General features: G+C 36.1%; 62 protein-coding genes and 1 tRNA gene. 44 read left to right on the top strand and 19 right to left on the bottom strand.

The features are described from left to right. The 12 genes from PF327_RS10160 to PF327_RS10215 form a co-directional block, all read left to right on the top strand. Positions 1 to 202, top strand: a 202-nt coding sequence (locus PF327_RS10160; RefSeq protein WP_289402461.1) for a hypothetical protein, incomplete at its 5' end; no start/stop codon positions are given. A 312-nt stretch (positions 203 to 514) separates the two neighbouring features. Continuing rightward, the gene (locus PF327_RS10165; RefSeq protein ID WP_008243172.1) at positions 515 to 733 is read left to right on the top strand and encodes a cold-shock protein; all 219 of its coding nucleotides are present in this window, start codon (positions 515 to 517) and stop codon (positions 731 to 733) included. A 94-nt stretch (positions 734 to 827) separates the two neighbouring features. Then, a complete protein-coding gene (locus PF327_RS10170) occupies positions 828 to 1,037 on the top strand; it encodes a hypothetical protein (RefSeq protein WP_008243178.1) in 210 nt (69 codons plus the stop codon). Positions 1,038 to 1,408: 371 nt separating this feature from the next. Beyond that, positions 1,409 to 1,804, top strand: coding sequence for a hypothetical protein (locus PF327_RS10175; protein ID WP_289402462.1), 396 nt, complete (start codon positions 1,409 to 1,411; stop codon positions 1,802 to 1,804). A 14-nt stretch (positions 1,805 to 1,818) separates the two neighbouring features. Beyond that, positions 1,819 to 2,916, top strand: coding sequence for a tyrosine-type recombinase/integrase (locus PF327_RS10180; protein ID WP_289402463.1), 1,098 nt, complete (start codon positions 1,819 to 1,821; stop codon positions 2,914 to 2,916). Next, positions 2,913 to 3,782 (top strand): hypothetical protein, encoded by an 870-nt coding sequence (locus PF327_RS10185; protein WP_289402464.1) that lies wholly within the window; start codon positions 2,913 to 2,915, stop codon positions 3,780 to 3,782. The genes PF327_RS10180 and PF327_RS10185 overlap by 4 nt, the downstream gene beginning before the upstream one ends. 92 nt (positions 3,783 to 3,874) lie before the next feature. Further along, positions 3,875 to 4,114, top strand: coding sequence for a hypothetical protein (locus tag PF327_RS10190; RefSeq protein ID WP_289402465.1), 240 nt, complete (start codon positions 3,875 to 3,877; stop codon positions 4,112 to 4,114). A 233-nt stretch (positions 4,115 to 4,347) separates the two neighbouring features. Then, positions 4,348 to 5,094 carry a Rha family transcriptional regulator gene (locus PF327_RS10195; RefSeq protein ID WP_289402466.1) on the top strand — a complete coding sequence of 249 codons (747 nt, stop codon included), beginning with the start codon at positions 4,348 to 4,350 and terminating at the stop codon, positions 5,092 to 5,094. A gap of 3 nt (positions 5,095 to 5,097) precedes the next feature. Further along, positions 5,098 to 5,499, top strand: coding sequence for a replication protein (locus tag PF327_RS10200; protein ID WP_289402467.1), 402 nt, complete (start codon positions 5,098 to 5,100; stop codon positions 5,497 to 5,499). 452 nt (positions 5,500 to 5,951) lie between these two features. Beyond that, entirely contained in the window at positions 5,952 to 6,296 is a 345-nt protein-coding gene (locus PF327_RS10205; protein WP_289402468.1) for a nucleotide pyrophosphohydrolase, read from the top strand. Next, entirely contained in the window at positions 6,297 to 7,967 is a 1,671-nt protein-coding gene (locus PF327_RS10210) for a DUF2075 domain-containing protein (protein WP_289402469.1), read from the top strand. Positions 7,968 to 8,090: 123 nt separating this feature from the next. Next, complete coding sequence (locus tag PF327_RS10215; protein WP_289402470.1) at positions 8,091 to 8,939, top strand: LAPAL motif-containing putative phage structural protein; 849 nt, start codon at positions 8,091 to 8,093, stop codon at positions 8,937 to 8,939. A 97-nt stretch (positions 8,940 to 9,036) separates the two neighbouring features. Here the strand turns inward: PF327_RS10215 and PF327_RS10220 are convergent, their stop codons facing one another. Further along, a complete protein-coding gene (locus PF327_RS10220; protein ID WP_289402471.1) occupies positions 9,037 to 9,621 on the bottom strand; it encodes a hypothetical protein in 585 nt (194 codons plus the stop codon). 134 nt (positions 9,622 to 9,755) lie between these two features. Here PF327_RS10220 and PF327_RS10225 point away from each other — a divergent pair, with 134 nt between their 5' ends. The 3 genes from PF327_RS10225 to PF327_RS10235 are packed head-to-tail and all read left to right on the top strand — an operon-like array spanning position 9,756 to position 12,699. Next, positions 9,756 to 10,877 (top strand): HNH endonuclease, encoded by a 1,122-nt coding sequence (locus PF327_RS10225; protein ID WP_289402472.1) that lies wholly within the window; start codon positions 9,756 to 9,758, stop codon positions 10,875 to 10,877. Next, a complete protein-coding gene (locus PF327_RS10230) occupies positions 10,874 to 11,335 on the top strand; it encodes a very short patch repair endonuclease (protein ID WP_289402473.1) in 462 nt (153 codons plus the stop codon). The genes PF327_RS10225 and PF327_RS10230 overlap by 4 nt, the downstream gene beginning before the upstream one ends. Continuing rightward, the gene (locus PF327_RS10235; RefSeq protein ID WP_289402475.1) at positions 11,332 to 12,699 is read left to right on the top strand and encodes a Sau3AI family type II restriction endonuclease; all 1,368 of its coding nucleotides are present in this window, start codon (positions 11,332 to 11,334) and stop codon (positions 12,697 to 12,699) included. The genes PF327_RS10230 and PF327_RS10235 overlap by 4 nt, the downstream gene beginning before the upstream one ends. Positions 12,700 to 12,703: 4 nt before the next feature. Here PF327_RS10235 and PF327_RS10240 read toward each other — a convergent pair whose 3' ends face one another. Further along, on the bottom strand, positions 12,704 to 13,198 hold the full coding sequence (locus PF327_RS10240) for a hypothetical protein (protein ID WP_289402476.1): 495 nt from the start codon (positions 13,196 to 13,198) through the stop codon (positions 12,704 to 12,706). Between the two features lie 149 nt (positions 13,199 to 13,347). Here PF327_RS10240 and PF327_RS10245 point away from each other — a divergent pair, with 149 nt between their 5' ends. Continuing rightward, the gene (locus PF327_RS10245; protein WP_289402478.1) at positions 13,348 to 14,646 is read left to right on the top strand and encodes a DNA cytosine methyltransferase; all 1,299 of its coding nucleotides are present in this window, start codon (positions 13,348 to 13,350) and stop codon (positions 14,644 to 14,646) included. Here PF327_RS10245 and PF327_RS10250 read toward each other — a convergent pair. Both PF327_RS10250 and PF327_RS11480 read right to left on the bottom strand, forming a co-directional pair. Further along, positions 14,638 to 14,943, bottom strand: a complete 306-nt coding sequence (locus tag PF327_RS10250) for a very short patch repair endonuclease (protein WP_289402479.1) — start codon at positions 14,941 to 14,943, stop codon at positions 14,638 to 14,640. The two genes, PF327_RS10245 and PF327_RS10250, sit on opposite strands and share 9 nt — an antisense overlap. Next, complete coding sequence (locus tag PF327_RS11480; RefSeq protein ID WP_353049173.1) at positions 14,897 to 15,079, bottom strand: PDDEXK family nuclease; 183 nt, start codon at positions 15,077 to 15,079, stop codon at positions 14,897 to 14,899. Before PF327_RS11480 ends, PF327_RS10250 begins: the two co-directional genes overlap by 47 nt. Before the next feature lie 407 nt (positions 15,080 to 15,486). Between PF327_RS11480 and PF327_RS10255 the strand changes: the two genes are divergently transcribed. The 5 genes from PF327_RS10255 (at position 15,487) to PF327_RS10275 (ending at position 22,009) form a co-directional block, all read left to right on the top strand. Continuing rightward, positions 15,487 to 16,851: an ATP-binding protein gene (locus PF327_RS10255; RefSeq protein WP_289402480.1), complete on the top strand. Its 1,365-nt coding sequence runs from the start codon at positions 15,487 to 15,489 to the stop codon at positions 16,849 to 16,851. Next, a complete protein-coding gene (locus PF327_RS10260; RefSeq protein ID WP_289402481.1) occupies positions 16,844 to 17,488 on the top strand; it encodes an HNH endonuclease in 645 nt (214 codons plus the stop codon). Before PF327_RS10255 ends, PF327_RS10260 begins: the two co-directional genes overlap by 8 nt. A gap of 99 nt (positions 17,489 to 17,587) precedes the next feature. Further along, on the top strand, positions 17,588 to 19,813 hold the full coding sequence (locus PF327_RS10265) for a retron Eco8 family effector endonuclease (RefSeq protein WP_289402484.1): 2,226 nt from the start codon (positions 17,588 to 17,590) through the stop codon (positions 19,811 to 19,813). Positions 19,814 to 19,963: 150 nt separating this feature from the next. Next, positions 19,964 to 21,061 (top strand): reverse transcriptase family protein, encoded by a 1,098-nt coding sequence (locus PF327_RS10270; protein WP_289402485.1) that lies wholly within the window; start codon positions 19,964 to 19,966, stop codon positions 21,059 to 21,061. Positions 21,062 to 21,358: 297 nt separating this feature from the next. Next, positions 21,359 to 22,009, top strand: a complete 651-nt coding sequence (locus PF327_RS10275; RefSeq protein ID WP_289402486.1) for a hypothetical protein — start codon at positions 21,359 to 21,361, stop codon at positions 22,007 to 22,009. 124 nt (positions 22,010 to 22,133) lie between these two features. On the opposite strand, the gene PF327_RS10280 is transcribed toward PF327_RS10275, so the two are convergent. Further along, positions 22,134 to 22,224: transfer RNA gene (locus PF327_RS10280), tRNA-Ser, on the bottom strand. A 155-nt stretch (positions 22,225 to 22,379) separates the two neighbouring features. Here PF327_RS10280 and PF327_RS10285 point away from each other — a divergent pair. Continuing rightward, positions 22,380 to 22,502, top strand: a complete 123-nt coding sequence (locus PF327_RS10285; protein ID WP_255344707.1) for a hypothetical protein — start codon at positions 22,380 to 22,382, stop codon at positions 22,500 to 22,502. Here PF327_RS10285 and pyrF read toward each other — a convergent pair. After that, entirely contained in the window at positions 22,492 to 23,184 is a 693-nt protein-coding gene (pyrF, locus tag PF327_RS10290; RefSeq protein WP_289402487.1) for an orotidine-5'-phosphate decarboxylase, read from the bottom strand. The genes PF327_RS10285 and pyrF overlap by 11 nt on opposite strands. A gap of 68 nt (positions 23,185 to 23,252) precedes the next feature. Here pyrF and PF327_RS10295 point away from each other — a divergent pair, with 68 nt between their 5' ends. The 5 genes from PF327_RS10295 to PF327_RS10315 all read left to right on the top strand — a co-directional run bounded on the left by PF327_RS10295 (position 23,253) and on the right by PF327_RS10315 (position 27,514). Then, a complete protein-coding gene (locus tag PF327_RS10295) occupies positions 23,253 to 23,774 on the top strand; it encodes a peptidylprolyl isomerase (RefSeq protein WP_289402488.1) in 522 nt (173 codons plus the stop codon). 54 nt (positions 23,775 to 23,828) lie between these two features. Further along, positions 23,829 to 25,727, top strand: coding sequence for an NAD(+) synthase (locus PF327_RS10300; protein WP_289402489.1), 1,899 nt, complete (start codon positions 23,829 to 23,831; stop codon positions 25,725 to 25,727). Continuing rightward, entirely contained in the window at positions 25,724 to 26,383 is a 660-nt protein-coding gene (locus tag PF327_RS10305) for a DUF502 domain-containing protein (RefSeq protein WP_289402491.1), read from the top strand. Before PF327_RS10300 ends, PF327_RS10305 begins: the two co-directional genes overlap by 4 nt. A 165-nt stretch (positions 26,384 to 26,548) precedes the next feature. Beyond that, entirely contained in the window at positions 26,549 to 27,025 is a 477-nt protein-coding gene (locus PF327_RS10310) for a hypothetical protein (protein ID WP_289402492.1), read from the top strand. Between the two features lie 270 nt (positions 27,026 to 27,295). Then, entirely contained in the window at positions 27,296 to 27,514 is a 219-nt protein-coding gene (locus PF327_RS10315; protein WP_008243291.1) for a cold-shock protein, read from the top strand. Positions 27,515 to 27,566: 52 nt separating this feature from the next. On the opposite strand, the gene PF327_RS10320 is transcribed toward PF327_RS10315, so the two are convergent. Then, complete coding sequence (locus tag PF327_RS10320; protein WP_289402494.1) at positions 27,567 to 28,970, bottom strand: DUF4139 domain-containing protein; 1,404 nt, start codon at positions 28,968 to 28,970, stop codon at positions 27,567 to 27,569. A gap of 37 nt (positions 28,971 to 29,007) precedes the next feature. Continuing rightward, a complete protein-coding gene (locus tag PF327_RS10325; protein ID WP_289402495.1) occupies positions 29,008 to 29,373 on the bottom strand; it encodes a c-type cytochrome in 366 nt (121 codons plus the stop codon). A gap of 89 nt (positions 29,374 to 29,462) precedes the next feature. Between PF327_RS10325 and folD the strand changes: the two genes are divergently transcribed. The 7 genes from folD to trpB all read left to right on the top strand — a co-directional run bounded on the left by folD (position 29,463) and on the right by trpB (position 35,893). After that, positions 29,463 to 30,308 (top strand): bifunctional methylenetetrahydrofolate dehydrogenase/methenyltetrahydrofolate cyclohydrolase FolD, encoded by an 846-nt coding sequence (folD, locus tag PF327_RS10330; RefSeq protein WP_289402496.1) that lies wholly within the window; start codon positions 29,463 to 29,465, stop codon positions 30,306 to 30,308. Further along, entirely contained in the window at positions 30,308 to 31,279 is a 972-nt protein-coding gene (lepB, locus tag PF327_RS10335) for a signal peptidase I (RefSeq protein WP_289402498.1), read from the top strand. The genes folD and lepB overlap by 1 nt, the downstream gene beginning before the upstream one ends. Before the next feature lie 11 nt (positions 31,280 to 31,290). After that, positions 31,291 to 31,749, top strand: coding sequence for a ribose 5-phosphate isomerase B (rpiB, locus tag PF327_RS10340; RefSeq protein ID WP_289402500.1), 459 nt, complete (start codon positions 31,291 to 31,293; stop codon positions 31,747 to 31,749). Between the two features lie 386 nt (positions 31,750 to 32,135). Then, positions 32,136 to 32,714 carry a hypothetical protein gene (locus PF327_RS10345; protein WP_289402501.1) on the top strand — a complete coding sequence of 193 codons (579 nt, stop codon included), beginning with the start codon at positions 32,136 to 32,138 and terminating at the stop codon, positions 32,712 to 32,714. 81 nt (positions 32,715 to 32,795) lie between these two features. Further along, a complete protein-coding gene (locus PF327_RS10350) occupies positions 32,796 to 33,338 on the top strand; it encodes an adenine phosphoribosyltransferase (protein WP_289402503.1) in 543 nt (180 codons plus the stop codon). A gap of 120 nt (positions 33,339 to 33,458) precedes the next feature. Then, entirely contained in the window at positions 33,459 to 34,559 is a 1,101-nt protein-coding gene (locus PF327_RS10355; RefSeq protein WP_289402504.1) for a metallophosphoesterase, read from the top strand. An 86-nt stretch (positions 34,560 to 34,645) separates the two neighbouring features. After that, positions 34,646 to 35,893, top strand: a complete 1,248-nt coding sequence (trpB, locus tag PF327_RS10360; RefSeq protein ID WP_289402506.1) for a tryptophan synthase subunit beta — start codon at positions 34,646 to 34,648, stop codon at positions 35,891 to 35,893. A gap of 10 nt (positions 35,894 to 35,903) precedes the next feature. Here the strand turns inward: trpB and PF327_RS10365 are convergent, their stop codons facing one another. Then, positions 35,904 to 36,845 carry a hypothetical protein gene (locus tag PF327_RS10365; RefSeq protein ID WP_289402507.1) on the bottom strand — a complete coding sequence of 314 codons (942 nt, stop codon included), beginning with the start codon at positions 36,843 to 36,845 and terminating at the stop codon, positions 35,904 to 35,906. Positions 36,846 to 36,990: 145 nt separating this feature from the next. On the opposite strand from PF327_RS10365, the gene PF327_RS10370 reads away from it, so the two are divergent. Beyond that, positions 36,991 to 38,454 (top strand): leucyl aminopeptidase, encoded by a 1,464-nt coding sequence (locus PF327_RS10370; protein ID WP_289402508.1) that lies wholly within the window; start codon positions 36,991 to 36,993, stop codon positions 38,452 to 38,454. 36 nt (positions 38,455 to 38,490) lie between these two features. On the opposite strand, the gene PF327_RS10375 is transcribed toward PF327_RS10370, so the two are convergent. Further along, entirely contained in the window at positions 38,491 to 40,119 is a 1,629-nt protein-coding gene (locus PF327_RS10375; protein ID WP_289402509.1) for a cation:proton antiporter, read from the bottom strand. A 196-nt stretch (positions 40,120 to 40,315) separates the two neighbouring features. Between PF327_RS10375 and ychF the strand changes: the two genes are divergently transcribed. The 4 genes from ychF to PF327_RS10395 are packed head-to-tail and all read left to right on the top strand — an operon-like array spanning position 40,316 to position 42,771. After that, positions 40,316 to 41,419 (top strand): redox-regulated ATPase YchF, encoded by a 1,104-nt coding sequence (gene ychF / locus PF327_RS10380; protein ID WP_289402510.1) that lies wholly within the window; start codon positions 40,316 to 40,318, stop codon positions 41,417 to 41,419. A 12-nt stretch (positions 41,420 to 41,431) separates the two neighbouring features. Then, positions 41,432 to 41,893, top strand: coding sequence for a DUF302 domain-containing protein (locus tag PF327_RS10385; protein ID WP_289402511.1), 462 nt, complete (start codon positions 41,432 to 41,434; stop codon positions 41,891 to 41,893). Continuing rightward, positions 41,893 to 42,372 (top strand): YehS family protein, encoded by a 480-nt coding sequence (locus PF327_RS10390; RefSeq protein WP_008243336.1) that lies wholly within the window; start codon positions 41,893 to 41,895, stop codon positions 42,370 to 42,372. Before PF327_RS10385 ends, PF327_RS10390 begins: the two co-directional genes overlap by 1 nt. A gap of 15 nt (positions 42,373 to 42,387) precedes the next feature. Then, positions 42,388 to 42,771 (top strand): hypothetical protein, encoded by a 384-nt coding sequence (locus PF327_RS10395; RefSeq protein ID WP_289402512.1) that lies wholly within the window; start codon positions 42,388 to 42,390, stop codon positions 42,769 to 42,771. A 2-nt stretch (positions 42,772 to 42,773) separates the two neighbouring features. Here PF327_RS10395 and PF327_RS10400 read toward each other — a convergent pair whose 3' ends face one another. Beyond that, positions 42,774 to 43,553 carry an exodeoxyribonuclease III gene (locus PF327_RS10400; protein ID WP_289402514.1) on the bottom strand — a complete coding sequence of 260 codons (780 nt, stop codon included), beginning with the start codon at positions 43,551 to 43,553 and terminating at the stop codon, positions 42,774 to 42,776. Positions 43,554 to 43,650: 97 nt separating this feature from the next. Here PF327_RS10400 and PF327_RS10405 point away from each other — a divergent pair, with 97 nt between their 5' ends. Continuing rightward, positions 43,651 to 44,217, top strand: a complete 567-nt coding sequence (locus PF327_RS10405) for a class I SAM-dependent methyltransferase (RefSeq protein ID WP_289402515.1) — start codon at positions 43,651 to 43,653, stop codon at positions 44,215 to 44,217. A gap of 31 nt (positions 44,218 to 44,248) precedes the next feature. Here the strand turns inward: PF327_RS10405 and PF327_RS10410 are convergent, their stop codons facing one another. After that, the gene (locus PF327_RS10410) at positions 44,249 to 45,139 is read right to left on the bottom strand and encodes a L,D-transpeptidase family protein (protein ID WP_289402516.1); all 891 of its coding nucleotides are present in this window, start codon (positions 45,137 to 45,139) and stop codon (positions 44,249 to 44,251) included. Positions 45,140 to 45,240: 101 nt separating this feature from the next. Then, positions 45,241 to 45,945 (bottom strand): DUF445 domain-containing protein, encoded by a 705-nt coding sequence (locus tag PF327_RS10415; protein WP_289402518.1) that lies wholly within the window; start codon positions 45,943 to 45,945, stop codon positions 45,241 to 45,243. Between the two features lie 130 nt (positions 45,946 to 46,075). Between PF327_RS10415 and PF327_RS10420 the strand changes: the two genes are divergently transcribed. After that, a complete protein-coding gene (locus PF327_RS10420) occupies positions 46,076 to 47,224 on the top strand; it encodes an MFS transporter (RefSeq protein ID WP_289402519.1) in 1,149 nt (382 codons plus the stop codon). A gap of 4 nt (positions 47,225 to 47,228) precedes the next feature. On the opposite strand, the gene PF327_RS10425 is transcribed toward PF327_RS10420, so the two are convergent. Genes PF327_RS10425 through PF327_RS10435 form a run of 3 tightly spaced genes read right to left on the bottom strand, consistent with a single transcriptional unit; the run spans position 47,229 to position 49,614 of the window. After that, a complete protein-coding gene (locus tag PF327_RS10425) occupies positions 47,229 to 47,849 on the bottom strand; it encodes an HAD family hydrolase (RefSeq protein ID WP_289402520.1) in 621 nt (206 codons plus the stop codon). Then, positions 47,849 to 48,772 carry a PDC sensor domain-containing protein gene (locus tag PF327_RS10430; protein WP_008243347.1) on the bottom strand — a complete coding sequence of 308 codons (924 nt, stop codon included), beginning with the start codon at positions 48,770 to 48,772 and terminating at the stop codon, positions 47,849 to 47,851. The genes PF327_RS10425 and PF327_RS10430 overlap by 1 nt, the downstream gene beginning before the upstream one ends. Positions 48,773 to 48,798: 26 nt before the next feature. Beyond that, the gene (locus PF327_RS10435; protein WP_289402521.1) at positions 48,799 to 49,614 is read right to left on the bottom strand and encodes a phosphatidylserine decarboxylase; all 816 of its coding nucleotides are present in this window, start codon (positions 49,612 to 49,614) and stop codon (positions 48,799 to 48,801) included. Between the two features lie 113 nt (positions 49,615 to 49,727). On the opposite strand from PF327_RS10435, the gene PF327_RS10440 reads away from it, so the two are divergent. Continuing rightward, entirely contained in the window at positions 49,728 to 50,468 is a 741-nt protein-coding gene (locus PF327_RS10440) for a 3'-5' exonuclease (RefSeq protein WP_289402522.1), read from the top strand. A gap of 33 nt (positions 50,469 to 50,501) precedes the next feature. Here PF327_RS10440 and PF327_RS10445 read toward each other — a convergent pair whose 3' ends face one another. From PF327_RS10445 to PF327_RS10455, 3 genes are all read right to left on the bottom strand, one after another. Further along, positions 50,502 to 52,205 (bottom strand): sensor domain-containing diguanylate cyclase, encoded by a 1,704-nt coding sequence (locus PF327_RS10445; protein ID WP_289402523.1) that lies wholly within the window; start codon positions 52,203 to 52,205, stop codon positions 50,502 to 50,504. Between the two features lie 116 nt (positions 52,206 to 52,321). Then, the gene (locus tag PF327_RS10450; RefSeq protein WP_289402524.1) at positions 52,322 to 53,521 is read right to left on the bottom strand and encodes a class I SAM-dependent rRNA methyltransferase; all 1,200 of its coding nucleotides are present in this window, start codon (positions 53,519 to 53,521) and stop codon (positions 52,322 to 52,324) included. 89 nt (positions 53,522 to 53,610) lie between these two features. Next, positions 53,611 to 55,872 carry a glutamine--tRNA ligase/YqeY domain fusion protein gene (locus PF327_RS10455; protein WP_289402525.1) on the bottom strand — a complete coding sequence of 754 codons (2,262 nt, stop codon included), beginning with the start codon at positions 55,870 to 55,872 and terminating at the stop codon, positions 53,611 to 53,613. 218 nt (positions 55,873 to 56,090) lie between these two features. On the opposite strand from PF327_RS10455, the gene gltX reads away from it, so the two are divergent. Further along, entirely contained in the window at positions 56,091 to 57,398 is a 1,308-nt protein-coding gene (gene gltX / locus PF327_RS10460; protein WP_289402526.1) for a glutamate--tRNA ligase, read from the top strand. Further along, a complete protein-coding gene (locus PF327_RS10465) occupies positions 57,395 to 57,670 on the top strand; it encodes a YggT family protein (protein ID WP_008243361.1) in 276 nt (91 codons plus the stop codon). The genes gltX and PF327_RS10465 overlap by 4 nt, the downstream gene beginning before the upstream one ends. The last annotated feature ends 1 nt before the right edge of the window (position 57,671 follow it).

Here is a 57,671-nt window from a genome sequence, read left to right on the forward strand (position 1 = left end):
TTCAAATCCATCTTCCGCAACCAATTACATTAAAACACAAGGAGAAAATATGTCAATCAATAATATATCTAAACATTCAAGACTAAAAGTATTAATTAGACTTTTAAATGATAATGAACAATTTAATATTGCCTGTTCTAAATCAGGCTTATCAATCAATATTGCCAAAAAACTTTTAGATAAAAATGACCTCATGAAATAACAGCACTAATATCAATAATATTTCCCTATTTTTAAACAAATAGTGTAACTGTATAATAACTTTCAAATAAAATTATGTCTCATTTTTAAAACTTACAAGAGACATAAATAATATCTATTTTTTCATATAATTTGCTATTATCAAAATATTCAGCTATAATAATATATTGAAAGATGATTTAGAGTTTCATCTTTGGCTAGACTTTTATTGCTTACCTTTAGTTTACAGTATTATCCACCCGAAAAAGAACACTCCACTTTATATTTTCAGCACATCAGTAATGAAGTGTATCAACAACTAAAAGGAATTGCAATGGCAACTCAAGTAAACGGAACAGTAAAATGGTTCAACAGTGAAAAAGGTTTCGGTTTTATCGAACAAGAAAATGGCGGAAATGATGTATTTGTACACTATCGTCAAATTAATAGCAATGGTTACGACCGTGTCTCTCTTAATGAGGGTCAAAAAGTGACTTTTGAGATCGGTGAAGGTCAAAAAGGCCCACAGGCTGAGAACGTTACTGCTCTTTAAGACCATCTAATGGACAGAGAAATCTGTCCATGTTTTAAACACTTCTATAAAGAGACCAATAGGTCTTTTTATGAATTGCTTAAAGGGAAAACGTATGAAAAGTAAAGAAGCTGTTTTTGAAGCGTTAAAAGAAGGGCATAATCTTATTAGTTGTATCACAGGGATACAATATACTCTGATTAAAGGGATCTTACATACTCGTCATAGTGAAAAAAATGACTGGGAGCAAAGTGAACTTAATTTTTACAATCCACCATCTTGGCTTAACCTCAAAATCATAGAAAAAAAATCTGACAATATATAAGATTTAACAGAGTCTGATCGACTCTGTTGTTCCATATCTTAATATCCCTACTCTCTCATTAACAACATATCTTATTTTACATTTCGATAATTTATTAGTGCTATTGTATATATCTTCTGTTGTTTTATATTGATGCAGTAATATTTTTTAGGGATTTATTGGTCTATATTGATTTGTATTTACTTTTGAAGTGGCGGACAGTGAGGGATTCTAAATAATTCATTTTATACCTTTTCTTAAAGTTTCACAAATAACACCATAATACCCTACAAATAAGCTAATTATTAAGTACAACATTACCCAAAGTTTCATATAATAATCTTAAGTATCTTATCAAATGGTAACCAATAGGTAACCAAAAAAGGGCTAAATTGAAAAAAATAAAAATTGACTACAAGAGCCTAAGTCCAAGAGCGAAAGAGGACTACAACTATACAAAAGTAGCCTCAGCACTTGCAGACTATGGCTATCAGTGCTTACCAACAAGAAATGATGACAATGGTGCAGACTTAATTGCCTATCACTCGGAATCAGGTGAAATGACCGCTATACAACTCAAAGCACGTTTAGCATTTGCCAAAAAGTACATAGGGAAAAATCTTCACATAGCGTTTAGAGATGATAACGAAATATTCATATATCCTCACGATGAAATACTGAATAAACTTATCAAAGACGGTGATAAGACATGGAAGGCACATGGGGTTTGGAGTTCGCCAAAACTATCAAAGAAGCAAAGAGAAGCTTTAGAGCAATATAAGATATAAATAGGAATAACATCATGGCAAGGGTTAGGTCAAAAAAATATTCAGGGGTATATCTGAACCAATTACAGAACGGTGATATAAGCTATTCCATTACCTACAAAGACGATACGGGCAAATTGATACGCTATACAATAGGTAAAAAATCCAATGGTATAACAGAAACATTTGCCTATAATCAAAGAGCTACATTTATCAATAAGATCAAACATGGTATAGACCCACAAGCCCATAGAAAAAAGAAGCATATCACTACACTTGATAACCTTGCAGACGTTTATTTCAAAGATAAAGAGCATGAGAACAAAGCCAATATCAAACAGCAAGGACGCTATGATTTACATATTAAGCCCTCTTTAGGCGCTAAGGATATTAGCAGCATTACCAAAGCGGATATAACCAAACTTCAAAGAGACCTCATCACCAAAAAGAAAGCACCAAAAACTATAAATGGGATTATACAGCTTTTAAGTGCAATCATTAACCACAGTATCAAAGAAAAGGATTTAAAGCTAATTAACCCGTGTTCAGGAATAAAGAAGCTAAAAGCTGATGATAAGAGAGAAAGATACCTTACACTTGACGAAGTAAAGAAATTAACCGATGAAGTCAAAGACGATGAAGTATTGTATCACTTTGTGAAATTGGCACTTATGACAGGTGCGAGACTTGAAGGTGTACTCCATATCCAAAAGAAAGATATTAAGCTGGATACTAACAGCGTAACAATACATGACCTTAAGAGCGGTGGTATCTATACAGGCTTTTATGATGATGAGTATAAACAAGCCTTAGAAGCCCATATAAAGCCTTTAAAGGTAAATGACTATGTAGTAGGTGGAAGTAGTATTAAAACGGCTTCAAGGACGATACAAAGGCATTTAAAAAAGGTACTTGATAGACTATTCAATAAAGGACTTGAAGTAAGGGATTTTAAGCATCGTGTAGTTATTCATACGTTACGACATACATTTGCTTCACAGTTGGCTATTGCAGGTGTACCGATACTTACCATTAAGAGCTTGATGAACCATGCAGACATAGCCCAAACTATGAGATATGCAAAGTTAGCACCCGACCAGGGGTTAGAAGCGGTGAAAGGATTGTATCAATGAAATACGTGGAGTTATCTAATAGCAAGAATCCTATAGAAAAAGAATTTTATTGGATGAATAAGTTGACTCCTACCACTATGGATATAGATTATATTTTGCATATGGGTTGGGGTCAATTTATTAAAGCTATACATATAAATGTGAATAAAAAAATTTGTACTTCTAATAAAGATAAGATAGCTGACGAACTACTAAATGAATATCCATATCAAGAAATTAATGATTTGCCATCAGCAATAAAATATGGTGGAGCTATATACATGCTTGAAAAAACAAGAAATGAGCTAAGATTCCATCTGTTTAGAAAGATATTTACACAAATATTATTTGCAGATAAAAACAAATTAATTAGATTTACAAAGATACACAAAGAGGAATATACATCTTTCTTGCTCTCTATTGCTCCTTATGCAATTAATTCCACTCTTGAAGCAACTACCCAAATATTTAGAGCTGGTATATATAAATTGTTGGAAGCTAAGGAAGAAGATTATGATTTAGCAATGATACTAAGTGAAATCAAATATCTATGGGAATATGAACATGTATCTTACACTATAGACATGTTTGGAAATGAATATAATAATATATCGTCATTACCTATAAGGGATAGAAAAAAAGAACATCGAAAAAAAGAAAAATTTAATAAAAGAAAAAATGAAGTATTGGCATTTTTTAAAGATTATGACATCAGTCTTGATAATATAGATGAAATTAATAATCTCGAATACAAAGAAGATGAATTCGAATTCTATCAAACTGCCCTTAAAGCTACTAAAAAATTACTTAATGATTCCCTGGTATCATCATATGGTACAGGAAAGAAAAGAGCTGAAGAAATTTCTAAAATCCTTGATTATATATAAAAATGTCACACTTTTTTAGTGACATTTTTCCTCTAGCGAAGTAGATTGTTTTAAACTATAATTGCCTTAACTTAACCAAAGAAAGGCAAAATATGAATCAGCAACAAAAACTGATCTACAACGACCTCAAGACACGCTACAACAAATCAACACTCTCAAAATCTGAAATGGCAAATGAATTAGGCATAAGCTACTCAACTATAGACGGATATATTTCAAAAGGCTACGGCATTCCAAACTATAAAAAGTTGGGTACTGCGAAAAATGCAAAAGTGATTTTTAATATTATTGACGTTGCAGAATTTCTATCTCAAACAATTAAAACAGCGTAATGACATATAAATATAAGGGGGAAATATGAATAGCAGTTAGTACACCTCATCAAATATTTAAGAAATAAATGAGTGATGAGGAATAAAGTTGTTTAGCACTTCAATTATATCACATTTCACTCTTTCACTTTTCTTAATTTTCCGAATAAATCACAGCTTTGTGAGTTTTTAAAATACACCTAATGTAGGAGAATAAAGCTCACCCTATTTTTTATAAAAATTCAGGAGAAAATATGACTAAAAGTCAAGAAACATGCACTCAATTCATATCCAACAAAGATAAAATAGAACAGATTATAAAAACTATGCTGTTTCATCATGGAGAACCATATGCAACCAGTAATCAAATAGCAAAATATTTTGATATCAGACATGATGATCTATTGAGAAAAATTAGATTATTTCATAGTTTTGATGAACTAATTTCACTCCGTAAAATTTCGGAACGAAATAGAATTGTTAGAGGAAAAGAATACCCCTACTTTGAATTAGATGCTGATGCATTTTCTTTTACCTGTTTGAGTATTACGGGTAAAAAGGCAGAGTCTTTCAAATGGGCATTCATTCAAGCATTTAAACAAGCCACATCTAATGCAATATCTGCACGTGTTGCAATTGAGACAAACAAAGCCAATACAGATTGGATTGCTGCAAGGGAACAAGGAAAGAGTACTAGAAAACTTTTGCAAAACAAAATAAAAGAGTTCTGCCTGTATGCTGAAAAACAACGAGGAAGATCTTATTCTTCATGTCCCTATTATAAACTCATAACAAATGCAATTTATTCTTGTCTTGGTATTGATATATCCAAAAAAGGGGCAACACCTAGAGACATTTATTCAGGTAATATTGTTGAAGCTATTGAACATGCTGAACTTAAAGTCATAGAACTGCTTGATGATATTATGGTTTCAAAAGGAACTAGGAAGGGAATCCAACATCAAATAGCTAGAAAATTAAAATATGTAGATGTAGCATAATAAATGAGTAAACTATCAGTAACATATCATGGAGAAAAGTATGAGTTAGATGAGTTCTATAAATCTCTATTGTTTCAACGTATAATGGATGGAGATTTCAATAGAGATGAAAGAGATGTACTATTAGTAATATTTCGTAAAACTCTACACTTTGATAAGTGGTATGACCGTCTAGGTATATACTGGCTATCTAAAGCTGTTGGAATCGGTCAAAATAAATTAAGACAGACATTAAAGCAATTAGAAGCCAAAGGGCTTTTAGAAGTTGAACACTCTAAAGGAGGCCGAACAAATGGCAATCAAAAGTTCAGTCAGTTCTCCTTAGCTAATGATTTTATATTTCTAATTGTTGATAAATGGTTAGATATAAAAATGGATAATGACTTCAAATCTTCCTATGAGTAATACAAAGGGTGTCAAATCTGATACCCTTTGTATAGTTGAAAACTTATACCTTATCAGGTTAAAGACTCTACAAACTAAAGTGATTCAATTTAAAGGGTGTTAAAACTGATAGACAACAAAGGATAAACTACTTACAAAGTTAAAACTTTTATACAAAGCTACAACTAATACATAGGTGCAGTTTTACATAAATGTAATAACTCCACACGTATCTTTTCTTTTAAGAGAAGTAAACACAAAGTTCTACATTAGATGAACTATAAAATTCAACCCCTACAAGACGGTACAGTCGAGCCTAAAACAAAAAATGCAACCCTAAATGTCCATCAAAATACAATCGAACATAAGATTGAAACAGAATAATATATTACGAGGTGATTTAAACTTAACACTCAAAAGGAAACTCAAAACAAAACACTAGTAAAATCTTAAGGAATCAGAAGGGTATAAAAGTGGACATAGAACAAATAAAAGAAGTAATACAGAAGTTTTCAGATGACAGAGACTGGGATAAATACCACTCACCTAAAAATTTAGTAATGGCACTCTCAGGAGAAGTTGGTGAACTTAATGAAATCTTTCAATGGCTCACTGAAGAAGAATCAAATAATCTCTCAAGTGATGGTTTACAACATACAAAAGAAGAAGTAGCAGATATTGCAATCTACTTATTAAGAATCTGTATGAAACTAGATATTAATCTAGAAGAAGTGATACTAGAAAAAATGAAAAAAAATGAAGAGAAATATCCAGTGGATAAGGTCAAAGGTAAATTCAAAAAGTATACTGAGTTATAGATGTCATTTGATTATTTAACTAAAGATTTTTTATTTGACCATACTGCATTTGACAAAATTAAAGACGAAACACCTACCTACTACATTTTTCCAAGTGTGTATATTATTTATTGCAAGAAGAGTAAAAAAGCTTATATTGGAGAAACTACCAATATACAAAATAGATTGAAACAACATCTGGCTAACCCAGACAAAAATCAATTAAAAAATATAAAAATCATATTTAGCCCTTATTTCAATAAATCATCAGTACTGGACATAGAGTCTAACCTTATTCAGAATATGCTGGCAGATGGGCAGTTCAAGCTGTTAAATGGCAATGATGGAATATCCAACCATCATTATTATCAAAAAACTGAATATGAAGATACATTCAAAGACATTTGGAAAAATCTGCAGTTTGAAAAGTTAGTAAAAAGTGACCTTCTAGATATTCAAAATTCTGATCTATTTAAATACTCTCCATATAAATCATTATCAGAAGATCAATATGATACGATTAAAAAATACTTAAGTATATTGGCTGCTTCTAAAACAAAAACCTCTACATTTATTCAAGGTAGTGCTGGAACAGGAAAGACAATACTTGCTGTCTACTTCATCAAACTTTTATTTAGTGAGATTGATAAAGATGACCTTGAAGATAATCTTGAGGTAAGTCCTTTAATTGTATTAGCGGAAGAGGTAAAGAAAAAACTAAGTAGAGAAAAAAAACAACTAAAAGTAGCTTTGGTTATTCCCATGACTTCACTTAGAAAAACGTTGAAGAAGGTATTCAAAAGTATTCATGGGTTGTCTCAAAATATGGTCATAGGTCCTAATGAAGTATCTAAAGACTATTATGACTTATTAATTGTAGATGAGGCACATCGGCTCAAAAGAAGAAAGAACATTACTGGATACAAAGAGTTTGACAAAACAAACAAACACTTTGGACTAGATAATAACGGAAATGAACTTGACTGGATCATGCTTTCAAGTGATAATCAATTGTTTTTTTATGATGAGAATCAATCAATTAGACCAACTGACATTGAAAAATTCAAATTTAATAAGATAAAGGACTCTTCAAATGTTATTAAATTAAGCTCTCAAATGAGAGTTGAAGGTGGTGAAGATTATATTGAGTTTGTTGATAAACTTCTAACTCTATCAAAAAAGTTGAAGCCTTTTAAGTCTGAAAACTATGAATTGAAACTTTTTACTTCAATGAAAGACATGGTTCAAGCTTTGCAAGAAAAGGAAATAGAGTATGGATTATGTAGAACAATTTCTGGTTACTCTTGGAAATGGATATCGAATAAAAGCTCTTCTCCTGATGTAACTATTGATGGTGTTAACCTATACTGGAATAGAACTAGTCAGGACTGGATCAATTCAACTAGTCAAATGACTGAAATGGGATGTATTCACACAACTCAGGGTTATGACCTTAACTATGCAGGGATAATATTTGGGAGTGATATTACCTACAATGAAGAAACACAAAAGATTGAGATAATAAAAGAAAACTATTATGATAGAAATGGAAAGGCTGGAATTAGTACAGAACAACTTCATGATTATATTATCAATATTTACAAGACTATCATGTATAGAGGTATAAAGGGAACATACGTATATTGTTACGATAAAAAGTTAGAAGAATATTTCAAACAATATATTCCATAGTGTTAAATGTAAATATTTTCAAATTTACATTTTAGATAATGAAAGTAATAGTTTTATAAGTATAAAGATATAAGTTAAAAGATTGGCTATAATATTGCCATTATAAGCAAGGGGGGGGGGTTGATGGAACATGAGTATAATATTTATATTGACTATGGTGAAGAGATAAACTCACGCAAGTTTTTTGAGTCGGTCTCTTCTTTTGTAATATCAATCGATAACCTAAACAACGCATTGGCGCACTGGTTTGGAAGTGACATAGAAACAGAAATCTTTATCACTAAGATTGAAGGTGGATCTATCAAAGTGTGGATGAGAGACACACTCAAAAAACTACCTGATGATAAAATCCGTGATTACACAAAAAACCCCATGGCAATGCTAGGTGATTTTTTAGTTGTTGCAAAATACAAAATCATAGAGCATACAAATAAAACCCCTGAGTCATTCAATGAGAAAGTAGTAGAGATAATTGAGAATGAGATTAAGAAACTACCTGAATTAGAAGCATACGGTTATCAGCCAAACAAGATAGAAACACTAAAAGCAGTAGGAAACCTCTCTAGAAGTGCCAAAATGCTACCAAAACCACCTGTGTTTCAAACTGGAACGAATGAATTACCTGTATCTTCAGACTATGAGTTTAATATTGAAGAGATAGAAGATATTATAAAGCAAACACAAACTACTAGACAAACATTCATTATAAAAAAGCCTGACATGATAGGTGATAGTAAGTGGAGCATCATTTTTGGTAAAAGTATAGATGTTTCCATACGTGACCAAGAGTTTAAAGACAAGATAAAGAATAGAGAGCTAAGTATTTCACATGGGGATATGTTGGATGCAGAACTTATTATTGAAACATACTTGGATAACCACATGAAAGTGGTTGAAACAAATTATACAATCGATAAAGTATATGACATAATACCTCCTAATACAAACTTACAAGGTGACTTATTCACATAGTGGGTAAAAACTGAAACCATAACGAAGGATGAAGCTAAAGTTATATTGTCTGAAGTATTGAGAGAGCAAAACCTATAGTATGTATTTCTTGACTATACTAAAACTTCCCAGCATCTCTTACAATAATATCTAGCTTCTTTTTCTGTTTTGTTTGTATATCATCAAACTCATACTTTTTATCAAGATAGACTAGTTCAATACCACCGCTGAATGAGTTACTTTGGAGTACTGAATTATTATCAATTTTCCATGCTCTTTTTTTAAAGAAAACATATTCACCTACGCTTGAAGGCGCTACAATATTTCTTTTACCATATTTTTTATCCATAAGTCTATAGAGCTGCTCTTCAAACGCACGTTTGTTTGATACTCCACTCCAATTAATAACTATCTTATAAAGTTTCTTACTTCCTTGGGTAAAATGCAACGCTACTCTTGCTTGAGCTCCTAAAAGATTTTCTCTATAATAAAATGTCCTGTATTTCTGATGGTTTTTCAAAAATCTCCAATCAAAATTTTCTGAAAAGAACCCACTAGTTTGTATTGTAAGTGGAACATTATTAATCCTTGCAGTTTGAATAGCTCCTGACAATTCATCACCTGACTCCCATTTATCAAAAGTAAATGCTGAAAGTGATGTAATACTCATAAAACACAATACACATATTTGTAATAACTTCATTTATTTTCCTGACCTTAATTTATTCTTATTGTAGCTTATCACCTTTTGGCTTTTCTTTTAATATTTTTGTTTCTCCAATCCTTATAATAATCATGTCATATATGGTAAAATGAATGTCTTTTAAGGGAGAGGATATGGATACATTATTTAGACTAAGTCAAAATATAGAGGGCTTTAGTAATATAGATGAAACAAAATATTTTTTTAATAATATATTACCTGAGCGAGACAATAATCATTTTTTCAATGTAAATAGACTCTTACAAATAAAACCAAATGAAATAATTTATTTTGCATATGCAGGATACTTGGTTGCAAAAGCAACCTTCGCTGGAGAGATAATTGAAGATTATGATAGAGATCCGAAATATAATTTTGGACATAAACTGACTAATATTCAAATTATAAACTCTAATCAAAAATTAAATACAAAAATTTTCAGTACCAGAACAACTTATCTAGATACAAAAGAAAAATTAGATGAGATAAAAAGAATTTTGGATCTATCTTCAAAAAAGAATAGCTCATCTTCTTATCAAGGAGAGAACCTAACAAAAGAACAAGTATTTGAGAAATGGCTTATTCTCAACAATAGGCCATCACGATATTCAAAAACTCTTCATACAATTTCGAATGACCTGAAAAAAGAACACTATAAAGACTATGATTTGTATTCAGTAGATAACTCTCATACTCTTCAAAAAATAAAAAAAGATTATTTAAGTATCAAGAAATTGTTTGAAAAAAACAAACGTGGTCAAAATATGTATAACAGTGCTTTTAATAGATATATAGACTTTCTGAAAGAAACCGAAGAAGACTTTTTATTGGATGATATAGAGAAGATAATTGGACACGATATTCCACTTTCCACAGAAAGCAAAAATTTGGTCAAATGTAGAATTGGTCAAGGAAATTTTAGAGATTCATTGATTAATTATTGGAAAGGTTGTGCCGTAACTAAATTTGATAAAATAGAGCTATTGATAGCTTCACACATTAAACCTTGGAGTGAGTCAACAAATAGTGAACGATTAGATTTATTTAATGGTTTATTACTAACACCTAATTTGGATAAGCTTTTTGATAAAGGCTATATCTCTTTTGACAATTCTGGTAATATTTTAATAAGTAGTGAGTTAAATAACTATAGTTTACTTGGATTAAAAAAAGAGATGGCCATAGAAATTAAAGAAGAACATAAAAAATATTTAGAATTTCATAGGAATGAGATTTTTAAAGATTATAATCAATGAAAGAAAAATACAATAAAAAAACGTATTGCAGAGATGGTCGTGCACCCATTCCTGAAAATGAACAGACATCAAAGACCATGAGTGCAATAAAAGCAAAGAACACAAAGCCTGAATTACAATTACGACATGCTCTTTGGCACAGTGGGATAAGAGGATATAGATTACACTGGAAGAAAGCTCCTGGTAGACCAGATATTGCTTTCCCAGGGAAAAAGATAGCCATATTCGTCAATGGATGCTTCTGGCATAGATGTCCACATTGTAATCCTTCTACACCAAAAAGCAATGTTGAGTTCTGGAATGAAAAATTCAGAAAAAATGTAGAACGGGATAAGCATAAGATTGAACTTTTAGAACAAAATGGATGGAGAGTTATGACCATTTGGGAATGTCAATTGAAAAAAGATGTAATGATGTTCGTCCCTATAATACAACAAATGCTTCAGGAGACAATTTGATAAGAAATTACGATGATACATCTATTGATTCCATAGTGCAATACTCTAGTTCATTTATAGATAAAAGTTTTTCAGATGTTTTATCAGAAAAAGAACTAGATATCATTTCTAATGAGATCAACCAATATAAAAATAATAGAAAAGGACATTTTGGAGACCTTGTTGAAAAATACTTATTTGGAATAGAAAACAATAGTGACTCTGCACCAGACTTTTCAAAAGTGGGAGTTGAACTTAAAACAACCCCATTAAAAAAACATCCCAAAAAAGTCTATGTAGCAAAAGAACGTCTTGTTTTTTCAATGATAAATTATATGAATATCATAAATGAAGAATGGGAGTCAAGTAGTTTTCTTAAAAAGAATAAGCTTCTATTACTTATGTTCTATCTATATGAAAAAGACATTGACCTATCCACATATGAGTTTAAACTCATTCATCTCTTAGACCTACTTTCAGAGACTTCAAAAGAAGATATTGCACAAATACAACAAGATTGGAAAACAATAGTAAATAAAATAAAAGCTGGTGAAGCACACCTTCTATCTGAAGGGGACACTGCATATTTAGGTGCTGCTACTAAAGCAAGTACTTCTAAAAGTAGACGTCCTCAACCCAATAGCGATAAACCTGCTAAACCTCGTGCATTTTCCTTAAAACAGTCATATCTTAATTCACTTATACAAAAATATTTAGGAAAAGAAGATAGAGAAACTTTTTCATTATTTGATGATAAAAGCTTACCCAAGACCATTGAAGAGAATATTCATAGTAGGTTCGCACCATATATTGGTTGTACTAATACAGATATTGAAAAAGAACTAGAGATTTTTTATGAAAAACGACCTAAGAGTCATAGAAGGCTTCTAGTCAATAGAATTCTTGGTACTAATTCAAATAAAATAGAAGAATTAGAAAAAGCGGATATTACATTACGTGTAATTGCTTTAGAGCCATCAGGTGTTCTGAAAGAGTCCATATCTTTCCCTAAATTTGATTATCTCACAATAGTAGATGAGCTATGGGAAGAATCTGCTTTCTATGAACAGCTTACCACAAAACGTTTTCTATTCGTTGTATTTAGAAAGCAAAAAGATGGCAATGCGATACTTGAGAAAATAAAGTTCTGGAACTTTCCGATGAAGGACATACATGAAGCACAACTGGTGTGGGAAGAAACAGTAAAAAGAATTAAAGCCCACAAAGCAGATGCTCTACCAGGAATAAAAGATAGTCCATCTGTTCATGTACGACCTCATGCAAGGGACAGTAAAGATACTATTCCTACAGGATATGGAACATATGAGGTCAAGAAAAGCTTTTGGTTGAATGCAAAATATATACAGAAGCAACTTGAAGACTAAAATATTATTTTATAACACTCAAGTATAAGTCTTTACCTTTATAAGTTGATAGAGGATGAGTACTTGAATAAATTCGTTCTTCAATTATGCATCTATGCCATGAATAATATAAAAAAGCTTTACATAGATCAGAAAGTTTACTATCTTGTAGGAGATGGGCTACAAGTTGACTTTCTATTTTAAAATTGTCAAAATTATCAGAAGCTAACTTTTTTAAATCACCTATATCACAATGTGATTCTTTGACCAATTTCACAAATGTTAAGTCATCTAATGCGTGAGAATTATATTTTTCTGGAATAGTTGTATAAATGAAATAATCACCACAAATAACTCCATTTTTATTTAATTTTTTTTCATTTACATAACAGAATCTATTTGCTCTTCCAAAAGATATTACTATATCCCCAAATTTCACTTCCCATGATGGTATGCCTGGTACATAATCGATATTATCAGGATTCCAAATCGGATAATCTTTATCCCTCTCAAAATTCATATCTATATTTCCTCCCTAAATTTTGTAATTTATTGTATTAAGATTTTTATAAGAATTCTATAAAATATGACAATTTGACATATAAGCTTGATCTTTTGTACCTAAAATGCTATAATCCTATCAAAAATAATACATTGGAGATTACACAGATGAGCACTTCGAATACCCCATTAAGAACAATAGAACTTTTTGCAGGTGTAGGTGGCTTTCATCTTGGTCTAAACAAATGTAATAAAGATGAAGAATGTATCTATGAAGTTGTCTGGAGCAATCAATGGGAACCTTCTACAAAGAAACAACATGCGTCTGAGGTATATCAAGCATGCTTCCCTGGAACCAAGCATACAAATGAAGATATAGCTAAGGTCATTGAAGAAGACTTTGAACAGATTCCTGAGCATGACCTTCTTGTTGGAGGTTTTCCATGTCAGGATTATTCAGTAGCTAGGACCTTGAGCAAAGCTGAAGGCCTAAGAGGTAAGAAAGGTGTACTTTGGTGGTCTATCTATGATATTCTTGATAAAAAAGGAAAGAAAGCACCATCCTATCTAATGCTAGAGAATGTCGATAGACTTCTTAAGTCTCCTGCTAAACAACGTGGACGTGACTTCGCTATAATGCTCTCTTCATTGAATGAACTTGGTTATATCGTAGAATGGAGAGTGATAAATGCTGCTGATTATGGTATGCCACAACGTAGAAGACGTGTTTATATCATGGCATATAAAAAAGGTACAGGTATCTATAAAAATATAAAGAAGTTCAAAGACCCTTCAGAATGGCTGAGCGGTGATGGAGTGATGAACAGAGCCTTTCCAATGAAGCTTGAGAAAGATATCAAAGAACCTTTCGTCATTAAAGGTGATTTAGCAGATATCTCTGAGAACCATGAAGATTACAATCCAAAGAAAAGTCCGTTCGATACAGTCGGGATAATGATAGATGGTAAGAGCTATTCAGCTAAAGGTATACCTCAGTACAATGAAGATGAGGCACTTCATGATACTCATTATAAAACATTAGGGGATGTTCTTGTTGATGATAAAGAGGTTCCTGAAGAGTTCTATCTGAAGGGTGATATGGAAAAATGGGAATACATGAAAGGTTCAAAAAAAGAAGAACGTACAACAAGTGCTGGATATACCTATTGTTATTCTGAAGGCGCAATGGTCTTCCCTGATGCACTTGACAATGCATCACGTACTATAGTTACAGGAGAAGGTGGTTCTACACCATCACGTTTCAAACATGTAGTAAAAACAAAAAAAGGATTAAGACGTCTTACACCTGTAGAGCTTGAAAGATTAAATATGTTCCCGGACAATCATACGAATAAATTGGACTGTACTGCGGCAAAGCGTGCTTTCTTTATGGGGAATGCTCTTGTTGTAGGTATTGTCGAAGGTTTAGGTAAATCACTGAAAGAAAAGATAGATCTACTAAAGTAGTTGCTTTATTCTCTCTATCTGAGTTTCAAGTTCTTTCTTGCTCTCACATTCCCAGATGGTAAGAACCTTCCATCCAAGTTCTTCAAGGTCCTCTCTTTTTTTCTTATCTCGAGCAACGTTCTTATTGAACTTCTCGGTCCAAAAATCTAAATTAGTTTTAGGAAATGATGGATTACAAATAGGGCATCTATGCCAAAAACAACCATTGACGAATATCGCTATCTTTTTCCCAGGAAATGCAATATCTGGTCTACCAGGAGCTATTCTTCCAGTGTAATCTGTAGCCCTTGATTCCATTATGCCAAAGAGCTTTCCTTAACAATAATTCTGGTTTTGTATTCTTTACTTTGTTCGCACTCATAATTTTAGATGTCTGTTCATTTTCTGGAATCGGAGCGCGACCATCTCTGCAATACTTTTTATTAGGATTCATTCGAGTATAATAACATAATACTATAGTCTAATTAGTTTATGGTGAGGAGATTATAAAATCTAATAATATAGTACAATAAATCTACAATTATAAGCCAATGAAAAATGATGATGAAAAAGCTTTTAATCATAAATAGATAATTATTTTAAATTACAAATATAAAAGTTAATAAAATAGGTTCTTTAAACTGTAATTACAAAAAGAAGACTATTCAAAACTTGTAAATTGGTAATATTTCCTTGATACTTACTAAAAATAAGTACGATATAAAATAAATTTTGTATTAGATAAAGTATTTGGAAGTAAAATAAAATCATTAAATTAGACATAAAAAAGTGTTTGAGTAGATTATGGTATGTTAAAACCAAAGAAGAAATCAAAAACACCTATTAATACCAAGGAAAATTGTGGCCCTTATTAAAGATATTTATTTTGAAGATAAATCTTATAGGTTTGTAACAGACAATTATAAGAATGATATAGATAATACATTTACAGTAATTATTGGAAACAATGGAACAGGGAAAAGTCGTTTTTTAAGTCATGTGATAAAAGAAGTTTGGAAAAAATCATTTGATAATGGTATGACACTTCTTGATCTTAACATTACTAGGTTTTCTAAAATTATCGCATTGACATCTAGTCCTTTTGATAAGTTCCCTTCTATTCGGATTTTCAATCGTTATATGAAGAGAAAATATAATGATACAAATATAAACAATCAATATAAATATCTAGGGTTAAAAGATGATTTGCACAAATTCATAAATTCTAATGGTCAATTGTTTAAAATAATAGATAGTTTACTTTTCTCAACAAACAAATCAAATAATGAATTAAGGAAACTTGCTAAAACATTTAATCTGTTAGGGTATCAACCACAATTACTTTTGGTTTATGAATTCAAAAGTCATTTTAGAATTATGAATTTATTTCATCACATGAACACATATGAAGAATTTTTTTCATATATGGAACATTATGAAGGTTCTAGACCCAACAGTCTTATGGATCAACTTACGCAGGATAAATCACTATTTTATACTATAAAAGAATCAATTGAACAACTATATGAATTCACTTATAATAGAGAAATGTATTTTGAAATAGATATTTTAGATGGTATATTTATTAGAGGCTCTCATGAGCATTATAAACGAATACAAATTCTAAGAGATTTTAATCTTGTTGAGTTTAAAAATTTACATTTATGGAAAACTAGTCATGATGATAATATCTCAATTAAAGATACAAGTTCAGGTGAACGAGCTTTATTATTAAATATATTAGGCATTGCAAGTGAAATTCAAGATGATACTTTAATTTGTATTGATGAACCAGAAATAAGTTTACATCCAGAATGGCAAGAAAAATATATGCAATTACTTACTTCAACATTTAAAAATTATCAAGGCTGTCATTTTGTTATTGCAACACATTCACCAAAAATAATTTCTGAATTAAGTTTAAAGAATTGCTTTATATTAAGTATGGATAATAATCATGTTTATAGTTCTGAAAATTATGCTAAACGTTCTTCAGATTATCAATTAGCAAGACTTTTTAAAACTCCAGGTTCAAGAAATGAATATTTGTTAAAAGAATGTGTGAAAATATTATCAACTTTAAGTAAAACAAGAACACTATCTGATGAAGATCATAATTCTATTAGGAAATTAATTGAATTACTACCAAAATTAGAGGATGAAGATCCAGTAAAAGAAATGATTTTAATTATAGAAGAAACATTGGAAAAATTATATAATGATTAGTACACCAGTCCAATTTGATGCAAGTGATTTAACACTAATAAATTCGAAAATAACTAGTCCTTCCTTTACGTCTAATAATTGGAGCGATAGTGATTTGTCAGACTTAAAAGATAAAATAAAAACTCATTATCTGAAAGTTCAGGGAAATAAGTGTCCATATTGTCAACAAATAATACGATCAAGCAATGGTCGTTATTGGGATATTGAGCATATAATATCTAGGGCTACTCAGAAAAACTTCATGTTTGAACCCCAAAACCTTTGTGTATCCTGTGTTGACTGCAACTCTAGAAAAAGTAATAAAAAAACAACTACTAGTAAAGCAAGTCAAAACTTACCAACCAATACAAAGCTTTATTTAATCATTCACCCACATTTTGACATTTATGAAGAGCACATAATGACCATTAAAGCAGGATTTTATTATCTTTCTCTAAAACCAAAAGGTGAAAAGACCATAGAAATATGTGGACTAAATAGGTTTTATGAATTTGCAGAATATAATGATGATGTAGCCGATGATGACCGAATATTTTTGTTGTCAGAAAGACTCGTAAAAGAACAAGATCCGAAAAAGAAACTAGCATTACGAAAAGAAATTGCATACTTGGCTTTGTTGTGTAGTATTGAATCTTAGGAATTATAAGATGAATATTGAGACAATTATTATTCTTATAAGCCTTAATAAAAGCAAGAGGTTTATTTGTAAAATAAATTAATTTAATTTAAGAGGATTATGGAGTATATGGCCGTTAAATCTATAAAAATAAAAAACTTGTTATCTTTTGATGAATTGATGATTGATAATTTTGAAGATATAACTTGTATAGTTGGAATGAACAATTCTGGAAAATCCAACTTACTAAAACTTATTCGATTCTTCTATAATAAACTTGATGGTAAACGAGAGCTACCTCCTACATTAAATTCAAACTATAGCACTTTTGGTACAATTACAATAACATATTTAATATCATCAAGAATAAAGAAACAACTTAAAAAACAAGGTAAAAAAAATTTATTTAAGGATAAAAAAAATTCATCAAGTTTCTGGACGTATATTGATGATATCAATCACGACACATTTTATGATCTAACTTTAAAAATACATTCGAATGATTTAGTTGAATGGTCAATTGTAGATTACGAGATTTTATATACGATTCGATATTTATTTCCATTTTTTGATATAGAAGCTCGGCACATAGATTTACATAATTGGGATAAGCTTTGGCAAATCGTAAGTAGTTTAAAGTCATTTAATTTAAAAAAGTTGGAGCAAAGTTTTTTTAGTCAAAAGAATACAGAATATACTAATTATCTTAATATACTTAACTCAACTATAGAAACTACAAAATATACATATAAAGAGAAGGTGTTAGCCTATATTAAAATAGGACTTGAAGGAGATAAGTTTTTAATTGAAAATCAAAATCTAGAAACGCAATCTGATGGAACAAATGCCCATAAGTTCATAGAGTTATCTTTAAAATTATTTATTTTATTAACTAGAAGAGAATACATTACACCAATTATTTATATCGATGAACCAGAGCTTGGGTTACACCCAAAACGGAATGAAGAACTAATAGAAAATATTTATAAAATATATAATGATAATAAAAGTAAAACTCCATATCCAACAATTATTTTTGCCACACACTCACCGAATATCGTAAAACAGACTATAAAACTTTTTAATAGCAATCAACAAATCTTACATTTTTCAAAAAAGAATGACACCCCAACCATTGTTCAAAAAATGAATTCGACATATGATGATAGAAGGTTTTTAAATATATTCAGTGATAATGAGGCAAGGTTGTTTTTTAGTAACTTTATCTTTTTTGTTGAGGGGGAAACAGAATTAGAAATTTTTCAAAATAAAAAAATTATAGAGAAATTCTCAAAATTGAGAAAAATAGATGTCTATGCAACCAATAATGTTGTGCTTAAGTATATAAACCCTTCTTATGCTAATACAGCCATTCCATATTTGATACTTTATGATGCAGATAAAATATTGGATATTGATTTGGAAAAAAATAAAATAAATTTAAAGAATGAAGTTGTCAATTTTAATAAGTTAAAGAAAAAATATAATAACTCATATAGAAACTTTAAAAATAAATCTGTTCATAATGATGTCCTAAAAGCAATAAATACATATTTAAGTATTATTGAAAATCCAAAATTAAAAATTAAAAAAAAGATGTATATAGAGAGCTTTACTTATAATGGTAAAAATTATAGCTATAACAACTTGATGGAATATTGTAATGAATATATATTTAAAAGAGAAAATAAATTTTTCACTAGGACAACAATTGAAGAAACATTAATAAATGAAAAGAGTTTAGATTTATTTAAAAAATGGTTAAAAAATATTTTTATGGAGTCGATTCAAATAAAAGATAATGATAAAAAAGAAAATGATGGCAAAACTATAAAAACAATACAAAAAATGATGCAAAAGTATCCAAAGGAAGTTAAGTTACCACAAGTTTTCAACATTATTTTTACAACTAAAGAATATTACACAGCCAACATTCCTGAAAATGAGAAAAAATTTGCAGAAAAAATTAAAATGAGATATTTTCAATCCATAATGAGATTTATAGATAAGCATTTCAAAAATGACAAAGAGCTCGTCACACTATTTTTATTAATATTTAATGGAAAGACAGAAACATTAATAAGTAGAGAGAATACAAATTATATGACTTATATTAATGAGGACTATAGAGATTTAATAAAAACCATAAGGCTTGAAAAATTTGAAAAACTTGATTATTTGTTCTCTAAAACAAGTGGTTGGGCAACTAGTTTTCTAAATTATGCAATTAATGAAATTGAAAAAGGTAAAGAAGAAAATGTCTTTAGAAAAGAATTTAAAAAATATTTTGGGGAACTTTATGATATTATTACACTCATTGAAGAAAAACTTAAGTTTGACAGATAAAGGATTTTATTACTTTCGAGTATGGAATTGTATGCTTGACGTACCTAGCCTTCCGATGACTATCTCGCCACTTTACTATACATTAAGATGGCAGAAGACTCACACAAGTGTGAGAAGTTGTGCATGGTGTCAGACTAAGGATTTCCGATAATGAATTTACTTCATAAACCATTTTTTAAATCAATTATAGTTAATAATAAAGTTCCTGTTATTTCGAAAGAAGAAATTAAAGAATTTTCAATTGGTAAGAACTATTTTTATAAAATAGAAAATAAGAACATTACTTCTTTACATAAGCAAATAAATAAAATTTTCGTAGAAAAGATTCCATTGAATAATGCCTCAGTAGCTTTTAGAAAAAATCGTTCTTATTTACATTTATTTGAACCTCATCGCAATAATTATAATTTTTTACGCTTAGATATAAGATCTTTTTTTCATTCTATTGAAGTGAAATACATAAAAAAAATTTTTAAAAACTATATCGCAGACGATGAATATATAGATAAAGAAAATACTCAATCACTTTTAGCTGCTTTTATTAATGTAATAACATATGAAGTCCCAGAAAATAGTCAAAATCAAAAGTTTAAAGGTAAAAGAATTTTACCTATGGGATTTATAACATCTCCAGCTATATCAAATATAATTTTTAGACCATTAGATATTCAAATTCAAAAAATATGTGCTCAAAGAGGAATAACATATACTCGTTATGCTGATGACATGTTATTTTCATCAGTTAAAAAAAGTGAATATTTATATTCAGATGATTTTATCAAAGAAATACGGATTATTCTTAGACAAATGAACTTTAAATTAAATGAACATAAAACAATTAAGTCTAAACATACATTATCTTTAAATGGATATACATTACAGTATTCAAGTCATACAACAGATGGTATATTTAGTACTGAGGATGTAATTCAGGAAGTACGTCTTTCAAATAAAAAAATAAATATTATTAAGAAAATGGTACACATGATCAATACTCAAAAAAAACCATCAGATTATATTTTAAAAAAATTATGTAATTATCAATTAAAGTGGAATGGTGATCCTGAAACACCTGATTTCTTAAAATATAATAATGATCAATTAGTTAACCGATTAACAGGATACCGAGCTTATCTATTATCTATTATACAATTTAATAGAAAATATAATTGTACACAGGAAAAGACCATTAAAAAATATCTAGGTATTGTAAAAGATTTAGAGGGGATTATTGGACGAATGCGTTAAATATGACACCTTCCCTTATATATTCAGTTGTGTAATATATTCTCTAATAGTATCTCCATCTACCAATTCTACAGAATTAGATTCGTAAATTTAATTACTGATGCGGTATATGTGCTATTTGTAATAACCATAGCATGAGTAGCATTGTCATAAAATGCCTTTGACGCGACAATTTCTTGTACTTGCTTACTTAATTATAAATACACATTTATGAGTGATTTATAAGAAACTTATATTTATAATATATTTAATCAATAGCTAAATAAAAAAAGAAAAATACAGGAGTGTTTATAATATATGAGTTGTTATATTTGTGGTAAAGAAAATTATTCAGTAGAACATGCACCTGCTAAAAGCTTCTTTCCAAAGGGCATGAGAGAGGATTTAATAACAGTTTATTCATGTAAAGAACATAATGAAGATACATCAAAGGATGATGAATATGTTAGAAATATAATAACCATGTATATAGACAACAATAATACATCGTTTGAACATTTTGAAAACAAAACCTTAAAATCACTTTCAAATAGCCATGCATTACACAAAAAAACTATAAAGAATAAACAAACAGTTACTCTCAATGGAGTTGAAACCGCAGCACTTGATATTGATAGAGAAAGATTTGATACTGTTATGAGAAAAATTGCTTATGCGATATTTCATCATGAATACAATAAAAGATGGTGTCGAAAGCTTCTTGTAGCGACAGATCATTTGAAAACTGACGATATGAAAAATGATAAAATAGGCAGTTTAGTAGAAGAAATGAAACGTATACCAGTTTCTTTTTATAAGGGGCAAAACCCTAAGGTTTTTCAATATGCTTTTCTACAAGGAGCAAAAGATGATTTTGAAGAACATTGCTTAAAAATGAAGTTCTATCAGGGCTTTGAAGTAATTATATTTCCTCATCATGAACATACTGAGCCACAGTTAAACACATAAGTTATTGAAAGAAAATTGTTAAAAGATAGTTACCAATAGGTTGCCAAAGCATAGAATTATAAAACCTTAAAAAGTATATTAAATGCCTAAAATAAGGGATTAGTGAGATTATATAGAGAATAAGTGGCGGACAGTGAGGGATTCGAACCCTCGGTACCCTTACGAATACGCATCCTTAGCAGGGATGTGGTTTCAGCCAACTCACCCAACTGTCCTTGTGTTTTGTGGATGAGATTATAATAGCATTGGCTTAAATAGAAGCTTAAAATTTTTTAAATTTATATTTTTTCACATCGATCAATTATATTTTAGGAAAATCACAAAAAAACTGATTATCATTACATCATAGAATTACCAAACAAGGTTCGAAATGTTAAAAAAACTTACGCCCCTTCTAGTACTAGCAATGTTTGCTGCAGGTGCCTATTTTATGATGAAAGGTATGGACAATGCTGTCCATATGACCAAATCAAAAAAAGAGATCAAAAAGTAGTGATTACTTTCAGTATCTCTTCTACTTTGCTTTGAGGATCACTGTCTTTGTAGATAGGTCTTCCTACTACAGGGTAGTCTACTCCCTCTTTATTTGCTAGATCGAGTGTTGCCACACGCTGTTGATCTCCTGCATCTTCTCCAAAAGGTCTTATACCAGGGCAGAGGGTCAAGAATGTCTCAGAGGTTGCATTTTTGATCGCCCTGCTCTCAAAGGTTGAACATACCACACCGTCCAAACCGTTTTCATAACTCATTTTTGCGAACTGTTCAGCTTTTTCGTCTATGCTTTTCTCGTAGATACTCTGAAAGTTTGCTTCATCAAAAGAGGTCAGAGCCGTTACAGCCAGTACTAACGGACGGTTTTCATAAGGAGCCAGTCTCTCCATCACTGTTCTCATCGCTACAGCCCCTGCTGATGCATGGATGTTGAACATATCTACACCTATCTTGGCTATCTCTTCTGCTGCATCAGCCATAGTGTTGGGGATATCGTAAAGTTTGAGGTCTAAAAATATCTTGAAATCAGGGTTGATCGCTTTGAGGGCTTCTATAAAAGGTTTTCCGTCACGGATGTAGGCACGGAATCCTACTTTCATCCAAACATTGTATGATTTGAGTGACTCGGCTAGAGCCAGATTCTCTTCAGCTGACGGCAGATCAAGTGCTACACATAGTTCCATGGTTTAAACCTCTTATCTTTTAGTGGTATAATAATATCTAAATTTTAATATATAAGGACTAAACACACATGTTTGGAAGAGAAACAAAAAGATACGATATCGTTGAATCTGTAATGGATACATACAACTACGCTAAATTCACGACTTCTAAAGGAGTGATCTGGGCTAAGCTCTTTAAAGATGATGCACCTAACACCGTTGCAAACTTTGCTCACCTTGCAGAAACAGGATTCTATAATGGCCTCAAATTTCATAGAGTGATCCCTGGATTTATGGCACAAGGTGGTTGCCCACACTCTAAAGATAATCCAGCTATGGCTGGTACAGGTGGTCCAGGCTGGCAGATAGACTGTGAGACTGACACAAGTACGCATCCGCATAGAAGAGGAGTACTCTCTATGGCACATGCAGGACCAAACACAGGTGGAAGCCAGTTCTTCATCACATTCGTTGCGACACCGCACCTTGACGGTGTTCACACTGTATTTGGTGCGATCGACGAAGATGATACTGAGAGTTTCATGGTTCTAGACCAGATTCAACAAAATGATGACATCATCAGTATTGAAGTGGTTGAGTCAAGAGCGTAATTAACTGTTTATCATCCTTGGACTTTTGTCCAGGGATCTACTAAAAGGAACTGTATGTTTGGATATTATAGGGTTGCATCGGCTGTGAATAAGACCATCGTGGGAAATCCTGCAAAAAATGCCGAAGAGATTATCACACTTATCCAAGATGCATACGCTAAAGAGGTTAGTGTCGTTGTATTCCCGGAGCTGACGCTTACAGGATACACTGCCAGTGACCTTTTCCTTAATCAAACACTCATTGCTTCTCAAAATGAGAAACTCGCATATATCTTACAACAAACATCAGATATCCATACCATTGCCATCATAGGCTTAGCACTGCTTGAAGCAGACAGGCTCTACAATTGTGCCGCTGTACTGCAAAACGGAAAGATCCTGGGTATCGTACCTAAAAGCTATCTGCCGAACAAAAAAGAGTTCTATGAAAAACGTCAATTTATCACAGGCAGAGATATCACCAGAACCACCACAGAGCTGTATGGAGAGGAGATACCTTTCGGGGTGGACCTTCTTTTCAGTGATTCAAAAGAGATGACCTTTGGTGTGGAGCTATGTGAAGACCTTTGGGCTGTGACCCCTCCTAGCAACCATATGGCAAACAATGGTGCCAACCTCCTCTTTAACCTGTCAGCAAGTAATGAGCTCATAGGTAAAGCCGAATACCGCGAAGAGCTGGTACGTACACAGAGTGGTCGTTGTATGGCTGCCTATGTCTATGCTTCTGCAGGCGTAGGTGAATCTACCACTGATACCGTTTTTGGAGGACATGCCATCATCTCTGAATATGGTTCTACCTTGGCTCAAAATGAGCGTTTTAGCCTAGAGAACACTCTCATCACAGCGGATGTAGACCTGGAACGTTTACGATGGCTCAGACTCAATGAATCGAGCTACTCTGATGGCAGACGTAAAAAAACACGGATCATCAAAGTGGATAACCTGCCAGAGATCACTACACTAGATCGCAAGATCAACCCAATGCCATTCGTACCTTCACTTTTTGAAGAGAAAAAGCACCGTTGCGACGAGATTGTGCAGATCCAAGCCCATGGCCTCATTAAGCGTATGAGCCATGCACATATCACAAAAGCAGTCATAGGCATCTCTGGGGGACTTGACTCTACACTTGCCCTACTCTCCACGCACAGAGCATTTGAGATCATGGGATGGGACCATACCAATATCATCGCAGTAACCATGCCTGGCTTTGGTACCACAAGCCGTACCAAATCCAATGCGGTCAAACTCTGTGAAGCCCTGGGCGTTACACTAAGAACGATAGATATCACCGATATCTCTCACAAAGAATTTGAAGCCATAGAGCATAACGTCAACGAACACTCTGTGACCTATGAGAATGTGCAGGCACGCGCAAGAACCTCCATACTGATGAACATGGCCAACAAAGAAGGCGGGCTTGTCATCGGTACAGGTGACCTTAGCGAAGTGGCTTTAGGCTGGTCTACCTACAATGGTGACCACATGAGTATGTATGCGATCAATTCCAGTATTCCAAAGACACTCATACAGTATGTGATCGAGTATTTTAAATATGATGAGAGCATAGCTGATGTCATAGACGATATCCTGGATACACCTATAAGCCCTGAACTGCTTCCTCATAAAGAGGATGAAATTGTTCAGGAGACAGAGAGCATTGTCGGTCCTTATGCACTGCATGATTTCTTTCTGTACCATTTCATCAAGTATGGTGCCAAACCGGCGAAAATACGTTTCCTGGCCACTTTAGCCTTTGAAGGAAAATATGATCAAGAGACCATTACAAAATGGCTCAAACTCTTCTTAAAACGTTTCTTCACTCAGCAGTTCAAACGTTCATGTATGCCGGATGGGCCCAAAGTAGGTACCATCTCTTTAAGCCCCAGGGCAGATTGGAAGATGGCCAGTGATGCAGATGTAGAGATCTGGTTAGAGGAGTTAGAGAAATGAGATCCAACAATACGATAAAACACTTCATCAACACGATGATCCAGGGGCTGTTCTGGCTTTTACCGATCGTTGCTACGATCATTATCATTTCATGGCTCTATACCAATATAGAAAATGTATTGGGTAGTATGTTCAGACTAATCGGATTCATGCCTGAAAAGTATCTCTTTTTATGGGAAGCTCTGGCTCTTGTTGTCTTTTTAATTATACTTTATATTCTCGGACATCTTGCACGGACAAAACTTGCAAACCTCTTTGAATACCTCTTTTCCAAAATACCCGGATACACTACGATCAGGGAACTCGTAGGTATTTTCAACTCTTCCAAAAAAGGTAAAAATCAGGTATTGGTCGTAGCGATCAAAGGTTTTGGAAATGAAGGGTACAATATAGGACTAATGTATTCACAAAAAGAGAGTATCATCAAAGACCACTACACCATTACACTCTCCATGTCACCCATACCAAACGGTGGATTTATGTTTGAGATCCATAAAGACAAGATCTATGTCATAGAGAATGCCACATTTGATAACAACCTGCAATACCTGCTCTCTATGGGGGTGAAAAGTTTTGCCGAAATTCTAAGGATTGAACCCAAAAGCATAGATGAATTCACCCCGCTTTGTGAGTGGATCAAAAACAATGAAGGGTAAATGATCTCTTCCTGATAATGATCTTTCATTAGAATAAACAGTATGTAAACAAGAAAGAAACCTGTATAGGGTCTATATACTGCAGATCCCAATGATATTTTTCTTGAAATATCATCCCTTCAAAAATGCTATAATAACTCTAATAGTCTACTGAAAGGATCAAAAATGGAAAAAGAGTTTAAAAAGATCATAGAAGATTCTAAGAAGTCCTTAGAGAAAATTGAAAAGAAGATAGAAACGAAAAGCGATGACTTTACAGAAGAGGTCAATGCATTTTGGATCGATCTGAAAAAACATCTAGCCACGCTTGAAGACAAACTCAAAGAAACGTATGAACACTTTGAAGACCAAGCAGAACTCCAAGGACATTTAGGGATTATGGAGGCTCGCGATCGTGTTGAAAAGATTCAAGAGGCTACACTTGAGTTTAGTGATAAGATTTCAAATAATGCACAAGAGGAGCTGGATATTGTAGCACTAAGAGTACATCTTGCAAAGATGGAGAGTGAAGATTTTTGGGAAGAGAAACAAAAAGAGCTCCTGTATATTTACAGTGATGCTAAAGCAGAAGCCCAAAAAGCAGCCGAAAAAGCTGCCAAAGAACTTAATCATATGATTTTAAAATTAACAGAAATTATATAACTTTCTAAAAAATAATAGATATCAATACGGCTGAAAGTCCCTTTATACCGAATAATATGACGGTAGATACCATAAAATATATTTAAAATAAATATCTTAATTTTAACTAAGCTTATAACTTAAAAAAGAGGCTACAATATAGTTGAAGAAAGATGAGGTTCGAGTTCATCTTTCGCGTGTTAAGTGTTATTGCTAGACCCCGAAAGACTTCTCTCTGATTTTGATTCCGCTTAATTATAAGTGAAAATTATTACCCAAAGGTACAAAAAAATGGCAACATTAGTAAACGGAACTGTTAAATGGTTCAATGATGAAAAAGGTTACGGATTTATTCAACAAGAAAATGGTGGAGACGATGTATTCGTACATTTTCGTCAAGTGAACAACGAAAATGGTGGTCGTGTAACATTGAACGAAGGTCAAGCGGTAACATTTGAAATCGGTGAAGGTCAAAAAGGGCCACAAGCTGAGAACGTAACTGCACTCTAGTAGTGTCTTGCAGGCTTAATGCCTGCAACTTATTCCTCTTTATTTTTCCCTCTTAATACTTCACTTTCAGATCTTTATCGTACGATAATTCAAACAGTACTTCTATTTTTTTCATTTCATGGGGTGCTAACGTAAGTTTTATTTCTATCTGTCCCTCTTTAAGTATGTTGTAGTCAACTTTTTTCTTAGAGTTAATACTTAAAAGTTTTGATGTGATCTCTTCTGTTGTAGATGTAGGTATGCGTTCTATAAGCGTAAGTGTTTTTACCTTGTCAGATTTGTTTGTGATCGAAATCCTATACCCATCCTTCTTCCGTACAGTACCGCCAAATATACCTGTTTCACGTTCCTTATTCACTATGGGCTTGCGTACTATGTTAATATCTTCTTCTACTTTGGTGTAAATGTCGTATCTCCCTTCCCTATACTCTCCTTGTGCCTTTTCGTTGATCAACTCCTGAGAAGAGTTTACTTTCCATTGATTATGCTCTATTTGATATTTTGGTTCAAAAGAACAGACATGAAATGCTTGCGTATTGGTATAAGGATAGGCACGGATTTCACATGAAAGTGGTGCTTTCCATCTCACTACTTTTATCTCCAAAGGTACGCCGGTTGAAGGCAACACAAGTTTATCTATCTTATACTCTCTGGCATCTTCATAAGAGACTGAAGGTGCAGCTCTTTGTTCTGCCATCATCAGCATATCCATTTGTTCTCTTTTTCCCTTAGCCCTTTTAGCTACGAGTGGCATTGGTTCATACTTTCTGACCACCCATGGATAAAAGTGTGTTGGATAGACAGTTTGATGGGCATCACGATAATAGAACATAGCGCTATCTGCTTCAATATCGATACCACTTCTGTTGGTGATAGAGAGGTATTGTGTCACCTCTACTTCTTTTTCATCTTCTATATCGGCTTCATAAGCTGTAGAAAAAGAGACATACCCGTAAGGAAGGGTAAGGTCAAGTTCTTGATCACATCTTTTAACACTCTTTATCGCATGTCTGCTAGGTGCCTGTTTATCAAATGCACTTTCTTTCATTTCTGCTTCTTGACGCAAGCCCTTCTCTTCTTCTAAAAGTCTTGCCTGTGCATTGCCAAGTTCTTTTGCAGACTCGATCAAGAACGTGGCATCTACAGTTGTTGGTTGTGGCAATGATGCAAGTTGTTTTAAAAACTTACTGTTGTGCTGCACAGCTTGCAGCTTTTGCTCTACATTTTTTAAATCCGTCATAACCTGACATAACCTATCATCCGAAGGACAACTGGTCGTTATCTCCATTGGGAGTGTGCTTCCCCCACACCTTGCTTTTAGACCTTTGGAAAAGCCTAGAAAATTGTTTTTTGGTGTAAATGTGTAAAAAGTATTGTCCTGATAGACAGCAAGAGAAGAAGCATAGCTCATGTTTCCACTTAAAAGTAGTATGGCAAGAGAAGTAGTGAATTTCATCGATCATCCTTTCGAGTATAAGAATGATTATAACCAATTATTCCGTACTGTTACTCTCTGTGAATTGTGACAGGTATGCCTGATTTTTTTTCTGTAGATAATCATAGATCGCTTTGACCTCTTCATTGGTCAAATAATAACGGGGCATGACTTTATGATAGGTACTCACTGCTTTGATCATGTCATCGAGTGAGTCTCTACGTATATCTGAACCTTTTAAAGCCTGTTTTCCATGTATATCCCTGTATTCAACAATGATTTGGCCTTCACCGCTTTCTCCATGACATTGTGCACAGCTTACGCCTCTGGGATTCGCATAAAGCATTTCACCATACTCATAGTGTGAAATAAAATCTTCTTCTCCCCATAACATTAAAGGCAGTAATATCAATAATAGTCTCATGATAGTATCAACGTTCACTCCAAACCGGCCAAAACTCTGTTGCCTAAAGTATTTTTGATATAATACAATAAAAAATATAAGGGCACTCTATGCAACTCATCGATGGTAAATCCTTAGCCAAAAAAGTGCAAACTACAGTCGCTACTGAAGTCGCAAAACTCAAACAAGAAAAAAATATCGTTCCAGGACTTGCAGTCATCCTCGTAGGTGATGATCCTGCCAGTCATGCCTATGTTAAAATGAAAGCAAAAGCGTGTGAGAATGTAGGATTTTACTCTATCACACATAACATGCCTGATACGATCAGTCAAGATGAGATCATAGCAACCATAGAGATGATGAACAACAACCCGCGTATAGATGGTATATTGGTGCAGCTTCCCTTACCTAAACAGATCGATACGGACAAGATACTTGAAGTCATAGATCCGAAAAAAGATGTGGATGGTTTCCATGCCTATAATGTTGGACGTTTGGTCACAGGACTTGACAGTTTTGTTGCATGTACGCCACTTGGTGTTATGAAAATGTTTGAAGAGTACGAGATCGACCTCAGAGGTAAAGATGTATGTGTGGTAGGTGCAAGTAACATCGTCGGTAAACCTATGGCTTCCCTTCTTCTTAATGCAGAAGCCACAGTGACCATTACCCACATCCATACCAAGGACCTGAAAGCACATACAAGCAAAGCAGATATCGTTGTTGTAGGTGTAGGTGTTCCTGGGCTTATCAAAGAAGATATGGTGAAAGAAGGTGCTATTGTCATAGATATCGGTATAAACCGTATAGAAGACGGTTCACTCGTAGGTGATGTAGACTTTAAAAATGTAAGTCCAAAATGTTCTTACATTACTCCTGTACCAGGCGGAGTGGGTCCTATGACCATAGCAATGCTTTTGAGCAATACACTGAAGTCAGCGAAAGCCAGAGCATAATGAAAGGTTTTATACAGGCTTCCGGCCGTTTTGCCAGTTCATGGACCGGGACGATCATCATCGTACTTTTTCTCATCTTCTTTGTGGCACAATCTTTTGTAATTCCATCAGGTTCGATGAAAAGAACACAACTGATAGGTGACTTTTTATTTGCCAAGAAGTTTTCCTATGGAATCCCTACCCCTCACTTGCCATGGTTAGAGATCCCTCTTTTACCGGATTTCAACGGGAATGGACATCTTATAGAAGGTCCTAGACCGCAAAGAGAAGATATCGTTATTTTCCGCTATCCAAAAAACCATAAAATACACTATGTCAAGCGTTGTGTTGCTGTAGGCGGAGATGAAATACTCTATGCCAATGAAAAACTGCTTATTCACTTTCATGAAGGTGAAGCATATATGAAAGCAAATTATCCTGCTGATAAACTTGTTTCGCTTCGAAGTAAGCTTTGGGTAGAAAATCCTTATATGTCAAAATATCCGGGTATACAGTATGCACCTGAAGGGGAAAATATCTTTGAGTCTCTTCTAAAATACTATGCATATAATAAAGAGATCGATATGGTACCTGTCTATGTAGATGGTCTTGATACACCTACCTATGAGATCACAGGAAAAGGTGTCAATGCACTCTATGCAAAAGTAGATGAGGACCACTTCTATATGATCGGTGATAACCGTGACAACTCGAATGACAGCCGTTTCTGGGGTGCCGTTCCCTATAAGCTTATCGTAGGAAAGCCTTGGTTGAACTATATGAGTTTAGAACACCGTTCTTATGAGAGTGTGCTTCATGGTGATGAATATGGCAGCGGGAAGGACAATGCAAGACTTAAACGTCTATGCGGTGAAATAGCGATTGATAGTAAAGCGTGTGAAGAGCTCTGGAACAAACAACGATTTACGGTCCGCTGGGGACGTGTAGGAAGACGCATTGAAACGATACAAACAGAACAACCTATAGAGTAAAGGGGAAAGACGTGAAAAAATTTTATATTGCAACAGACCATGCAGGATATGCACTTAAAGCCTATGTTAAAGACTTTGTGAGATCATTAGGACATGAGATCATTGATCTTGGCCCGGACTCTGCAGACAGAGTGGACTACCCCGATTTCGCAAAAAAGTGTGCAGATGCCGTACTTGCTGACAAGGGCAGTTTTGGTATTCTTATTTGTGGTACCGGGATCGGTATCTCTATCGCTGCGAACAAAGTAACTGGTATACGTGCAGCACTTTGCCATGATACCTATACGGCAAAGCTCACAAGACAGCACAATGATGCAAATATCCTTTGCTTTGGCGAACGTGTCGTAGGTAAAGGTGTGATAGAAGATATGATAGAAACGTTTGCTAGCACAGAATTTGAAGGCGGTAGACATACCGGACGTGTCGCAAAGATAGAAAGTGTTTGTGCTTTCGGTTCCGACTTAGGTTAGTATTTACTGCATAGTATCCAAAGGGCTTACTGCCCTATCCTTATTCCTCTCTTCTATAACGTACATATAGACCATTGAAGTCTCTATAGATTTACTAAATCATTGTATATTTTCAAGATCACACTTTTTCTCATACATAGATAATGAGATAAGAAATTGTAATAAATGTATATTTATTCCACAAAAAATACTAAAACAGTCAATACTTAATAATACTTCTTGCAATAGCAAGACATTTTATCATATACTATATAGTATGTACAAAGATTGGCAAGACATATGTTCAGAGTTGTCATATAAGATATAGAAAAACTCATCTAAGACAACCTCTGTAATCATGGATCAAATATGTTATACATTATCAATAAGGGAAAAGGGTAACAACAATGACAAATTGGATGGACGACGCGGAAATCGATTATGTAAAACAAGAAAAAGATAAGATTTTGTATAAAGAACTAGGAGAGAAACTAGAGGATCTGGATAGAGAACATGATCTTGCATTATGGGCACTTAAAGAAGCAAACGACGTAGTAGACGCTCTTTGGGAAAGAAGACAAAAAGTTAAAAGAGAGTTGAGAAATGTTTCTCGAAGACTTAGAGAGAGGACTATGAGTAGAACCATGTATACAATTGATTTCAGGTCAGAAATGGAACTCTACTCTCCAAAGATCGTCTTTGAAAATATACATATCATCTCTGCTATTTTCAGTGACGGGGCAATAAAGATAGAAAGGGCTCTACAGGCAAGGATCAAAGATGAACTTACATGGAATGAGATCTTCTCATATATTGAGCCTATGGAGATCTATGTGATCTTGAAAACCATTATACTCAAAAGATTCTATAAAGATACAGCCTATACGATAGGTGGTAATATGGATGAGGATAAGGTAAAGAACATTGAGAAAAAAGCATTTGAAAAAATGAGAACGATCTCTTTTATAGAAAATATCTACAAATAGGTCTGTACTACATTCGATACAACCTTCAAGCAACTATGCTACAATTAATCCAAAAAAACAGTTTCATCCCAAGGAAATAATATGACACTCACCTCAGAAGATAAAAAAATCATTCTGGACAGTATTAGAGACATCCCAGACTTTCCAAAGCCAGGTATCATCTTTAAAGATATTACTACCCTGCTCTCTACGCCAGATGCTTTTAATACTTTGATGACGCACCTTGAAAATCGTTATGAAAGTTATGACTTGGACTATGTTGCAGGCATCGATGCAAGAGGGTTTATCTTTGGTTCCATTTTGGCTGATAGACTGGGTGTTGGCTTTGTACCTGTTCGAAAAAAAGGAAAACTACCCTATACCACTGTGGCTGAGAAATACAGTCTTGAGTATGGATTTGACGAAGTAGAGATACACATCGATGCTTTTGGAGAAAAAGAAGATCCGAAGGTACTTCTCATAGATGATCTTATTGCTACAGGCGGAACAGCAAAAGCGGCTGCAAACCTCATAGATAAAGTGGGTGCAAATTGTGTAGAGGCATGTTTCATCATGGAGCTTGCCTTCCTCAATGGACGTCAAGGCTTCGATGCCCCTGTCTATTCTGTTTTAGAGATAGATTAGCTTTCATAGTGTGTTCAAGATAAACACACTATGGCAAAGTCCTTTGCATCGACATAGGACACATTTTGTCCAACATAAACAATGTAGTGTATAATGTAGCATCTACTAAAGGTGACCACCATGAGAGTTTATATGTTTTTTTCAATTTTTCTTCTACTTTTCTTCTCAATACATTACCTTTTTTACTCCAGGGTCATCAAAAAGTTCTTGGTATCTGAAGCAGTGAAAAAGAAGTTGACCCTCCTGTTAGGCCTGAACTTTATTTTCAATATACTCTATGTCTTAGGCCGTTATACAGATCTAATCAACACGCCTTTTTATTATCTCTTCTCTCTCTCCATCGGTATCTCTTTTGTGCTTCTTTTATATCTTATTGTTCATGAAGTGCTTAACCTGTTTCATAAAACACTCAGAAGTGTCGACATTTCGAAAAGAAACTTCATTAAGAACAGTGGTGATGCTGCGCTGATCGCACTCTCTACCTCTTATGTCAGTGCCGGTGCCTATGAGGGGATGAAGGAGCCCGTCGTCAATGTAGTGGAGTTTGATCATTTTGATTTTTCTATTATTCAGATCAGTGATTTTCATATAGGAGGCCTGATCGACAGAGATTTTGTTAAAGCCTCTGTCTCTAAGATCAATGCGCTCAAACCGGACATAGTCTTTATAACCGGCGATCTTGTCGATACTGCGCTGGAAGAGATAAAAGAGAGTATCAGAGAACTTGACAATATACGTGCTAAACACGGCATCTACTATATTTTTGGTAATCATGAGTTTTTTCACAATCCCCTGGAGATCATTGAGTTTATCAAAAGCACAAAGATCACACTGTTGCTCAATGAGAATGTAAAGATAGATGCATTAAAGCTCAATGTCGTAGGTGTAACAGACCTTATAGGCTATCGTATGAACCTGCTCGAACCGGATATAGATAAAGCCTTTAAAGGCTGCCATGACACCTATAAGACCATACTCCTGGCCCACCAACCCAAATATATAGAAGAACTTGGAAACTATAGACCTGATCTCATTCTCAGCGGGCATACACACGGTGGACAGATCTGGCCTTTCGGGCATTTGGTCAGACTGCAGCAGCCCTATGTCAAAGGACTGCATAGACTTTCCAATGGCAGCCACCTGTATGTCAATAGCGGTATCGGGTTTTGGGGACCGCCTATGAGACTGGATTCACAAGCCGAGATCGCCTACATTGTTTGATCTCACTCGTCTCATCTGCTCACCATAAGGCAATTTATAACCTCCCATACGATATAATCTGCCTAATTACTATACAAGAGAAACAGATGAACTTACATAAAGAAATATATATCCCTAAACCAAGTCCACATGACCCCGATAATCTAGGGCATTTTGGCAGCCTTGAAAATGGGCAGGTAGGTTTTGGTGGACGTTTTGTGCCTGAAACATTGATGCCGGCACTTGAGAAGCTTCGACTTGACTATGAAGCCGTACGTTTTGATAAAGAGTTTTGGGCAGAAGTGGACCATTACTACAAAAACTACGTAGGTCGTCCCTCTTCGCTCTACTTCGCGGAAAACCTCTCTAAAGAACTTGATGCAAAGATCTACCTAAAGCGTGAAGACCTTAACCATACAGGTGCACATAAGATAAACCACACGGTAGCCCAAGCGATACTTGCAAAGCGACTGGGTAAGAAAAAAGTGATCGCAGAGACCGGTGCAGGTCAACATGGTGTAGCTACAGCTACGGTTGCCGCACTCTTTGGGCTGGAGTGTGAAATATTTATGGGTGCCAAAGATGCTGCACGCCAGGAATTGAACGTTTTCCGTATGAAACTGCTTGGTGCAAAAGTGCATGCCGTTGAATCTGGAAGTAAAACACTCAAAGATGCGATGAATGAGGCCATTAGACACTGGGTGACCAATGCACGTGATACCTACTATATCATCGGTACAGTAGCAGGTCCACACCCTTATCCAATGATGATACGTGACATTCAGTCTATCATAGGATGGGAAGCGAAGCAACAGCTCAATGCAGTGGAAGGATGTCTGCCGGACAAAGTGATCGCCTGCATCGGTGGAGGGTCTAATGCCCTTGGTATTTTCAATCACTTCTTAGAAGATGAAAGCGTAGAGTGTATCGGTATAGAAGCTGGTGGACTAGGACTTGACTCCAAACATGGCTGCTCACTTGCGAAAGGAAGCCCGGGTGTACTTCACGGTCAACTGAGCTACATCCTTCAGGATGAAGATGGTCAGGTACAGGAAGCACATTCCATCTCAGCAGGACTTGACTACCCGGGTATAGGACCGGAGCATTCATTTTTAAAAGATGAAGGTATCGCTAAATATGACTATATAACAGATGATGAAGCCTTGGATGCATTTGTATGGCTTTCTCAGGCAGAGGGTATCATTCCTGCCTTTGAAAGTTCACACGCCATTGCCTACCTTAAAAAGATGAAACCAGATGAGATCAAAGGTAAAACGATCCTGATCAATCTTTCAGGACGTGGTGATAAAGATATGATACAGGCAAAAGATATACTCAAAGACCAGTTTGCCTAAACATCACAACCTATACATCGGTCATATACCTATTGCTGATGACGACAGATAATGGTATCTGCACGAGATAGGAAAACATGATAGGTAGAAGCATTGAAACACCAAAGGTACTTGCCGAAAAGGTAGAAAGCACCAAAGCCAAGGTGATGTATCGTGTAATACTTTGCCAAAATGCTGCTCTCTCCTGCGGTGAGTCCAAATTATAGATCAATTTTGAAACTATCAATACAAGCAGATAGAACACCGCTACTGCAATCAGAGCGATAAAGAAAAGTTCCGGTTCAAAATCATAAATGTCGATCAACTGTTGGGAACTCTGTAAACCGAACAGATAGAATAAAATGATAAAGATACTGATACGGCTGATAAATTTACTGTAAGTTTCGATCCATGTAAGCAATGGTTTTATTAAGAGTACCACCCTGCTTGCCAAGAAAGGTATCACGATTAAAAGTGTGATCACCGGTTCTACAAATCTACTGATAGTGATCTTCTCATCATAGGTCACCCCAAAGTGCCCTGCACTATACGTAGCAAAAAGATGCAACATCAATAATGAGAGTGAAACAAAAACAAGATTAATGAAAAGAAGCAAGAAACCTAAAGAGGTGTCAGCATTGGATCTTTTGATCCAATGCATGACCATACCTCCACCACTCAATACAGCAAGTAAAAACAAGCCTGCAGTAATGCCAAAATCATTCGTTATAAATCCGATAACCAGTGCAAATATCGGTAAAAGCAGATAGTTAATAATAAATCCTTTAAAAAGAACTGACCTATACTCCCATACCAGCATAGTATCTCTTAACTTGAATTTAAAAAGTGATGGCATGATGAGTGTAAGACCTGCAAAGAGGCAAATGTTTTTATCGAAAATAAACCCATCTGTCATATTACCATACATAAAACCCATTAGTGCTCCTGCTATCACAATAACAATTAACAGCATCATCTCTCCTTGCAATCTTTTTACATAGTATACTACAAAAAGTATCTTTAGTCTTTTTAAAAGGGGGCGTCTTGTTTATTCTCATAACGCGTATTTACCAATATTTTGCTATACTCCATAGAATAAAACAAACCAAAGGCTATCCATGAATTTTGAATTAACACAACTCTCTGTGGCAGATATCCAAGGCGATATAGAAGTCATCATTGTCATCGACAAAAATACAGATCATACGTTCGTACAAGATAAAAAACTCTTAAAAAAAGCAGGTTTTGAAGGTGGACAGGATGAAACGTGTTTCCTTGTAAGTAAAGACAGACTCTATGTGGGTGCAGACTCAACACGCAGTAAAGATATCAGAACGGCTGCAGCCAATGCCATTAAAGCACTCAATGGAAAAGAGTACAAATCTATCAAAATTGCAACCTATCTCTCCAGTGAGAAATGTACGAACTCTCTTCGTGCTATGGTGGAAGGCTTTGTCCTGGGTGCATACACATTTGAGAATTATAAAACAAAAAAAAGTAAGAAGAAGATCAAACATATCTCTATCTCACTTGAAGAGTATAACGGATACAAGGTAGATGTAGAAAAAGCTTCTACAGTCATCCATAAAGCACAGATTATAGCTGATGCCACTAACTTCACACGTAACATCGTCAACACAACACCTGATGACTGTTATCCGAATGTCATGGCAGAGATCGCTGAGACCATGGCAGATGAAACAGGCCTGAAGTGTAAAGTACTTAAGCCCAAAGAGCTGAGAAAAGAGAAGATGGAGACACTGCTTGCTGTGGCACGTGCAAGCCGACATAGACCAAGGGTCATACACCTTGCACACAAGCCAAAAGATGCAAAATGTGTCGTGACCCTAGTAGGTAAAGGTCTTACCTATGACAGTGGTGGACTAAGCCTTAAGCCTGCTGACTTCATGGTGACGATGAAGTCGGACAAGAGTGGTGGTTCAGCGGTCATCGGTATCATGAAAGCCGTAGCAGAAATGAACTTGCCTGTAGAGGTACATGGTTTTGTAGGTGCCGTAGAGAATATGATTGGCGGGGATGCCTATAAACCTGATGATGTACTGGTAGCAAAGAATGGCAAAACGATCGAGGTACGCAACACGGATGCCGAAGGCCGTTTGGTCCTTGCAGACACACTCTGCTATGCACAGCAGGAGGTCAAAGCGGATTACCTCTTCGATCTTGCGACACTTACAGGTGCCTGTGTAGTGGGTGTAGGAAACTATACATCAGGTATTATGGGGAACTCTGATGACATGAAATCACTTGTTGTAGATGCAGCAAAACGTTCAGGAGAATTGGCCACTGCCTTAGACTTTAACCCTTACCTCAAAAAGACGATCAAGTCTGAGATAGCAGATGTATGCAATATTTCCAATACACGTTATGGAGGAGCGATCACAGCGGGTCAATTCCTCTCGGAGTTCATCGATGAAGACCATAAAGAAAAATGGGCGCATATTGATATCGCAGGTCCTGCATTTGTAGAACATGCATGGGGAGAAAACCCTTTTGGTGCTTCTGGTGCCGGAGTGAGAATGATGGTAAAACTTATTGAAAAACTCTCTGAGGATGATAAATAATCGGCATCCTAGAGAACAAGAGAGTGTTACATCGTTTTACTCTTTTGTGAGTTTAAGATGACATGCCAATGCCTCTTCTGCCAGCATATCAGCAATAGTATCTCTGCTATTGATGATATGTTTGATACCTAACGCTGAGATAAACTCTTCTTCTGCATGATTGTTTACACTTACGATACTATTGATATCACGATTGAATGAAGCAATATTTTCACAGATCAATTGTCTCTGTATCTCATTTTCTACCGTGACAATGATGGCATTACAAGCATTAACATTAAAATGTGACAAAACCATTTTCTGTGCGGCATTGGCAAAATAAATGGCTTCTTCACCTTTTGCTATTACATCATCCACTACCTTCACATCATGCTCAAGTATGACGTAAAGTAGATTTCTTTCTTTAAACATTTTGACAAGTTTTTGTCCTACCGGTCCATATCCACATATAATAATATGATTTCTATATGTACCACCTATAAGTGCACGGTCACGTAATGCCATAGGCTCTTTGTGAAGCATATCTGCAATCTTTTTAATATTTTTCAGTACAAAAGGTGTCAATATCATTGAAAAAATGACCGTAATGATCATGATCTGATTGAGTTCATTAGAGATGAGATTATTGGCATATGCAAGTGCAAACACAGCTAAGGCAAATTCTCCTACCTGAAACAGTGCCAATGCCGTTTTAAGTGCAGTTCTCGTCTGTACAAACACGCGTAAAATACCAAAGATCACTAAACCTTTAAAGAGCATAATACCTACAAGTAACCCAAATATAACATCTCCGTAATTCACAAGAGAATGCCAATCGATCAACATCCCTATCGTAATAAAAAAGACGCCTAAAAGGATATCTCTAAAGGGTATCAGGTCTGTTTCTATACGATAACGATACTTTGTTTCAGATATTATCATTCCTCCAAGGAATGCTCCCAATGAGTAGGAAAAACCAAATATATCTGCCAAATAGGAAGCACTCATAACAATAAGCAATACCGCAACCAGAAAAATCTCTTCTGAACCTGATGCTGTGATCCAGCCAAAGAATCGTTCAAGAAAATATTTACCGAAAAGAAAGAGAATTGAAAATACCACAATAGCACTTCCAAAAGTTTCAACCAGGAGAATGGACAAGGACTCAGTTTCAGAAGTGAAAAAAGAGACCATTAAAAGTATCGGAATAACAGCTAAATCCTGATACAGTAGAATGCCAAGCGTTGTACGTCCATAGCCTGAATGTATTTGATTGTTTTCATTAAGGATCTTCAGAACGATCGCTGTAGAGGAGAGTGCAAGTGCAAAACCTATGACGATAGCACTTCTAATATCCAGATCAAAAGCAAAGGAACCTAGTAATGTGAATAGAACCCCTGAAATGATAACTTGCATCGCACCATAAACGAAAACCTCTTTTTTCATCCTTTTGAGGTGGTTAACTGAAAATTCCAATCCTATAGTAAACATTAAAAATACAATTCCAAATTCTGCCAAATGAGATAACATTTCTCTGGAATCATTGGCAAAATGGAAAATTGATGAGATAGTAAAACCAGTGATAACATACCCTATAATCGTTGGTATATCAAATCTTTTTAGGACAACATTGAGTACTGTTGCTATACCAATCGTAATAATTAATATCAGTAAAGCATTTTCCATTGATCTTCCTGTTTTTTTTTGATTCTGTCTCACTTGTATTTTTTTATCATAGCAAAAGTGTATGTAAAATAGATAAATTTTCTATAAATCATCTATGATCATCATGAATAAAATGACATCTGATAGGAACTAACCCCCTCTTCACCAATATTTCGCTAAAATCGCGGTAATCATATTATCATAATTAAGGAATACCATGGGACTAGGCATCGGACTTGTTGGACTACCAAATGTAGGAAAATCTACGACTTTTAACGCACTCACTAAAGCACAAAATGCAGAAAGTGCAAACTATCCGTTCTGTACCATCGAGCCAAATAAAGCGGTGGTACCTGTACCAGACAATAGACTGGATGAACTTGCAAAGATCGTTAACCCTGAAAGAATACAACACTCAACGATTGATTTCGTTGATATCGCCGGGCTTGTAGCCGGTGCGAGTAAAGGTGAAGGTCTGGGAAATAAATTTCTTGGAAATATCCGTGAAACAGAAGTGATCCTGCACATTGTAAGATGTTTTCATGATGAGAACATTGTTCATACAGAAGGTTCTATCGACCCTATCAGAGATGTTGAGATCATTGAGCAGGAGCTTCTCTTTGCCGATATCGATGCAGTGCTCAAACGTATAGAGATGCTAAAAAAGAAAGCAAGAGGAAACGACAAGGATGCAAAAGAACAGCTTGAAGTCGCTGAAGCACTCCTGGCACATATAGAAGAAGGCCATCCGGTATCTACGTTTGCAGACAAAGAGAGTGATGGCTTTTTGGCGATGAACAAGGATCTGCGTCTTCTTACATCAAAACCGATCATCTATGGTGCAAATGTCGATGAAGATGGTCTGAGTGAAGACAATGAATATGTAAAAAAACTCAAAGCCTATGCAGCAGAACGAAATTCAGAAGTGATCAAACTGTGTGCCAAAGTAGAAGAAGATATGGTAGACTTTGATGATGAAGAGAGAGAGGAGATGCTTGCAGAACTTGGTGTTGAAGAGAGTGGTCTGGACCAGATCATACACAAAGGTTTTGACACACTTGGCCTGATGAGCTACTTTACCGCAGGTGTCAAAGAGGTACGTGCATGGACCATACGTAAGGGGACGACAGCACCTAAAGCTGCAGCAGTCATTCATAATGACTTTGAAAAAGGTTTCATCCGTGCGGAGGTTATCAGCTATGAAGACTTTATCGCTTGTGGAGGAGAAGCCGGTGCAAAAGAGGCTGGTAAAAGCAGACTGGAAGGTAAAGAGTACATCGTACAAGATGGCGATGTGATGCACTTTAGATTTAACGTGTAATAAAGGACCATGATGAGAAAATTACTATTCATTGGATTGATCGGGTTTGCTTTAGTTGGCTGTGATAGTAAAAAAGGTACCTTTCTTGAAACAGTAAAAAGTGAAAATGATCACACTACTTCAGTAGCCAGACTGGAAAAACTCATCATGGATCAAGGGCTTACCCATTTCAGTACCATGGATCATAGAGCCAATGCAAGAAATGTCAATATGAATTTGAAACCTGAAACGGTTGTGGTCTTCGGTAATCCAAAGATGGGAACGGTTCTGATGAACTGTAACCCTTCTATGGGCTTGGACCTGCCTCTTCGCATACTTGTTACTACGAACTATGAGGGTGAAACAAGCTTTATTTATACCAATCCGGAATACTGGTCATTAAAACACAATGTTAAAGACAAAAATTGTTTAAACATACTGACAAAAGCTAAAATAGCATTAGCCGCCCTTGCCCAGGAAGCAGGTAAAAAATAATGCAGATCAATACAAATGAAATACTCTACCGTATACAAAAAGCACTGAATTTAACAACAGAAGAGATGTTAGAAGCCTATAGGCTTGAAGACTTTCCTATGGATGCTTCACATTTGGAGTCTCTTCTCAAACGCCGTCAAGACAAAGATTTCATACCGGCCAGTTATGAAGAGTTAGGTGTATTCTTAGATGGAATGGTCACACTTAAAAGAGGTCCATCTCCGAAAAAACAAAATGATGAGGAAGCGGTAGAGCTGACCAACAACCTCATACTCAAAAAGCTTCGTATCGCTCTGGAACTCAAAGAAGCAGAGACAGAGATCATCTTTGGTCTAGCAGATGTTGAACTCAGCAAACAGCAACTCGCTTCCCTTTTTCGAAAAGAAGGGCATAAGAACTTTAAGGCATGCTCTGATGAACTGCTCATGGCCTTTCTAGAAGGTTTGGATGAGTTTTACTATACGGGAGAGATAGAGTAGATCCCGCTCTACCATGTGATGCACTTAAAAAAATCCCTTCAAACTATCAAAAGTGAACTAGTAAAAAACGAAGAGATACTCAAACACCTCCAAAAAAGCCACCCTCACCTGGCCCACCTCTCAGAAGATCAAATATTAAAATACTTTAATGTTCAGAGCCTTCATGAACTGAATGGGCATATGGAACAGATAAAAAAGTCTCAAGAACTCCAAGTTGACCTCACTGTACAAAAAAAGGAAGTATGTACCTGCAGAGACAGTCATGGAGAGATCAAAGACCTTTATGACTCTGAAGTATCTGCCAAAGAGCAGATAGCTACACTATCCAAGGAAAAACAATTACAGCTTAGTGTTTATAGATGTCCTTATAGCTCTGGATGGCATTTGACCAAAGGGTAAAGCTAAACCTTCAAAACCAACTTCACAGGACAGTGGTCACTTCCCATAATATGATCCAGGATATCCGCATCGACGATCCTCTCTTTGAGATCATCTGAAACAAAGAAATAATCGATCCTCCACCCCACGTTTTTGCCCCTGGCTCCCGCTCTGTAACTCCACCAGCTGTAACGGTCTGTTTCATCGCCTTTTACATGTCTAAAGGTATCGATATAGCCATTGCTGAGGAGTTTGTCTAGCCATTCCCGTTCCATCGGTAAAAAACCGGAGGTCTTTTCATTGGCTTTAGGTCGGGCGAGGTCGAACTCTTTGTGGGCTGTATTGACATCACCGCATACAATAATGGACTTACCTTCATCCCTTAAGGTATTGATATGCTCTAAGAAACGGTCATAAAATGCCATTTTGTACTCCAAACGCTCATCGTCACGCTGTCCATTGGGGAAATAGACATTGAAATAGGCGATATCTCCAAAGTGGTATTCATTGATGCGTCCTTCATCCAAGATATCCACATGCGAACAACAAGATGCTTCACCCTTGATATCTGTATAGAGTGCTACACCTGACTGTCCTTTATTTGATGATGAGTTGATACTTTGAAATTTGTATTCCCTCTCAAAGATAGTCTCAGGGATCTGATCTGCTTCTGCTTTGATCTCCTGCAGCCCCAAAAAATCCACATTTTCTTCATCGATCCACTTGAGTGCCTCTTTCTTCTCTACCGCCCTGATACCGTTCACATTCCAAGATATAAAGGTTAGTGTATTGCGCTCTGACATTTCATCTCCCTGATACAAATTTAACTGAGTCTCATAAAACTTATTCATAATTTTGATAGAATAATACCAAAAGAGACTTCAAAGAAAAAGGGCAGCTATGGCACAAGAGGATAAAGAACGTTGGGATGAAAAATGGCGAAACAAGCCAATGCCAGATGAACCCATCAAACTTGTCAGTGACTATGCTTCACTGGCTCCAGGACTAGAGGCACTTGACATAGCCTGCGGTATGGGAAGGCATAGCAGATATCTTGCTTCCAAAGGATTTGAGGTCGATGCACTTGATATCTCTTCTGTGGCTATAGATCAGCTTCAGAACATCCCTCATATCCATGCAAAAGAAGTGGATTTTGATACCTATACCCTCCCCAAAGAGAAATATGACCTTATTATCTGTACCTATTTTCTAGAGCGTAGACTCTTCCCACAGATGATAGATGCTCTTAAGCCCAACGGTATCATTCTGATGGAAACCTTTTTACATCATCCTGACAATGAGCGTACCACATCCAATCCTGCTTTTCTTCTGAATGAAGGTGAACTAGAAGCCACTTTTGATGAAACATGTGAACTTTTACAACTACCTGAGTTTTGGGATGAAGACTACCAAGGGTACAGAACGATGAAAACGTCTATGGTCGCTAAAAAGAAAGCAGCGGTTTGAGATAAAAACTTTTAGATTAGTCCATTTGAGATCAGTTTACGATACTGACCGGTGTACCTTTACGTACCTTGTTAAAAATGGTTTTTGATACTTTATAAGGAAGTCTGATACACCCATTGCTTCCAGGATACCGTTTCACATATTTACTTGCATGAAGACCGATACCACCACTTGTAAGCCGCATCCAATTCTTAAGTGATGCACCTACATATTTGGCTTTTTTACCTTTATATTTTCTTCTGTCACCTTTGTAGACCAACTTCTTGCCCCGATACATTTTACCAAAGATAGTAGAACGCTTATCTGCTATCTTCTCCTTGATACAAAATGTCCCTTTGGGTGTACTTTGATTTCGGATGATCCCAGTATTAGGTTCAAGCTTTCTTTTGGCCCCAGTCGTACAAGGTGCACAAAGTGCTACTTTATCATCGACATAAAGCCTTATTCTTTGCTCTGAGATATCTACTTTTAATTTTGTATTTCTTCCATTTGCTTTACTGAGCAGTTTTTTATCTTCATAGATACTGTAACTTTTTCTCAAGTTTGTGTGTTTTCTAAAGTCAGCATAGTTGTTATACTTCATCAATTTTACATGTTTGACTTGTTTATCTTTAGGGAATTTGATATTTTTAGAAATTTTATCAAGTTTGGATTTGGTTTCTTTTCCTACCCAGCCATCTGTATGAGTCAGCCCATAATACGTTTGAAAAGCGATAACCGCTTCTTTTGTCTTCTCTCCCCATCTACCGTCAACCTTGAGTTTCGCATTGATGTGTTTATCTCTATTCAGTGCAATTTGAAGATTCCGTACAGTGTTAAAATCATTTGTACATTGTATGGTTTGGGTACCGTCACACATATCATCATGTGTTTTAAAATAATTCTTGGCGTTTGCCATGGAAATAAGCGTAAAAAGGGTCAAGAGGATCTTTATGAAGGGCAAAATGGTATCTCCGGAAAATTATGATAGTAATTATTATACTGTTTTTCCATTAAGCCATTCTAACCTGAGTTTGAGAGATCTCAGATCAAAAATGATGTTACCACTCCTATAAGGCCACCGAAAACACCGCCCCACACCACAAGCCATCCTAAATGTTCCTTGATCAGATCTTGTACCAGTTCTTTCACCATTTTTGGTGTCAGTTCATCCAATCTTTTTGTGATCAATGTTTCTACTGAATCGATCATATCTTCACTCAAGGTTGAGCTTTGTATATGATGGTCAAGTTGTGCCTTAAAAGCAGAAGAAGAAACGATGGCACTTACAGCACTCTTGAGCTTGCGTGAAAAAGGATCACGTAAACCTTCTAATGCTGCTTCACCACCGAACATTGCGATAGCGCCACCGAATTTCGACTCCATCACCGTTTTAGAGAGTGCATCAAAAGCAGGAGAAAAGTCTGCACCTTCGACCAAAGGAGTCAGATCTATATTCTCTTCTTCTTTTGCAAAAAAATCTCCCAGCTGCTCTTTACTAAAGAACTGTTTCATCATCATCTCACGGATAGACGCTTTGAAAGCCGTAAAGTTTTTTTCTATCACCCCGGAGCCATATAGTAATGGTACCTTTTCAAATAACATATGAATAGCAAGTTGATTAGTAATGGCTCCTGAGAGTGCAAATAATCCTGTAAACAGGAGCATCTCATAATAGACAGATGGCACCAGAAAAGCTATCCCTATAAGAAGGAGAGAAAAGAGATCGGTGATGAGGGTTTTTGACATTGGATTTCCTCTTTGCATTTTTTGCGTAATATAGCAAAATCTGAATTATAGTACGCCATCAACTCAATATACCAACATTAAAAAGAGGATATAATTGATTTTAACGATAAATTACCTAATAAAGCTTTCCATGTCTAAAACTATAAATAAGAAGATTCAGATCTCTCTACTCTTGATCGCAACGATGGGTGTGATGTCCGGCATCACTGTTGTCTCTTCTCTTCCCCTCATTAGTCAAACATTCAGTGATCTTCCTCATATCGAATTTCTTTCAAAACTGATGTTGACCATTCCTTCCATCATCATTGCACTTTTTGCTCCAATAGCCGGGATCATTGTAGATAAATTTGGCAGATTAAAACCACTCTATACAGGGATCATCCTCTTTGTACTGGGTGGAAGTTCGGGATTTTATCTTGAGAACTTCTATGCCATTCTTGCCGGTCGGGCGGTTCTAGGTATAGCTGTTGCACTGCTTATGACCAGTTCTACCGCACTCATAGGTGATTATCTGGATGAAATGGCACGGCATAAATTTATGTCTGTTCAGGGGATGGCCGTAGCACTAGGAGGGATCCTGTTTATTACAGCCGGAGGTCTACTTGCGCAACTTCATTGGTCCTACCCTTTTGCTATCTACATCTTACCCCTCTTCTTTCTACCTCTGCTGCTTACCGCTCTCCATGAGCCTGAGAAACATACACATGTTGAAAGTGATATGGAGCTAGAGGCCAAACTCTGGCCTATATATCTCACTGCTTTTTTTGCCATGGTACTTTTTTATATGCTGCCTACCCAACTGCCTTATCTCATTATAGAGACTTTACATGGCAAACCAAGTACTATAGGATTGGTCATTGCTACAGCGATGATCTTCAATGCTCTTACCTCGAGACAGTATGCCAAACTGAAAGCGAGGTTCTCTTATGTCCATATCTATATTATGACATTTATTTTTTTTGGCACAGGCCTCTTCATCATTTCTCAAGCCCACACTATTGCACAACTTTTTTATAGTACAGCGTTCATTGGTATAGGATTTGGCCTGATCCTTGTCAATACCAACTCATGGTTTCTTGCGAAAGTACCTGCTCAGAAAAGAGGGAAAGCTTCAGGCGTACTTGCATCAAGCTTCTTTCTAGGACAGTTTTCTTCTCCGCTTCTCTTACAGCCTATTGTACACATCTATGGGATTCAAGGTCTTTTTTTGATCGTATCAGGTATTGCGTTAACGACAGCATTGATACTGTTTTTAAAAGACAAGTTCTCTAAAAGATGAAGGTTTAACGTAGTAGTAAGGCATGCAGTTCATCGACACTGCGCACAGCATCGGTATGGTCTGTAAAACCCCAGTCCACCATAATATAGTCTATCTCTGCCCTTTGGCTTGCCAACGCATCACGTGGACCGTCACCAATAAAAAGTGCCTGATGGCTGCTATGACCTAGTTGATCCAGTATTTTGTGAAGCATGTCCGGGTGTGGTTTTCCTTGCGGGACATCATCATAACAGGCGATTGCATCAAAATGCTCATAGACCTCTAGGTGGGTCAGTGATTCTATGGTTGAACCCCTGTAAGCATTGGTCGCTACAGCAAGATCGTGTCCTTTGCCTTTCAGCGTATCAAGCAGCTCTTTGATACCCTCATAGAGTACCAATTCGCTTGCATGGTTTTTCGTATAGTACTCCGAAAACCATTTTTCATGGTCCCGGTCAAAGGCTTTTGCATGGTAAAAGGTTTGTGCAGGATTGATCGTATGGTCATTGACCAATCTTAAAATATACTCTTGTGCCATGGGTTCAAAACCCAGGTTTTTTCGAACATAATTGATCGCATTGGCTATGGTCAATGAAGAGTTGACCAAGGTGCCATCCATATCAAAAATGATCAGTTTTTTATCCACTAGTTCATCTTTTCCGTATCTTTAAGTCTTGGCTGTATGAACTTCACATAGACAGAAAGGCTCACTAGAAGTAATGCAACACCGGAAATGAGATAGACCGCATACACAAGCTGGGCCGGATCTGTGAGTGCAAACTTAAATACCAGCATCAAGGCTTCAATGGACAGTGCAATGATAATGGAGCCTAAAAAACGAATCATTGTCTGATGTCCCTCGCCGGTGGCCCCTTTTTTCTCCTTACCCAAAACTTCTTCCTCAAATATTGCTTTGACCAGATCGAAAATAGCCAAAGAGAGGGTCAAAAGGATCGTGGCTTTAAACATCTCATTAATATCAATCGCAGTAAAATCAACACCAAAATGCAAGAATGCTGTCACACCTTTGACAAAGAGTAACAGTGATACACCTGCCAGTGCTAAAGAGAATGCAGTATAGGCAATTTTACTTAATTTTCCAGAATATGAGTCGATAGAGCTTGGATGCACCATCCGTAAAATATTTGCCAAAGAGATATCTACGCAAATAATACTGATCAAATTATCATTTTCATCTACGATTGGAAATGATGCAGTGACAACCATCGTATTACTTAAATTCGACGGGTATGGTTCTGTTAAGGTACAACGATGTTCTCTTTGCGTTTTATAGTAATAAGCCCTATCACTTCTATCCTCACCTTTACCAATCCCCTGAAGCTTTTTATCCTTAGAGATATTTTCAGTGATCTGTATACCTTTACCATCCAGTGCATAAATCGCCTCTGCAGTAGGGATACTCTCATGAAGCGGTTCTAACTTTGCAAGTACTGTAGAAATATCACCATTGATAATCGTTTGAGAAATATGTCTTCCTATGATATAACAAAGGTATGCTCTTGCTTTCGCACGGACCTGTGCATACTCTTCTATCTCTTTAATTTTCATACTTTCTCCCCTTTATTTGTAATCTTCTATAATACTTTACCTAAAATATCAGTAAATTTTACTTTTTGATTGATCGCTACTTCCGGGAATATACTCCCTTTTTCTGAAAAGGTCAAGATCGTCGAGCCCATCTCAAACCAGCCATAGAATTCTCCTCTCTCGACCCAAAAATCTTCATATTCATAATGCACCGGTTCTCTTATCTCTGAGTTAGTTCTCACTTTTTCCTCAAAAGTTACGACCATTTGACCTACATTGAGTGCAGCCACAAGTACCAGTACCTGTGTTCTTCCCTTCTCATCTTCACACTCTATGATCACTCTTTCATTTTCAATGAAGAGGTCCACTTTATGACGGAGTAACGGGAAATTCACAGGATAGTGTTTACCCGGGATATGTGTCAATGATTTTACCTTGAGTCTCATCGGCATATGATAGCGATGGTAATCTTTGGGAGAGAGATAAAAATTGATGAACTCTCCTCCTTCTACTTTACTGACCGCATCCTGATGGTAGGTACCAAAAAGCTTTTCAATAGAGTAACTCATTCCTTTGATCTGATAGGCTTTACCATCTTTGATCATCCCTGCATCCGTAATGAGTGCATCCACACCGGATATCAGAGCATCTTTATCTTCAGGCAAGGCTCTAGGAGTTTCAAAAGCCCTTGTAAAGAGTTTGTTCAGTGTCGGGTATGCACTAGGCTCTTTGAACTCACTCATATCAAGTCCCATAAGTTTTACATATCCATTGTTAATAAAGTGTTGTATCGGTGAGGGAAATGCTTTAGAAGCGAACTTTCCAAATGCACTGGAGATGATCGAAGTAAAGTGTTTGGCCATGGTGTGTCCTGTAATTGAAGCTATAATATGCAGTATTATACCATTTGTCATTTAGGGTTGGGGTTGTTAGATAAAATACGATACTATCTATCTACATCATTCAAGGATAAAGCATGGCAATATACGTACTTTTCGATACAGAAACCACAGGAAATCAAGAACCTGACCGCATTATACAGGTAGGTGCAATGATCGTACACAGTAAAGATGAGATCGAAGTGTTGGATGAACTGTGCCAGGCGCCTGTACCCATCACTGTAGAAGCGATGGAAGTACATAACATCACACCGGAGCTCATCAAAGACAAAGGACTTTACGATGAAACCGATTTTGCACTCAAATTACAGCAGTTCAACCAAAAAGAGAATTATCTTATCGCACATAATATTGCTTTTGATCTGGGTATGCTGGAAAAAGAAGGGTTTAAAAACCACTACACCCTGATAGACACACTCCGATGTGCCAAGCACCTGCTTCCTGACAGTCCCAATCACAGACTGCAGTATCTGCGCTACGCACTTGAACTCTATCAGATCGAAGAGGCAGAAGCGCAAAAACTTGGTATCACTATCAAAGCACATGATGCGATAGGTGATGTACTTGTCATGAAATTGCTGCTTTCAAAACTGGTACGTCTAACACAAGAGAAATTTGCAGGTATAAACCCCATGCAAAAACTGGCTAAACTCACCCAAACCCCTGTGATGATGAAAACCTTCAAGTTCGGGAAATACAAAGACAGAGAGATCGCTGAAGTCGTAAATGAAGACAGAGGCTATATTACATGGATGAGAGCGAATCTGGATCTGGATGAAGATATGACCTTTACTTTAGATTATTATTTGGCTTCATAGGGTACGAGATTGTAGGGTTTTATCTTTCTGCACTCACACTCTGATAAATTTATCTAATGCTTTCACCCTATTTCTACCGCTCTCTTTGACATGGTAAAGGGCTTTATCAGCCCTTTTTACAATAGTCTCTATGCTTCTTTCAATATGATTATATTGGCTGATACCAAAACTGGCTGTAATGTAGAACTTCTCATCCTTCTCAATAAACTTTTTAGTTGCTACTCTTTTTCTGATACGTTCAGCAAGGAACAAGGCTTGTTTCTCATTGGTTTCAGGCAATAAAACCAAAAACTCATCACCGCCCATTCTAAAAGCATAATCATATTCCCTGATCACACCTTTTACGATATTTGCTACTACTTTCAATACATTGTCTCCTGCGTCATGTCCATACGTATCATTGATCTCTTTAAAATGATCGATATCAAACATAATGATCGATAGACATCTATTGTGCCGTAAGAGACGGTTAAACTCTTTATGTGAGATCTCATAATAGGCTCTACGGTTATAGAGTCCTGTTAAGATATCTGTTTTTGCCTCTTTTTCAGCGATGAGCCTTTTCTCCTGTGTCATTTTCATACGATCAGCCAGTGCCATAGAGAGCAGAATCACATCGATATACATACCAATGTCATTGGCCTTATAGGTCAGATAGGTATACGGAATATAAGACATGACCGTCAGCGCAGTAATAAAAGCACCGATCAGACCACTGGCAGTTCCAAGAAGAAAAAATCGAGCTGAATGATTACCCGTGAGTAGACTATACAGTGCGATACCAAAGAGATAGACACTGATCAACAGTATGGATATGATAGCAAGCATCACATGATAATGATAGCCACCGATCATAGCTGAGAGCACTGCAACCCCGACAATACCAAAGATCAGAATCGTTGTGATGATGTACAAGGTATGATGGTATTTCACAAAGTTTAAAAATGATCTTGCAAAAAGCAGTGCAGCCACCACATAAAAGTAGATAGAGGTGGACTGTGCCCAATTTTGCACAGTAGGCCAATGAGGGAAGAGGTACATAAAAGTATAGCCGTTATAAGAAGCATTCATCGCAAAAAAGGCAACCAGGAAGAGTACATAATAAGCATAATAACGGGCTTTCACACCAAAATAGAGAAAAAGATTATAGAAGAGCATGGCAACAATACCACCATACACCAAACCGATATACATCGACGCATCAACCTGTTCGGCTAAAAATGCTGCTTTATCCATGACAGACAACGCAACAATAAAAGGATCTCTTGTTTTCACTTGAACATACACGGTAGAAATACCCGGTTCAAACAGTGGTTCAAAATTGATAAGATAGTGATCGAGTGCTCTTTTTGAATAAGGATAGGTATTCCCGCCCTGATAGGTCTTGACTTCTCCTTTTGGAGATATGACAGTGAAGGTCACGGAGTCAAGCCAGGCCGGTTCAAAGATGATCAGTCTGGATAGTGGTGTCTCTTCTTTATTGATCACTTTGAACTGATACCAAAATGCTGAATTTGTAAAGGGATGGCTTGCTACGGGTCTGTTGAGTGGTATAAAATCTTTGGAAGGAAGATGGCGTATCTCGGATAATGTCATCTTCGCAGTCGTATCCTCATACTCAAGCATCGATTCACCGATTTCATAGTGTGAGTCTGAAAGGTCAAGTACCTTTAACTGTACATCTCCATAGAGAAGGGAAAGATAAGAAAAAAGTACTAAAAAAAATTTTTTTTGCATCTTTTATCCTTGATATTGATAAGACACACTCTTTTGTACTCGTTTTAATTCAAATTTTGGGTTACTATAATAACATAAAATAATTAACAAGCATTATTTTTATCACATTATAGCACTTATGCTACTTTCCTGATGAATACTACTTTTAAGTAATCTCCCTCTTTAAATTTTTCCATGACCCTGAAATCTTTGGGTAGAGAAAACGTATGTTCTATCTTGTACTTTCCCCCCAGCTCTTTAAATGCCTTGTCTATAAACTCTTTGAATTTACCCATCTTCAAGTTCGCATAATTCGTCGATGCAACGATCACCCCATCCTTATTTGTTATCTGTATCGCCTCTTTAAGCAGTTTGACATAGTCTTTTGCCACAGAGAAGGTATGTTTTTTTGACCTTGCAAAACTAGGCGGGTCCAAGACCACCATGTCGAATAATAATTCTTTCTTGACAGCATACTTAAAGTAATTGAAGACATCTTCAACGATGATATCATGTGCATCCACATCGATGTTGTTGAGCATAAACTGTTCTTGTGTTTTACTGCGGCTTCTTTTGGCCAGGTCCACACTGGTGGTCTTGGTTGCACCGCCCAAAGCGGCAAACACAGAAAAGGCTCCTGTGTAAGAGAAGGTATTCAGTACCGTTTTCCCTTTGGCATAGCAATCACGAATTTTTTTTCTCACTTCCCTTTGGTCTAAAAATACCCCGACCATAGGCCCGTCATCCAGATAGATAGCGAATTTTGCACCATTCTCTTTCACGACTAAAGGGAATTCACCTCTCTCGCCACACACAAAATCATCAGCGTCATCAAGGTATTGGCCTTTGGCATCAAATCTTTTTTTCTGATAGATCCCTTTATATGCTACTTGAGATTTCAGTGCTGTCAAGATATCTTCTTTAAAAGCATGAATACCTAAACTATACCAGGTCACCAGATAGAAGCCGTCAAAATAATCTATCGTTAAGCCACCTACACCATCGCCTTCACCGTTAAATACCCTGAACGCTGTAGTGTTTTTATCATTGTAGAGATCGTTTCGGTATTGGAGAGCCGCTTTTATCTTCTTACTGAAATACGCAACATCAATCTTTTCCTCTTTGTTACAGGAGAGTATCCAACCATGCCCTTTGTTTTGAATACCGTAATACCCTTTAGCGATAAACTTTTTTCTATCATCAAGTAGGTTAACGATCGTTCCTTCTGTTTTTAGTTTGTCCCAATCAACTATAAACTCTTTTGAGATCAAAGGGTATCCGTTCTTGTAGTTTTTGATATATTGCGGTTTAATGGTCAGGTCAATTATATGGTTCATATGCATCCTTTTGCACCTCATGCGAGGTGTAACGAGGGGAACAGCCTCTTAAACTAAGAAGTGTTTAATGAGTTGTTTTCGTTCTTTTATTACTTCAACTTCTCAGCCACTAGTTCATTGACCACTTGAGGGTTTGCTTTGCCCCCTGTGGCTTTGAGTACTTGTCCTACAAAAAAGCCTAACAATTTCGTATTTCCTGCTTTGAATTTTTCAACATTATCTGGATTTTTCGCAATGACCTCATCAATGATAGGTGCAATCTGTGAAGGGTCGCTTATTTGTACAAGCCCTTTAGCTTCAACGATCTGTACAGGGTCTTCTCCGTTCTTACTCATCTCCTCAAATACTTGTTTGGCAATTTTACTTGAAATAGTCCCATCATCGACCATCTTTACAAGCTCAGCTATCTGTTTTGCGTCAAATCTTAGTTCATCTGCCTGCTTCTCTTTAAACTCTCTGGCTACTTCATTGGCCACGATATTTGCGATAGTGACAGGACTATTGTTTATAGATAAAGCCTCTTCATAAAAAGAAGAGAGTTGCGTATCTCTAGCTAAAATATCAGCAACCATACTATTGAGTTGAAGCTCACCTGTATACTTATCAAACAGTGCCTGTTCAGCTTCACTCATAGGCTCTACTTCACCATCAATTTGTACCTTTTTAGCTTGAGGTTTACGCTCATTTTTAGTTGCGCTTTCAGCTGCTTTGGTCTTTTTGCTCCAAGAGTCTTTCAGACCGACGATTTTATTGAACACCGGTGTTTCATCCGTATAGTCTATAGGATCAGCATAGAAATACCCCTGTCTTTCAAACTGGAATCGCTCATCAGGTTTGTCTGTGATGACAGCAGGCTCGATAAGCGCATTTTTGACCACTTTTAAAGAGTCTGGATTGATATCTTCCAACCCTTCAGGCGCTTCATCTTTAAAGAGTCTGTCATAGAGTCTCAGTTCAACTTTTTTAGCTTTCTCTACATCAACCCACTGAATCGCACTTTTCACCTTGATACCACTGGTATCAGCACCACTTTTGGAATCCGGATAATACGCTGCTTTTATCTCTATGATATTGCCATCAGCATCTTTAATCACTTCCTTGCAAGTGATGATATAGGCATGTCTAAGTCTTACCGGTTGTTCTGGTGTAAGACGGTAGTACCCTTTTGGAGGGTTTTCCATAAAGTCATCACGCTCAATATAAATCTCTCTTGAAAAAGGTATCTTTCTTGAACCCTCTTTAGGCACATCATGCGGGTAGTATGGTGCATCGAGTTCTTCTGCCCCCTCATAATTCTCAATGGTGACTTTGAGCGGGTCCAGTACACACATGACACGAGGCACTTTTGTATTGAGATCATCTCTTATACAAAACTCAAGTTGTGAAACATCTACTGTTGAGTTTGCTTTGGCTATACCTATTTGATCACAGAAGTTTAGAATAGACTCTGGTGTATACCCTCTTCTTCTATATCCCGCGATCGTAGGCATTCTAGGGTCATCCCAACCGCTCACTCTTCCTTCATTCACTAATTCTAAAAGCTTTCTCTTACTCATCACTGTATAGTTGATTGCAAGTCTTGCAAACTCATGCTGATACGGTCTTGGCGACTTAAGCCCAAGCGTATCAAGTACCCAATCATAAATATCACGGTTGTTTTCAAACTCCAAGGTACAGATAGAGTGTGTAATCCCCTCAATATAGTCAGAGAGGCAGTGACCAAAGTCATACATCGGGTAAATATGCCATTTATCCCCTGCTCTATAATGATGTGCATGTCTGATACGATATAAAAGCGGATCTCTCATTTTCATATTGGCTGCTGCCATATCGATCTTAGCTCTAAGTACGTGTTCACCGTCTTTGAACTCACCGTTTTTCATTCTCTCCAAAAGGTCCAGGTTCTCTTCAACAGAACGCTCGGCGTATTTACTTCGTTTTCCAGGTTCAGTGACCGTACCGCGATATTCACGGATCTCCTCTTCACTAAGACTGTCAACGTATGCCTTGCCCATTTTAATCAGTTCAACAGCATAATTGTAAAGTTCAGGGAAATAATCAGAAGTATAACGCACACTATTATCCCATTCAAACCCAAGCCACTGTACAGCATCTTTGAGTGCTTCAACATATTTCGTGTCTTCTGTCGTTGGATTGGTATCATCCATTCTAAGGTTACAGCGACCATGATAATCACGGGCAATACCAAAATTTATAGCGATGGATTTGGCGTGTCCGATATGCGGGAAGCCATTGGGCTCCGGAGGAAATCTTGTATGAATCTCTTGATACTTGCCTGATGCTAAGTCCTCTTCAACTATCGTACGTAAAAAATCTTTGCTCTCACTCATTCTTATTAAACCTTTTGATTTTAAAGTTGTATTTTATCTAATTAGAGCTTATCTCATCTTAGATACAGTGTTTTAGCTTCAGAGAAATGGCAGCTTGTATCACGAGAGATGTTTCCTAAAGAAAAAAGCCTAGCAATACTATCGCTCTTTAAAACAGTTATAAATTAAACCCACTATAATTACACTCTTATAAACGCACAGTTTTTGGAGTAGGATAAATGCTTAGATTTGCCCCATCACCGACCGGTGATATGTCTATAGAAGACCTTCGTATAGCACTGTTTAACTACATGGTAGCCAAACAAAAAGATGTCAACTTCATTGTACGTATCGAAGACCTTGACAAAGAACGGAACATTACCGGCAAAGATACGGAGATCATGGATATCATTGAGAAGTTTGCACTGCCTCACGACAGCGTCTCTCACCAAAGTGAAAACCTCCATATACACCAGACACTGGCGATCAGACTCCTTGAAGAGAAAAAAGCGTTCATCTGTACCTGTACCCCTGAGCAGCTTAATGAAGAGCAAGAAGAGGCAAAATATAACAAGGTACCTTACCGCTACAGTGGTCGGTGCTCTGCTATGGGTGCGGAAGAGCTTCATAAGCTCAAAGAAGAGAAAATACCGTTTGTCGTGCGTATCAAGGCTCCGGATGCACCTATCATCACTCACGACCTGATCAAGGGGGATATCGAAACTCCAGCCGATGAAGTAGACTCTTTTGTCATTTTAAATGCTGACGGTACACCAACCTATGACTTTGCCTGTGCCTGTGATGATATGATCTCAGGGATCAGCCTCGTCATCCGTAGTGAAGATCAACTCTCAAACACGCCTAAACAAATACATATCAAAACGCTCCTTGGATATGAGCAGCAGGCAGACTATACACATCTGCCTATGATTCTTAATGCCGAGGGTAAGAAAATGAGTACAAATGATGATGCCAGCTCGGTCAAGTGGCTATTTGAACATGGATTCATTCCCGATGCGATCGCTAACTACCTGATACTGCTTGGCAATCAAACACCATCAGAGATCTTCACCATGCCTGAGGCATTAAAATGGTTTGACTTGAGTAGACTTTCCAAGTCACCTGTAATATTTGACATAGACACACTCCGTTCTATCAACGCAGAACACCTTAAGCAGATGGATGACAAACGTCTTTCTACACTCTTTGGCTTTGCAGATGCAGATATCGGAAAACTCGCCAAACTCTACCTTCAGGAAGCATGTACCATTAACGAACTTGAATCAAAGATCAAACCGATCTTTGCACCTAAGAATTTTGAAGGTAAATGGAGTGCCCAGATGCACACGATGGAAGATATCATCCAAAATGCTCCTATGATCAATGACTTTAACGCATTTAAAGCACACATTCTGAAAGAGAGCGGACTGGAAGGAGAAGATTTCTTCACCCCGCTGAGACTCATCCTGACGGGTGCTGAGCATGGACCTGAACTCTCCGAGATCTATCCGCTTATTAAACCATATTTACTGGAGGTAGCATCATGAATGCACTTATATACGCCATTGTACAAACGATCCACACTGTACTGAACCTTTATATCTGGATAGTGATCATTGCTGCATTACTGAGTTTTGTACGACCTGATCCTTACAATCCTATCGTACAGGTACTCTACCGTCTAACTGAACCTGTCCTAAACTTCATCAGACGTAAAATGCCCTTTGTTGTATTTTCAGGTATTGATCTTTCGCCTTTGGTTGTGATCTTAGGTCTACAACTGATCGATAACTTTATGATGCGTGCTGTACTCGGATAAT

Origin of the sequence: Sulfurovum xiamenensis (assembly GCF_030347995.1) — a bacterium.
GTDB lineage: Bacteria > Campylobacterota > Campylobacteria > Campylobacterales > Sulfurovaceae > Sulfurovum > Sulfurovum xiamenensis.

What these genes read in the sequence shown, in the direction of transcription:
- PF327_RS10435 (WP_289402521.1), bottom strand. Translation starts at nt 49,614, where the DNA reads ATGGCCAAACACTTTACTTCGATCATCTCCAGTGCATTTGGAAAGTTC.
- PF327_RS10200 (WP_289402467.1), top strand. Translation starts at nt 5,098, where the DNA reads ATGAGTAAACTATCAGTAACATATCATGGAGAAAAGTATGAGTTAGAT.
- PF327_RS10305 (WP_289402491.1), top strand. Translation starts at nt 25,724, where the DNA reads ATGAGATCCAACAATACGATAAAACACTTCATCAACACGATGATCCAG.
- PF327_RS10300 (WP_289402489.1), top strand. Translation starts at nt 23,829, where the DNA reads ATGTTTGGATATTATAGGGTTGCATCGGCTGTGAATAAGACCATCGTG.
- PF327_RS11480 (WP_353049173.1), bottom strand. Translation starts at nt 15,079, where the DNA reads ATGAATCCTAATAAAAAGTATTGCAGAGATGGTCGCGCTCCGATTCCA.
- PF327_RS10440 (WP_289402522.1), top strand. Translation starts at nt 49,728, where the DNA reads ATGGCAATATACGTACTTTTCGATACAGAAACCACAGGAAATCAAGAA.
- PF327_RS10240 (WP_289402476.1), bottom strand. Translation starts at nt 13,198, where the DNA reads ATGAATTTTGAGAGGGATAAAGATTATCCGATTTGGAATCCTGATAAT.
- PF327_RS10420 (WP_289402519.1), top strand. Translation starts at nt 46,076, where the DNA reads ATGTCTAAAACTATAAATAAGAAGATTCAGATCTCTCTACTCTTGATC.
- PF327_RS10180 (WP_289402463.1), top strand. Translation starts at nt 1,819, where the DNA reads ATGGCAAGGGTTAGGTCAAAAAAATATTCAGGGGTATATCTGAACCAA.
- lepB (WP_289402498.1), top strand. Translation starts at nt 30,308, where the DNA reads ATGAAAGGTTTTATACAGGCTTCCGGCCGTTTTGCCAGTTCATGGACC.
- trpB (WP_289402506.1), top strand. Translation starts at nt 34,646, where the DNA reads ATGAACTTACATAAAGAAATATATATCCCTAAACCAAGTCCACATGAC.
- PF327_RS10355 (WP_289402504.1), top strand. Translation starts at nt 33,459, where the DNA reads ATGAGAGTTTATATGTTTTTTTCAATTTTTCTTCTACTTTTCTTCTCA.
- PF327_RS10325 (WP_289402495.1), bottom strand. Translation starts at nt 29,373, where the DNA reads ATGAGACTATTATTGATATTACTGCCTTTAATGTTATGGGGAGAAGAA.
- PF327_RS10195 (WP_289402466.1), top strand. Translation starts at nt 4,348, where the DNA reads ATGACTAAAAGTCAAGAAACATGCACTCAATTCATATCCAACAAAGAT.
- PF327_RS10170 (WP_008243178.1), top strand. Translation starts at nt 828, where the DNA reads ATGAAAAGTAAAGAAGCTGTTTTTGAAGCGTTAAAAGAAGGGCATAAT.
- PF327_RS10295 (WP_289402488.1), top strand. Translation starts at nt 23,253, where the DNA reads ATGTTTGGAAGAGAAACAAAAAGATACGATATCGTTGAATCTGTAATG.
- PF327_RS10265 (WP_289402484.1), top strand. Translation starts at nt 17,588, where the DNA reads ATGGAGTATATGGCCGTTAAATCTATAAAAATAAAAAACTTGTTATCT.
- pyrF (WP_289402487.1), bottom strand. Translation starts at nt 23,184, where the DNA reads ATGGAACTATGTGTAGCACTTGATCTGCCGTCAGCTGAAGAGAATCTG.
- PF327_RS10405 (WP_289402515.1), top strand. Translation starts at nt 43,651, where the DNA reads ATGGCACAAGAGGATAAAGAACGTTGGGATGAAAAATGGCGAAACAAG.
- PF327_RS10375 (WP_289402509.1), bottom strand. Translation starts at nt 40,119, where the DNA reads ATGGAAAATGCTTTACTGATATTAATTATTACGATTGGTATAGCAACA.
- PF327_RS10225 (WP_289402472.1), top strand. Translation starts at nt 9,756, where the DNA reads ATGGATACATTATTTAGACTAAGTCAAAATATAGAGGGCTTTAGTAAT.
- PF327_RS10270 (WP_289402485.1), top strand. Translation starts at nt 19,964, where the DNA reads ATGAATTTACTTCATAAACCATTTTTTAAATCAATTATAGTTAATAAT.
- PF327_RS10320 (WP_289402494.1), bottom strand. Translation starts at nt 28,970, where the DNA reads ATGAAATTCACTACTTCTCTTGCCATACTACTTTTAAGTGGAAACATG.
- PF327_RS10400 (WP_289402514.1), bottom strand. Translation starts at nt 43,553, where the DNA reads ATGTCAGAGCGCAATACACTAACCTTTATATCTTGGAATGTGAACGGT.
- gltX (WP_289402526.1), top strand. Translation starts at nt 56,091, where the DNA reads ATGCTTAGATTTGCCCCATCACCGACCGGTGATATGTCTATAGAAGAC.
- PF327_RS10430 (WP_008243347.1), bottom strand. Translation starts at nt 48,772, where the DNA reads ATGAAAATTAAAGAGATAGAAGAGTATGCACAGGTCCGTGCGAAAGCA.
- PF327_RS10415 (WP_289402518.1), bottom strand. Translation starts at nt 45,945, where the DNA reads ATGTCAAAAACCCTCATCACCGATCTCTTTTCTCTCCTTCTTATAGGG.
- PF327_RS10390 (WP_008243336.1), top strand. Translation starts at nt 41,893, where the DNA reads ATGCAGATCAATACAAATGAAATACTCTACCGTATACAAAAAGCACTG.
- PF327_RS10285 (WP_255344707.1), top strand. Translation starts at nt 22,380, where the DNA reads ATGTTAAAAAAACTTACGCCCCTTCTAGTACTAGCAATGTTTGCTGCA.
- PF327_RS10275 (WP_289402486.1), top strand. Translation starts at nt 21,359, where the DNA reads ATGAGTTGTTATATTTGTGGTAAAGAAAATTATTCAGTAGAACATGCA.
- PF327_RS10310 (WP_289402492.1), top strand. Translation starts at nt 26,549, where the DNA reads ATGGAAAAAGAGTTTAAAAAGATCATAGAAGATTCTAAGAAGTCCTTA.
- PF327_RS10385 (WP_289402511.1), top strand. Translation starts at nt 41,432, where the DNA reads ATGAGAAAATTACTATTCATTGGATTGATCGGGTTTGCTTTAGTTGGC.
- PF327_RS10220 (WP_289402471.1), bottom strand. Translation starts at nt 9,621, where the DNA reads ATGAAGTTATTACAAATATGTGTATTGTGTTTTATGAGTATTACATCA.
- PF327_RS10230 (WP_289402473.1), top strand. Translation starts at nt 10,874, where the DNA reads ATGAAAGAAAAATACAATAAAAAAACGTATTGCAGAGATGGTCGTGCA.
- PF327_RS10245 (WP_289402478.1), top strand. Translation starts at nt 13,348, where the DNA reads ATGAGCACTTCGAATACCCCATTAAGAACAATAGAACTTTTTGCAGGT.
- PF327_RS10350 (WP_289402503.1), top strand. Translation starts at nt 32,796, where the DNA reads ATGACACTCACCTCAGAAGATAAAAAAATCATTCTGGACAGTATTAGA.
- PF327_RS10315 (WP_008243291.1), top strand. Translation starts at nt 27,296, where the DNA reads ATGGCAACATTAGTAAACGGAACTGTTAAATGGTTCAATGATGAAAAA.
- folD (WP_289402496.1), top strand. Translation starts at nt 29,463, where the DNA reads ATGCAACTCATCGATGGTAAATCCTTAGCCAAAAAAGTGCAAACTACA.
- PF327_RS10215 (WP_289402470.1), top strand. Translation starts at nt 8,091, where the DNA reads ATGGAACATGAGTATAATATTTATATTGACTATGGTGAAGAGATAAAC.
- PF327_RS10250 (WP_289402479.1), bottom strand. Translation starts at nt 14,943, where the DNA reads ATGGAATCAAGGGCTACAGATTACACTGGAAGAATAGCTCCTGGTAGA.
- PF327_RS10465 (WP_008243361.1), top strand. Translation starts at nt 57,395, where the DNA reads ATGAATGCACTTATATACGCCATTGTACAAACGATCCACACTGTACTG.
- PF327_RS10165 (WP_008243172.1), top strand. Translation starts at nt 515, where the DNA reads ATGGCAACTCAAGTAAACGGAACAGTAAAATGGTTCAACAGTGAAAAA.
- PF327_RS10455 (WP_289402525.1), bottom strand. Translation starts at nt 55,872, where the DNA reads ATGAGTGAGAGCAAAGATTTTTTACGTACGATAGTTGAAGAGGACTTA.
- PF327_RS10365 (WP_289402507.1), bottom strand. Translation starts at nt 36,845, where the DNA reads ATGCTGTTAATTGTTATTGTGATAGCAGGAGCACTAATGGGTTTTATG.
- PF327_RS10450 (WP_289402524.1), bottom strand. Translation starts at nt 53,521, where the DNA reads ATGAACCATATAATTGACCTGACCATTAAACCGCAATATATCAAAAAC.
- ychF (WP_289402510.1), top strand. Translation starts at nt 40,316, where the DNA reads ATGGGACTAGGCATCGGACTTGTTGGACTACCAAATGTAGGAAAATCT.
- PF327_RS10445 (WP_289402523.1), bottom strand. Translation starts at nt 52,205, where the DNA reads ATGCAAAAAAAATTTTTTTTAGTACTTTTTTCTTATCTTTCCCTTCTC.
- PF327_RS10190 (WP_289402465.1), top strand. Translation starts at nt 3,875, where the DNA reads ATGAATCAGCAACAAAAACTGATCTACAACGACCTCAAGACACGCTAC.
- PF327_RS10345 (WP_289402501.1), top strand. Translation starts at nt 32,136, where the DNA reads ATGACAAATTGGATGGACGACGCGGAAATCGATTATGTAAAACAAGAA.
- PF327_RS10260 (WP_289402481.1), top strand. Translation starts at nt 16,844, where the DNA reads ATGATTAGTACACCAGTCCAATTTGATGCAAGTGATTTAACACTAATA.
- PF327_RS10370 (WP_289402508.1), top strand. Translation starts at nt 36,991, where the DNA reads ATGAATTTTGAATTAACACAACTCTCTGTGGCAGATATCCAAGGCGAT.
- PF327_RS10185 (WP_289402464.1), top strand. Translation starts at nt 2,913, where the DNA reads ATGAAATACGTGGAGTTATCTAATAGCAAGAATCCTATAGAAAAAGAA.
- PF327_RS10210 (WP_289402469.1), top strand. Translation starts at nt 6,297, where the DNA reads ATGTCATTTGATTATTTAACTAAAGATTTTTTATTTGACCATACTGCA.